The organism is Flavobacterium sp. (assembly GCF_031381455.1).
Taxonomy (GTDB): Bacteria; Bacteroidota; Bacteroidia; order Flavobacteriales; family Flavobacteriaceae; genus Flavobacterium.
In genome coordinates, this window is sequence record NZ_JANMXZ010000008.1 from 173,015 (window position 1) to 230,685 (window position 57,671).

Consider the following 57,671-nt stretch of genomic DNA (forward strand, 5'->3'; position numbering starts at 1 on the left):
GAAAAATGGTTGTTGGTAACGGGAGAAAGTAACAATGGTTTTTCAAAAACTCGGCGCATCATTTTTCCTTCGTACATACCATCAACAAAAACCGTTAAATAATTTTTATCCGAAAAAAACTGATTTGAAACAGCGCCTTCACGAATAGGCATCATTCCTTCGTAACTAATATATCGGGTTACAAATGCTCCTGAAATGATAAAAATCCATGATAGATGCAGTAATAAAGTTGCCCATTTTTCCTTTTTGTACAATTGGTAACGTTTGATATTTCCAATGAAATTAATCACGAAAAACATCATAATAGCTTCGAACCACCAGGCGTTGTAAACCCAAATTCTTGCTGTATCGGTATTGTATTTACTTTCGATGAATGTTCCGGCTGCCATAGCTATTGCAAATCCAAGAAACAAAATAGCCATTAAACGTGTAGAGAATAAAATCGAGTATATTTTCTTTTCCATAAGTTGGAATAAATTTTTAAAAATCCCGAATTTTCGGGAGTACAAAAATAACGTAAATAAATAAATTACAACTGCATTTATTTTGGGTTTTAATACTTTTTTATGAGTTGTGGATTTCTTTTATTAAAACTAAAAAATGAAATTTATTTTCGATAATTTAGCCCCATGATTCGAGTGTCGATTATTGGTTCCGGAAATGTTGCCCAACATCTTATTCAAGCATTCAGTAAAACTGCTGATATTGAATTGGTTCAGGTATTTTCCAGAAAGGCAACAGCAGTTTCTCATTTGATTCCAATCGACAAAATAACTTCAGATTTAAGTGAATTAAAAACTGTTGACTTAACAATTATTGCCGTGACTGACAATGCAATTGCAGAAGTTTCCAAAGAACTTTCATTTAAAAATCAATTCGTTGCTCATACTTCAGGAAGTGTTTCGATAGATGCAATAGACAGCAAAAACCGTCAGGGTGTTTTTTATCCTTTGCAAACGTTTTCCAAATCAAAAGAAGTCGATTTTAAACTCATTCCGATTTGTCTGGAAGCACAAAACGAGAATGACTTTCAAACGCTGGAAACCATTGCTAAATCTATTTCAAATGTTATTTACAAAGTCGATTCAGAACAACGTAAAGCATTGCATATAGCAGCTGTTTTTGTTTCTAACTTTGTCAATCATTTGTATCAAATTGGTAACGATATTTGCATAGAAAATGATTTGTCGTTTGATATTTTAAAACCATTAATCCAGGAAACGGCTGCTAAAATTTTGAAGCTTTCGCCAAATGAAGCGCAAACCGGACCATCCAAACGTAAAGACACTCAAATAATAAATGCGCATCTGAACTTTTTAAAAGATGACAACCAAAAAGAAATCTATAAATTGCTAACAAAATCTATTATCGATAATGGGAAAAAGTTATAAAGAAATACTAAACAACATCACGACTTTCATTTTTGATGTAGATGGTGTTTTAACCGACAGTTCGGTTCACGTTACACCATCCGGTGAAATGCTCCGAATCATGAACATTCGTGATGGTTTTGCGATGAAAGCTGCAATAGAAAGTGGTTATCACGTGTGCATCATTTCGGGAGGAAATAATGAAGGCGTTCGCATCCGATTACAAAATTTAGGGATTACTGATATTCATTTGGCTTCGCCTGATAAAGTCGCCACTTTTAATGAGTACATCAAACAATACAAGATAAACCCTGATGAAGTTTTATATATGGGCGATGATATTCCTGACTATCACGTGATGCAGTTAGTTGGGTTACCAGTTTGTCCGCAAGATGCAAGTCAGGAAATAAAAGTTATCTGCAAATATATTTCACATAAAAAAGGTGGAAAAGGTGCAGTTCGGGAAATCATAGAACAAGTGATGAAAGTGCAAGGCAAATGGCATATGTACTATAATGGGAAACACGATTAATATTGAGTGACTAGTTTTCAGTCGCAGTTAACAGTAATGAAAACTGAGACTGAAAACTGAAACTGAGACTAAAAACTGAACACTGAACACTTAAATATGAAATACTTAAAATTAATACGTTACCAAAACCTACTACTTCTTGCTTTTATGCAGCTTCTTTTTCGTTATGGATTTTTAAAATTCCAAAACATCTTTTTGTCGCTAAACGATTGGCAATACGGATTGTTGGTGCTTGCAACCATTTTAATTGCGGCTGCCGGGTATGTTATCAATGACATTTTAGATCAGGAAACGGATTATGATAACGATAAAAGGAATGTAATTGTTGGTAAATTGATTTCTGAAAAAGCGGCCTACAACTTGTATTTTGCTCTCAATATAACTGGTGTTGGTATTGGATATTATTTAGCAAACGTAATTCAAAAACCTAGTTTCGCCGGTGCCTTTATAATCGTTTCTGCCACATTATATATGTATGCTACGAGTTTAAAACAAATGCTTTTAATAGGCAATGTCGTTGTGGCGCTGCTCCTATCTTTTAGTATTATTATTATAGGGCTTTTTGATTTGTTACCCGCTACTTATGAAGGGAACCAAACAGAAATGGGTGTTATTTTTTCAATATTAATTGACTATGCGATTTTTGCATTTATCATTAATTTGATTCGAGAAATAGTGAAAGACATGGAAGATGTTGAAGGCGATTACAATAACGGAATGAGTACATTACCAATTGCAATCGGAAATGAAAAGACTTCAAAAATTGCTGCAGCATTAGGTATCATTGCTACGTTAATTTTGCTTTGGTATATGAACAGTAACCTAATGCCGACTAAGCTTTATTATGCTGTGATTTATGGTTTGCTTTTTGTTGTGGCACCAATGATTTTCTTTGTGGTTAAAATTTGGAATGCCAAAACAAAAGAAGATTTTCATTTGCTAAGCACTGTTTTGAAATGGATAATATTTTTTGGAATACTTTCTATTTTAGCAATCAATTTAAACATCATGGAGAATGTTAAGGGATAAACTTAAAAGATATAAGATAATATTAGCTTCCGGTTCACCCCGAAGGCAACAATTTTTCAAAGACTTAGATTTGGATTTTGAAATCCGATTAAAAGATATTGAAGAAATTTATCCGGATGATTTGCAAGGTGTAGAAATAACTAACTATTTAGCCCAACTTAAAGCCAATGCTTTTGAAGGAGAAATAGCTGCAAATGAACTTTTGGTGACTAGTGATACAATAGTTTGGCTGAATAACAAAGCTTTGGGAAAACCTAAAGATTATGACGATGCATTTGCCATTTTGAAATCATTATCCAATGAAACGCATGAGGTAATAACTTCGGTTTGCTTTAAAACGGTACTAAAAACGGAAACCATTTTTGATGTTACCAAAGTAACTTTCAATCAACTTTCGGATGAAGCTATTCATTATTACCTCGACAACTATAAACCCTTTGACAAAGCTGGTGCTTATGGCATTCAGGAATGGATTGGCTTAGTTGGAATTAACAGAATTGATGGTTCTTACACCAATGTTGTTGGACTGCCAACCGAAAAAGTATATCATTATTTGAGTAATCGCGACTGAAAAGAGTAACTTTACTAAAAACTTCCTACGATGTCTGACACTATAAAATTACCACTCTATTTTAAACTTTCAGCCATACTGATATGTTTAACACTACTATTCATTACGTTCTTTTTTGGTCAGGAAATTATTTCCCCAGTATTGCTCTCGCTCCTTTTTGCGATAATGCTTCGCCCTGTAGTTGGCTTTCTGATAAAAAAACTACGCTTTCCTCATTTTGTTGCAGTCATTTTTGCAATTGTTCTTTTTGTGTTACTGTTTTTGGGAGTTTTCTATTTCATATCAATGCAAATAAGCGAGATGGCAAATGACTGGGGAAAAATTAAAAATAATTTCTACTATCATTTTGAACACCTTCAGCGAATGATTAGGGATAATTTTAATCTTAGCAAAAGAGAACAAAATGAAATTATCACCAACGCCACGAATGACACTATGACTTCGGGCAAGGAAATTGTAGGCACCACTTTAAGTTCGTTTGCAGATATCCTTTTGAATCTAATATTGATTCCTATTTACACTTTCCTGTTTTTGTTGTATCAAAATCATTTTATCACTTTTTTGTGCAAATTAGTGAAACCCGAAAGTCACAAAAAACTGCGTGAAGTTTTATTTCAAATAAAGATTGCGGTTCAAAGTTATATTACAGGCTTGTTGTTTGAAATGATTACAGTTTCTGTATTAACTACTTTAGGTTTGTATTTTATTGGATGTGAATATTTCATACTGCTCGGAATAATAACGGGTATTTTAAATTTGATTCCTTATATAGGAATATTATTTGCAGGTGGTTTGACTATTGCCGTTTCGCTTTCAGGCTCTACGGATTTAACGATTGTATTTGGGGTGATTGGAGTAAATTTAATTGTTCAGTTTATTGATAATAATATTCTTGTGCCAATGTTTGTAAATTCAAAAGTGCAAATCAATGCCTTAGTTTCGATTATCGGAATTATCGTCGGAAATGTTTTGGGTGGCATTACTGGAATGTTCTTGGCAATACCAATTATTGCTATCATAAAAGTTATTTTTGACCGAATCGACACACTTGAACCTTGGGGCTATTTATTGGGTGATGATTTACCAAAAACCTATGAATGGCATAAAATCAAATTTCCACATTACAATTTTCATAACAAGTCAACAATAGTAGATTTAGGCATCGATTTATCACCAACTATACCAGCAGAAGATAGTTCTAAAGAAGATGGAAATAGTACTAATGATACAATTGAAAAATAGTTTTTAGTTAGATATTTTATATAAAAAATCATGTCATTCTTTTCAAGTTTAACCAAAGAAGTTATTGCAACAGGAATTCTTTTAGCAATTATTATATTCTTGAGAATAGTTTCCGCCAAACTAATTCGTCGTTACGCCAAATTATCGTCCATCATGGAACACCGAACTAATTTGGTTATAAAATACATTCACCTATTAATAAATATCCTGGCAATAATTTGCCTTATTGTTATTTGGGGTGTTCAAAAAAAAGACATTCTTTTTACTTTATCATCAGTAACAACAGTTGTTGGTGTAGCCATGTTTGCCCAATGGTCTATCTTGAGTAACATTACTTCAGGCATAATTTTATTTTTCTTTTTTCCTTTTAGAATTGGAGATATTATTCAAGTACATGATAAAGACTTCCCTATTCAAGCTGAAATTGAAGATATTAAAGCGTTTCACATATATTTAAAAACTGAAAAGGGAGAACGAATTACCTATCCAAATAACTTACTACTACAAAAGGGTATTTCCATTATCACATCTAAATTTGAAGACAAAGAATTTACGGATTAGTTTATTGATTGAATAGCTAAACTAAGTTGTATCATTCCATTTCAGGTGTGAATTCCATAACTTATAGCGATATATGTGTAACAGTTTCATTTCATTTAGCTTTATTTTTACAATGAGTAATAATGCTCAACTATAAAAGAATCTAGAAAAGAAGTTTGTGAAGTATAATTGCAACAATGCCTTTTTTGGCATGATTATTTCTAAGGTTCAGATAATATTAAAATTAAATAAATAAATTATGAAAACAACTAAATTTTTGATGCTTGCAATTTTGTTAGCAATGGCATTTAATACAGAGGCTCAAGTGGCAGTGAAGGTAGATAAAAAATATGGGCCAGTAGCACCGAAATGGGCACCAAAAGCGCCTGCCACAACACGATATTATTATCTTCCTGATATTCAAACCTATTATGATGTTCCATCTCAACGTTATATCTATCAAAGAGATGGTGCTTGGGTTCGTACTGCAAACCTTCCAACCCGTTACAGAGGTTATGACTTATACAAAGGTCAGACTGTTTACTTAACAGATTATAAAGGAAATGCTCCTTATACATATTACAGTAAACATAAAGTGAAATATGTTGGAAAAAAATGGAAAGCAAACGGTCACGACAATGGTAACCATTATGGTCAACATAAAGGAAAAGGAAAACCAAATGGAAAAAATTGGAATGGAAATGGAAATGGGCACATGAATGGGCACATGAATGAGCACGAGAATGAGCACGAGAATGAGCACGAGAACGAACATGGAAATAAAAATGGGAATGGAAAATCCAAAGGGCACGGAAAGAAATAAAATATAAACATATCTATTAAAAAGCAAAGACTAACATCTTTGCTTTTTTTATACTTTAAAGTGCTATTGCAAATGAGCAAAATAATAAATTAAATAATATATTTCTTAAAAAAATTTAAATAAAGTGCATTTCATCGATTATTTATGTATTTAAACAAATTTTTGTACAATAAGTTCTATATCTTTGTTCTAATAATATTTTATGTTTTGTAAAAATGATTGTATCGTTTTTGTGCCCCAAAACTTAAAAAAAATGTCAAAATCATGAAATCATTAAAAAAACTATTAGTAATGTTGCTTCTTTTCACTTGTTATTTATCTAGTGGGCAGACATCTCAAAATGATGATATTTCATCGTTACCAATTGATTCTAAAACGAACTGCTATGTTCGCTATTATTATTTTCCAAACCTAGAAGCTTATTTTGATAAACTTGAATTGGTATATCATTATAAGGTGAACGGGAAATGGGAAAAAGCAAAAAATTTACCAACTAATTTTGGTGGCTATTCAATATACAACAAAGTAAGAGTTGCCGTTACCGATTTTGATGGAGAGGAACCATACCAACTTCTCAAAACCCACAAAAAAATGTATCCTTACAATTCCAAAGTAAGATTTACTAATCAAACTGTTACAGTTTCAGCTTCAACTGAATAAAAACATGTTCGATTTACTTAAAAAAACCTCTTATATAATATAAGAGGTTTTTTTGTATAAAACAAAAGCTAAAAACTGTTAAACTGAATACTAATCTCTGAACACTGAATACTAAAATTACTATATTTGAGCAATGGCAAACCATTTTTAATGAAACACTTTATACTATTCTCACTACTCATACTAAGCCTAAAAGGATTGGCACAACAACCAGCCAAACCCAACGCGGCAGAACTTTACAATCAAATCCAAAAAATAAACTTCCTCGGTTCTGTCTTATATATTGCAGCTCATCCCGATGATGAAAATACAAGATTAATTGCCTACTTGTCTAATAATGTCAAAGCGCAAACGGGATATTTATCATTGACTCGTGGTGATGGAGGACAAAATCTAATTGGTTCTGAACTGCGTGAGCAACTTGGCGTAATCCGAACACAAGAACTTATTGAAGCTCGCAAAATTGATGGCGGCTTGCAATTCTTTTCGCGTGCCAATGACTTTGGTTTCTCGAAGAATCCGGATGAAACATTGCAAATTTGGGATAAAAATCAAGTGTTAAGTGATATCATTTGGGTTATTCGTAAATTCCAACCCGATGTAATCATAAACCGTTTTGATCATCGTTCCCCTGGAACAACTCATGGTCATCACACCTCCTCTGCTATATTGAGTTATGAAGCTTTTGACAAAGTCAATGATGCCTCAGTTTTTCCAAATCAGTTACAAAACACAACTATCTGGCAACCCAAACGTTTGTTTTTTAACACCTCGTGGTGGTTTTATGGCAGCAAAGAAAAATTTGACGCTGCCGATAAAAGCAATTTAAGCAAACTACAAATCGGAACATATTACCAATCGCTGGGTAAATCAAATCAGGAAATTGCGGCACTTAGCAGAAGTCGTCATCAGTCGCAAGGCTTTGGCTCTACTGGAACTCGTGGCGAAGAAGACGAATATTTAGAATTTCTAAAAGGTGATTCTCCCAAAGATAAAACGAACATATTTGATGGCATCGACACCACTTGGAGCCGAGTAAAAGGCGGTAAAGCAATTGGAGATATTCTTTCTAACGTGGAAAAGAACTTTGATTTTAAAAATCCAGCAGCTAGTATTCCAGAATTGGTGAAAGCCTATAGTTTACTTGAAAATTTGGAAGACCAACATTGGAAATATATCAAATCAGAAGAAATAAAAAAAATTATTGCAGGTTGTGCCGGTTTGTATTTTGAAGCAGTTAGCGATGTACAAGAAATAACACCTAACAGTAAATTAAAAGTAAAAGTTGAAATTATAAATAGAAGTTCAATCAAAATAAACTTAAAAGGAATTGGAGCAGTTCCTGTTTTAGAATCAAATACAGAAACTGTTGAAGATTTAAAATATAACATTCCTTTCATTAAAAATATTGAACTTCAAATATCAAATGAATTTGATTATACCAATCCGTATTGGCTCAACGTAAATGGAAGTGTTGGGATGTATCGTGTGGATAATCAAGAAAATATTGGTTTGCCAGATGTAATCAGACAAATAAAAGTTGGTGTTTGGTTAAATATAAACGGTGTAGAGATTCCGTTTGAACGAAATGTGGTCTACAAATACAACGACGATGTAAAAGGCGAAGTCTATCAACCGCTTGATATTGTTCCTGCAGTGACTTCTGCTTTCGAAGAGAAAGTTTATATTTTCAATAACGATAGAGATAAGACCGTTACCGTAAAAGTAAAAGCCGGTAAAGATGCCATCAATGGCAACATTAAACTAGAATTACCTCAAGGTTGGGAAGTATCACCAACGGAAATTCCTTTTACTATTGATAAAAAAGGTCAAGAAGTAGTAGCCGTTTTTAGTGTTTCTCCATCTGAAGAAGCCAGTGAAATATGCATCAAAAGTAGTGTGACCATAGACGGCAAAACATTTGATCAAAACAAAATCGACATCAATTATCCGCATATCTACAAACAAATGGTCTTGAAACCTGCTGAAGCTAAAGCGATTCGGTTAAAAATTAAAACCAAGAATGAAAAGATTGGTTATATCATGGGAGCCGGAGATGAAGTTCCAAAAAGCTTAACCCAAATGGGCTATGAAGTTGACATCATTAAACCAGATGAAATTTCTACTGAAAAGCTAGAAAAATATGATGTGGTTATGACTGGAATTCGTGCTTATAATACTGTAAACGCATTAGCATTCAAACAAAACATTTTATTAGATTTTGTAAAAAATGGTAAAACAATGATTGTGCAATACAACACAACAGACGATTTGGTTACCAAAGATATGTCGCCTTTTCCGTTAAAAATTTCACGAGACAGAGTCACCGAAGAAAATGCTGAAGTTCGATTTTTAGCTACAAATCATCCGATTTTAAACTATCCAAACAAAATCACTGCTGACGATTTCAAAGGCTGGAAACAAGAACAAGGATTGTATTATCCGAATGAATGGGATGTTGCCTTTACTCCTATTCTTTCTTCTAATGACAAAGGAGAAAAACCAAAAAACGGAGCGCTGTTAATTGCAAAATATGGCAAAGGAAATTATGTTTACACTGGTTTGAGTTTCTTTAGAGAATTACCCGAAGGAGTTTCGGGCGCCTATAGATTATTAGCCAATATCATCGCAATAGAAAAGTAAATTATGGAAAATAAAAAAACAACCGCATGGAAGAACAGTTACACTTGGGTTTTGGTGATTAATATCATTTACATTATTATCTTTTTTGTACTAATGCAATTATTCTTTTAAGCCATGCAACAACTCGACTGGATTGTCTTATCGGTAACACTTTTATTTATTGTTTTCTATGGCGTATACAAAACCAAAGGAAGCAAAAATGTAGAAGATTACATTCTTGGTAACAAAGAAACACCTTGGTGGACAGTCGGCCTTTCTGTAATGGCAACACAAGCCAGTGCGATAACGTTCCTCTCAACTCCCGGGCAAGCCTATCATGACGGAATGGGATTTGTGCAATTCTATTTTGGTTTGCCTGTAGCAATGGTAGTCATCTCTATGACATTTATTCCGATTTATCACAAACTAAAAGTATTTACCGCTTATGAATATCTCGAGCAGCGATTTGATTTAAAAACGCGCTCGTTTACGGCTATATTATTTCTTATTCAGCGTGGTCTAGGAACAGGTTTAACCATTTATGCACCGTCCATTATTTTGTCATCTATCTTGGGTTGGAATTTAACGATGCTCAATATTATCATCGGGATTTTGGTTATTATATACACTTTTGCCGGCGGAACGAAAGCCGTAAATGTCACCCAAAAGCAACAGATGTTTGTCATAATGTTAGGCATGTTTGTTACTTTCTTTTTGATATTGCATTTGTTGCCCAATGACATGACGTTTTCCAATGCCATGCATATTGCTGGTGCCAATGACAAAATGAACATACTAGACTTTTCATTCGACCCCGAAAATAGATATACTTTTTGGAGCGGAATAACCGGTGGATTTTTCCTGATGCTTTCCTATTTCGGAACAGATCAATCACAAGTTGGACGCTATTTATCTGGGAAATCAGACAGAGAAAGTCAAATGGGTTTAATCATGAATGGTTTTCTGAAAGTGCCAATGCAGTTTTTTATTTTATTGACTGGAGTAATGGTTTTTGTGTTTTTTCAATTCAATCCGGTACCACTTAACTTCAATCCGGTTAATAAAGCTGCGATTGAAAAATCAACATATGCAATAGAATACCATTCACTTGAAAAACAATTAGCACAATTATCCGAAGAAAAGAAAGAGTTTAACCTTATTTATATTGACCATCTCAACCAAGGTTACGACAATAAAATCCTGAGACAAAAATTAATATCATTATCCGGAAAAGAAAAAGATTTGCATGACGAAGCCAAAGTAATCATTAGTAAAGTGGATGAAAAAGCAGAAACCAACGATAAAGATTATGTGTTTATCTATTTTATTCTGCATTACTTACCTTCAGGTCTAATCGGACTTTTGTTAGCCGTAATTCTTTCTGCTGCGATGTCATCTTCCGCTTCCGGATTAACCGCTTTGGCTTCCACCACTGCTATTGACATCTACAAAAGAAACATCAAAGGCGAAAAATCTGAAAAACATTTTGTGAATGCTACTAAGTCTTTTACCTTACTTTGGGGCGTAATTGCGATTGGTTTTGCTTGCGTTGGTACCTTGTTTGAAAACCTAATACAGTTGGTAAATATTGTAGGTTCTATTTTCTACGGAACGGTTTTAGGTGTATTCTTGGTTGGTTTTTATATCAAATTTGTAAAAGCTAATGCTATTTTCTATAGTGCTGTTGTTAGTCAGATAACCATATTTTTTATCTACTATTACACCATTCATATCTATCCGACTGGACAAGAAAAATTGGGTTATTTGTGGCTGAATTTTATTGGTGCTTCGTTAACAGTAATTCTATCTATACTTTCTCAATTTGTGATAAAAGGAAAACAAAAAATAATCACATAAAAAAACCACGAAATCATAAACAGAAATCGTGGTTAGTTTTATTGAAAAGGAAAACTATTTTTTACTCCATTCTTTTATACTATCGTTATTCATCTTAACGTAGTCGTTATTTTTTGCTTTTTCAGCACCAGCCAAAGATAATTTTGCAGTAGCAATTGCTCCAGCTTTATCACCCAATTTACCTTGGATTAATGATTTTTGACGTAAGTACCAAAACGGAGTCTCTGCTCCGGCTTTAGTCATTGAAGTCGCTTTGTTTACATATTCTAATGCCTTATTCAAATCTCCATTAGATTGAAAAAGGTATTGAGCTGAAGAAAAATAATCACCAGCTGTTGGTCCAGCCAATACTTTTTCAATACTTGCCAAAGCAGCTTTTTGCGTTGGAACATCAAATTTGACAGAAACCATTGTTTTTTCCCAAGCAATGTCTAATGTTGCACTGTCATTGGTTAGATTTCCAATTGAAACAGTTAACGATTCCACAGGATTGTTGAGTACTGTAGGATCAACATTAACTAGAACAGCAACTTTATTGGCATCCCATTCTTCTGGTGTTCCCCAATTATCAGTATCAGTATAAAAAACAACTTCCCACATATCCGCTTTTGGTGTGGTGAATAAAGCATACTTTCCTTTTTTAAGTGTAGTACCGTTAATTACTACATCTTCGCTAAAAGAAACCGTAGTATTTGCATTGGCACCAGTTCTCCATAGCTTGCCAAAAGGAACCAACTCACCAAAAACAACTCTACCTTTAGCACTTGGACGAGAATAATCTACGGTTACATCTGTCAAACCAACAACTTGTGCTAGCGTAGAATGTGGACTTGATTGGGGAGTTTTTACTTGAGCATTAAGGACATAACTAGCAATTATAGTTGCTAAAACGAAAATAATTCTTTTCATAAGGTGATTGTTTAGAAGTTTTTCAAATTTATAAATACTATGAATTGATGTGTGTTAAGAATAACTTAAATATTTTGTTTAATATTTTTCGTAAATTAATAAACAATAATTATTACTTTTACACAAAAAATATAATGAAGATTTATACATTACATACCAAACAGAATTTACCAATTTCATTAGATCAAGCTTGGGAATTCCTGTCTAATCCAAAAAACTTGAAAATTATAACTCCGGATTATATGGGATTTAAAACCCTTTCGGGAGATGAAAGAGCTATGTTTGCTGGACAAATAATTCAATATATTGTAACTCCGGTTTCGGGAATTCCAATGAAATGGGTTACTGAAATTACGCATGTCGTAGATAAAAAATATTTTGTTGATGAGCAACGTTTTGGACCATATGCACTTTGGCACCACAAACATTTCCTAAAAGAAATTCCGGGTGGTGTCGAAATGGAAGACATCGTTGACTATAAAGTTCCGATGGGAATTTTGGGACAAATCGTGCATCCTTTTTTGGTAAAGCCAAAACTCGAGGAAATCTTTAATTATCGCAGCAAAAAATTAATTGAACTTTTTGGAGAATATAAAGAACAATAAGATGAAAAACATACTATTAATTGGTGGCTCTTATGGCATCGGAAATGAATTGGCAAAAGAATTACAAAACGAAAACAATGTTTTTGTAGCTTCTCGAACGAACGAAAATTTGTCAAATCTAAACGTTACTCATGTTCCTTTTGATGCAACAACGGATACGCTTGACACTTCTAAATTACCATCAGTTATTGATGGATTGGTATATTGTCCGGGAAGTATTAATTTGCGTCCGTTTCGTGGGTTAAAGTTAGAAACATTTGAAAGTGATATGCAACTTAATTTCTTTTCGATGGTAAAAGTTATTCAAAGTGTTTTACCACAACTAACTGCTTCTGAACAATCAAGTATTGTTTTATTTAGCACAGTGGCAGTCAAAATGGGAATGCCTTTTCACACAAGTGTTGCCGCTTCAAAAGGAGCCATTGAAGGTTTTGCCAAAGCATTGGCAGCCGAATACGCTCCAAAAATAAGAGTAAACGTAATCGCGCCATCCTTGACTGATACACCATTGGCAGACAAATTTTTAAGCAATGAGGAGAAAAGAGAAAAATCAGCGCAACGTCATCCTTTAAAACGATTTGGGACAACAGAAGACATTGCACAAATGGCGAATTTTCTTTTAAACGAAAAGAGTTCCTGGATTTCAGGACAAATCTTTCATGTAGACGGTGGCATGTCATCACTTTTAGTAAATTCATAAAGAGTATTGTCCACGGTTAACAATTAACCGATAACTGAAAACTGACAACAAAAATGAACCTATTTTGGTTTCGACGCGATTTGCGATTAGAAGATAATGTTGGGCTTTTTCACGCTTTAAACAGCGGAGAAGAAGTGTTGCCAATTTTCATATTCGATGACACCATACTTTCTCAATTAGCCAAAGATGATGCGCGTGTAACTTTTATTTTCCAACAGTTAGAAAAAATACAAAATCAGCTACAAGCGATTGGAAAATCATTGGCAGTTTTTCACGGAAATCCTTTTGAAGTCTTTATCAAATTGATTAATGAAAATCAGATTAAAACCGTTTTTACCAACCACGATTACGAACCGTATGCGCGCAAACGCGATTTAGAATTGTACCATTTGTTCAAGGATAATAACATCGAATTCAAAACCAGCAAAGACCAAGTCATCTTTGAAAAAAGCGAAGTGGTAAAGGATGACGGAACTCCTTATGTAGTCTATACGCCCTTTTCAAATAAATGGAAAGATAACTTTAGAAAAACCAAATTAATTCATTACAAATCAGAAGAGTTACTAAATAAATTAACAGCTCACTCCTATTCGTTTTTGAGCTTGGGAGCTATTGGTTTTGAAGTTTCAAAAATCAAGGTTACGCCTTATGATATTTCAGATTCTTTAATCGATAATTACGAAGCGACACGCAATTTCCCTGCGATGAATAAAACATCGTATCTTGGAATTTATCTGCGTTTTGGTGTTGTTTCTATTCGGAAGATGGTTTCAAAAGCAATCGAAAGCAAAAATGAAACCTTCTTAAAAGAATTGATTTGGCGAGAGTTCTTTATGCAAATCCTCTGGCATTTTCCACACACAACCAATTCAAGTTTCCGACCAAAATATGATAGCATTGTTTGGGATAATAACGAAGAGCTGTTCCAAAAATGGTGCGAAGGCAAAACCGGTTATCCTTTTGTAGATGCAGGAATGAGAGAACTTAATGAAACAGGGCACATGCACAATAGGGTGCGAATGATAGTGGCCAGTTTCTTGTGTAAACATTTATTAATCGATTGGCGTTGGGGTGAAACGTATTTTGCTAACAAACTTTTAGATTATGAACAAGCCAGCAACGTGGGCAACTGGCAATGGGCAGCCGGAAGCGGCGTTGATGCGGCGCCTTACTTCAGAATATTCAATCCAACCGAACAAATCAAGAAGTTTGATAAAGACTTCGTTTACATCAAAAAATGGATACCCGAATTGAATACTTTGAAATATCCAAATCCAATAGTTGATCATAAAGAAGCTCGGGAACGTTGTCTCAAAGTTTACAAAGTAGCCGTTGGCTAAATTAATACTATGACAATTAGTAGTTTATCCATTACTTTTAAACTACCTTTAGCATTCACTTAAAATAAATCACTATGAAAAAAATTGTCTTATGCATTGGATTGTTCTCATTTTTAATGATAACTTCTTGCGACAAAAAAGTTGAAAAAACAGTCGAATCTACCGAAACTACAACAGTAGTACAAGATACGATTGTAAAAGAAGTTCCGGCTCCACAGGAAGAGAAAGGAACATCCGTTAAAATAAACGATGACGGAGTTAACGTAGACAGTAAAGATGTAGATGTAGAAATAAAGAAATAAAACTTGACATCAAATCATAAAAAAAGCCAGTGAAAGCTGGCTTTTTTTATTCCCCTCAAGAGAGGAATTTTATACTAAGCTTTTAATCTTCTCAAAACTCAACTCCTTAAAATCACTAATCACCATATTTGCCAAAGAGTAATCTTGCATTTTAGAATGAAAACTATCGTAACCAATGCAATAAATACCAGCAGCTTTGGCCGCCATTATTCCGTTGGTACTATCTTCAATCACGATACAATTTTCTACTGGCGTTTGCGATAATTCGGCAGCTTTTAGAAAAATAGCAGGATGTGGTTTCGACTTTGGAAAATCTTCTCCGGAAACGATATGCGTAAAATACTTATTCAATCCAAAACGATTGAAAATTCTGTTAATAGTAACCGTTGCTGAAGATGAAGCCAAAACCAACTGCATTCCGTTGCTGTGTAAATCTTTTATCAAATCCTCTACACCATCCAATAAATACAAATCTTCTTTGCTGTCAAAAGCATCGTTAAACAAGTTGCGCTTGGTTTCAACCAAAGCGTTGACTTCTTCAGAAAGTTTAAATTGAAGCTTCAATCGCTCAAAAATATTCTTAGTCGAATTGCCTGTAAACGATGCATACATTTCGGGAGAAACATCAATGTTGAGTTGCGTGAAATGTTGGTTATAAGCATAATGATGTACAGGTTCCGTGTCAACAATAACACCATCCATGTCGAAGATTACGGTATTTATCATATTTTTAAGTTGCTAAGTGACTGAGGCGCTGAGTTGCTGAGTCCTTCTTCAATAAATACCGAATCACCGTCTCTGCAGCATACAAACCAAAAAGACACGGCATATAACTGTTGGTTCCGTAAAAAGATCTTTTGTAATTGGTTCCATCAGTCATTTTCAAGCTGCTGGAATCCTGTATTTCAGAAGAGTAGACCACTTTCAGTTTGTCTATATGAACTTTTTTTAAACGCTTTCTGATGGTCTTCGCCAAATGACAATGTGCTGTATTTTTTATATTGGCAACTTTCACCTTTGAAGCATCCATCTTTCCTCCTGCTCCCATGCTCGAAATTACTTTGACGCGCTTTCTTTTGCAAGCCGCAATCAGATTGAGTTTTGGCGTAACACTATCAATACAGTCTAAAACATAGTCAAAATCGGGAGTAACGATTTCCAAAGAGCGTTCCGGAGAAAGGAATTCCTCTACTCGAGTTAAGTTCAATTCTGGATTAATATCCATCAATCTATCACCAACAACATGAACTTTCGGCATACCAACAGTTGAATGTAATGCAGGCAATTGTCGGTTAATATTAGTAATATCTACAACATCGCCATCTACAATGGTTAAGTTACCCACACCGGCACGAGCTAAAAACTCTGCTGCAAACGAACCAACGCCACCAAGTCCAACGACCAATACGTTAGCATTTTTTAAATTATTTAACCCTTCTGTTTTAAATAAAAGTTCTGCTCTTTCCTGCCACTTTGCCATCTTTAAGATTGTTAGTCCCGAAGCTTCGGGATAGATTTTTAGACATTTTAGAAGTGGCAAAAATAAGCAAAAAATCATCAATCATGACATATAACCTATAGCCTTTCCAGAACTTATTGAAGTGACAAAAAGTTCCTCTTAAAATCTTATAATCAGCAATTTGTTAACAACTTTCAACTCTTTTTATTTTTTTTAGTAAGATAATTTGTAGTTTTAATTCTACATCAAAAAAAACAGATAACAATCAAAAAAACAACTAACATGGAAATTAATTCTATTACTGATGCCCCAGTTTCGGAAAACGATCGAATCAAACTTATTGATGCCTTGCGAGGCGTTGCGCTTTTGGGTATTTTATTAATGAATATTCCGGGTTTTTCCATGCCCAATTATTCTTCAGAAGTTTATAAAAATGATCCTTCCAATATTAACTTTTGGGTCAGCACTATTATTGGAGTTCTATTTGAAGGCAAAATGCGCGCCATGTTCAGTATGATTTTTGGAGCTGGTGTATTACTTTTTATTGGTAAGAAAATACAAAATGGACTATCCACTCATGGTTTGTTTTATCGTCGTATGTTTTGGCTGTTGTTATTTGGATTAATTCATGCGCATTTAGTTTTGTGGATTGGCGATATTCTATATCTCTATGCCGTTTGTGGAATGATAGTGTATTTGTTCCGCAACGTAAATCCAAAATACCTAGTTCTTGCTATTCCTTTAGTAGCCATAATTGATTTCGGACTGGGAACCTATTTTTATCAAGGAATTCGTGAAAAACGTCTCGATTATGTTGAAGCCAAAAAAGCGGAAAGCGAAAATAAAACGTTGACTGCCGAGCAAAGCAAAGCCTTGATTACTTGGAGAGAAGTCGAGAAAACCATGATTCCAAACCGCCAGGATGCCAAAGAAAATACCCAAAAAATGAAGTCCGATTATAGCACAGTAGCCAGCTATCTTCGCCCAATGGCTTTTGATGGTCAAACTAAATACTTATTTTTCGGAATCTGGGATTCCATTGCACTTATGCTGCTTGGGTTTGCATTATATAAATGGGGATTCCTTACGGGAAATTGGTCAAATGACAACTATCGAAAAGTAATGTTAATCGGCTATGGTGTTGGTCTTCCATTAGTAATATACAGTTCATATCATTATTTTGTTACGTATTCTACATTAGAAGCGAACCTCAAAAAAATGGAGGAAGTTTCCATAGATTGGGTTAATTTAATTTATCCATTTCAACGTATTTTGTTGGTAATGGCACATACCGCTACACTAATTTTATTGTACAAATCAAAAGCAATACAAGGCCTTTTCCGTCGCCTCGAGGCAGTTGGACAAATGGCTTTTACCAATTACATCATGCATTCGGTTATCTGCACGTTGTTCTTTTTTGGTTACGGATTGAATTATTATGGCGTATTCGAATTTTATCAAATCTACTATCTCGCCTTTGCCATTTGGATTTTGCAATTGATTCTAAGTCCGATATGGTTACGTCATTTTTATTTTGGACCACTAGAATGGGTTTGGCGTAGTTTAACGTATTGGAAGTTACAACCTTTTAAAAGAGTATAAATAGACACTAGTTGAAGCAGGGCATATCATTATAGTAATACCTTAATTCATTCATAAATGAAAAATATATTTTTATTAGCATCAATCATTTGCAGTATAAACTGTTTTTCGCAAGACCCAAATCCGGATTTATTTCAGACTTGGTATTTATACGATTATTATTCTACTGACGATAATATCCATCACCCTATTTCAGCTATAACTCCTTCCATTTCACCTTATGTAACTTTTACAGAAGCATTTAGTTTTAGTGGCGAAGGAGCATGTAATTCATTTAACGGAACTTTCAGTTCTCCATTTGCTGATGTTATACTGTTCAACAATTTTTCAAGCACACTGCTTCTTTGCGGTTACTCTAATCATACATCATTTGAAGGAGCTTATTTTTCCTTTATGCAATCCGGCGGACAGTATTACCTCTCAGGAGTAGGAGATAATATGACCTTAGTTATTTCAAACCCAATTTTTATAAATTATGTATTTGGAAATTCTCAGCTTCATTCGCCAAATTTTGATTTAGAACAAATATCCCTAAACCCAAACCCGGCTAAGTCAGTAATTTATATAAATGCCAACCGATTATCAATTTCCAAAATTCAAATCATCAATTCATTGGGACAAAACGTGAAGACTGTAAACAATGATTTTGACGCTATAGCAATTTCTGATTTGGCTAAAGGACTATACATTGTGAAAATGGAAACATCACTTGGAACGATAAACAAGAAAATTATCAAGGAGTGATAATCATTCTATTGGATTAAAAAACAGTCTTCCAATTCTGTTCGACTTGTGCCTTCATTTCAGCTAACGTCATGCCTTTATATTCTGCCGCTAAATTATAAACCTCTTCCAAAGTTTCTTCAATAGTATCGGTTTCAAGAAAGAATCTATCGTTTGGAATTGTTTGAAAGACTTCTTTTAATTCAGTCCCGAAGCTTCGGGATTGCAATAAGTATTTTCCAAAAGACAAATAAAATCCGTTAGCAATTAATTGCTTGGCGACTTGTTCATTTTTAGAAAACCCATGGATAATTATCGGCACAGAAATCTTCAAACGCTTTTTGATTTCGAGAAGTTCATCAAAAGCTGCCACCAAATGCAATACCAATGGTTTCTGATACTGTTCTGCCAAAGCAATTTGCTTTTCAAAAACGTCGATTTGCAATTTTATCGGAACTTCAATACGTTTATCCAATCCACATTCACCAAGTGCTAAACATTCTTTTAATGGTAGCTTCTCCTCTATCGTTTTCAAATCAATTGCCAATCGTTCTTCCTTAATATACCAAGGATGAATGCCAATAGAATACTGTGGGATTGCATTATCAAACTCCCAAGGATATTGATTGACCAGCTCCAAAACAGTAGCGTCGTTAGTAAACTTGTGTGTATGTAAATTGTAGAACGGCATTAATCATGAAACTTTTTGACACCTGCTAAAATGGCTATTTGCAAATCATTTTCGAGTGGCACAATCGGACAGGAATATTTGTGGTTGTATGCGCAGTAAGGATTATAAGCTTTATTAAAATCAATACTTACCGTATCTCTTTTCGGAATCCGCATGTCGATATAGCGTCCACCTATATAACTTTCCTTTCCACAAGTTAAGTCTGAAAAAGGAAGAAAAAGATAATCTGCAAAACCTTCTTTTTTAATCAAATCAATATTCTGATACAGATTTAATTTAAATTCCTGACCGTCGAGACTAAAAATCAATTGACCGTATTTAACATACTCCGGTGTTCGCGTACCGGTGGTTTTCATCTTAAATATTTTCTCTTCGGGTGTGCGGATAAAGGTGGCTTTTACTATATACTTTTCATCTATTGGATAAAAATCCAAGCCTTTGAAGGTCTTGAAATCTTCTTCCGTAAGCGGACTTTCTTCCTTATCGCCATATTCTTTATTAAGTGTTTGTTGGAATTCTTTAGAAGATGTTTCTTGGGCTGAAATCGTAACAACGCTAAGCAATAACAAAAGGAAAAGCATTTTTTTCATCGGATTGTTTTCAACAAAAATACTATAAAAATTCTTTGATAATTCAGAAACTTAGTAAGTCAGAAACTTTGTAACTTTGCGAAATCACCCGAGGCATTGCCGAATTGTTTGGAGCGCAGCGGAGAAAATCAATCATCAATGCTCAAAACTGCCTTTCAACGCTACATCAACAACTTCAAAGGATTTACAAGAGAAATTTGGATACTTGCGTTCATCACTTTTATCAATCGTGCCGGAACCATGGTGTTGCCATTTCTATCCAAATATTTAAAGGAAGATTTACATTTTAGCTATAGTGAAGTCGGTTGGATTATGGTTTGCTTTGGAACCGGTTCTATTATTGGCGCATGGCTTGGTGGCAAACTCTCAGACAAAATAGGGTTTTATAAAATCATGATTTTTAGTCTACTTACCAGCGGAATGATGTTTTTTGTGATACAATTTATTACCAGTTTCGTTGGTTTATGCATTAGTATGTTTATGATTATGGTCGTTGCCGATATGTATCGTCCTGCCATGTTTGTATCGATTGGTGCTTATGCCAAACCCGAGAATAGAACTCGGGCGTTGACTTTAGTTCGACTGGCAATAAATCTTGGTTTTGCTGCAGGTCCGGCTTTAGGCGGATTAATTATCATGAGTATTGGCTATCGTGGCTTGTTTTGGATAGATGGAACGACTTGTATTATCGCCATTCTAATTTTTTGGATCAAAGTAAAAGAAAAGAAGAAGTCACCTTTTATTGATAAGAAACATCCCGATGATGTATTGACGCATTCCGTATTTAAAGACAAACCGTTTTGGATTTTCCTCTTTACGTGTTTGGTTTCCGGTATTTTATTTTTTCAGGTATTCACCACCATTCCTTTGTATCACAGAGAGCAATTTAATTTAACGGAGTTTCAAACCGGTTTACTTTTAACCATGAACGGTCTGATTATTTTCTTCCTCGAAATGCCGATTGTGAGTTATGTAGAACGTCATAAAATAAGTAAAGTCAAAGTAGTAACGATGGGTTGTTTCTTAATGGCAATAAGCATATTCCTAATGCTTATCAATACTTGGTCTGGAGTTTTAATTATAATGATGCTATTTATGACTGTTGGTGAAATGTTTGCTTTTCCTTTTTCGAATTCAGTTGCCTTAAGTCGTGCACCAAAAGGTCATGAAGGAAGATATATGGCAATTTATACCATGAGTTTTAGTTTGGCTCACATAATAAGCTCCAAAGTTGGTATGGAAATCATCGAATATCATGGCTATCAAGTAAACTGGTTTGTTATGGGAATCTTAGGTTTACTAGGAGTTATTTTTGGTATTTGGGTTTTGCGTTTGATTCAAAAAGAACACAAAATACTATAAATCTAAATCTTACTCATTTATTCCGATTTGAAAACCTTAAAAAATAGTTAAATAACTATAAATGTAGTTGTGTAACTAAAAATATAGTTGTAGTTTTGATTTCAAATATAACAACTATGCAAAAGTTAACTAACAAGGAAGAAGAAATCATGCAAATTTTATGGAAGCTGAAAAAAGCTTTTGTAAAAGAGGTCATGGCTGAAATTCCTGAAGAGCAACCACATTACAATACACTTTCAACCATTATAAGAAATTTAGAAGACAAAGGTTTTGTTTCTCACAATGCTTATGGAAACACGCATCAATACTTTCCAAAAGTTAAAATGGAAGACTATAGAAAACGCTTTATGAATACGGCTATTGATACCTATTTCAATAGTTCGTATAAAAATATGGTTTCCTTTTTTGCGGAAGAAGAAAAGATTTCTGCCGAAGAATTAAGAGAAATTTTAGCGATTATAGAGAATAAAAAATAGAATAGATAACAGATAATAGACGGATAGATAATAGACAAAACCCTTTAAGAAGTCTATCATCTATTAGTCTATTATCTATCATCTTAAATTAAAAAAAATATGGAATCAGTATTTATTTATCTTTTAAAATCTAGCGGATTGATTGCCGTTTTCTATTTGGCCTATTATTTTTTGGTTCGAAAAGAAACCTTTTTCAACAGCAATCGTTGGTTTCTATTAAGTGGTTTATTCACTTCGCTCCTATTACCGTTTTTCTTTATCAAAAAAATTATACTGGTAGAAAAGCCAAAAATATCTATGGAAGATTTAGTTGCCTATTCTCAACAATCTACCAAAGCCATACAAGATGTTCCTGTTGTTGAAGCATTTGATTGGATGCAACTTATTTGGGTTAGTTATGTTATCATTGCCTGTGCTTTAGTGATTAAAATTGTTTTTAATTTTACATCGCTTTATCGAATGCTTTACCAACAACATTTCATTAGAAAAGAGAAGTTTAAACTAGTTAATTTAAATGAAAATATAGCACCATTTTCATTCTTTAATTATATCGTTTACAACTCTGATTTATATTCAAATGATGAGTTACAAAGCATCTTATTGCACGAAAAAATCCATAGCCAAGAACGACATTCTCTAGATGTTTTGGTTGCCAAATTGTTCTGCATTGTGTTTTGGTTTAATCCGTTTGTTTGGCTTTACAAAAAAGCAATCACACAAAATCTGGAATACATCGCCGACCAAAAAGCCATTGAACAATTGGAAGACAAAAAATCGTATCAACACGCTTTACTGAAAGTAGTTTCTCATCAAAGCTGTCTATCAATAACCAATAATTTTTATCAATCATTAATCAAAAAACGAATCGTTATGTTAAACAAAAATCAGTCCCACAAAAGAAATTCATGGAAGTATGCCCTTATCATTCCGGCATTAATTGGCTTTGTACTTTTATTTCAAATCAAAGTCATTGCGCAAGAAAAAGAAGAATCAACCTTTACCAAAAGAGTCCAACACGGCGATGAAATCCGTGTTGTTTTAGACAAAAACTCCTCCGAAGAAGAATTGAAAAAAGAAGCTGCCCTTTTAAAAGAAAAGCACGGTATCACCCTAAAATATTCAAAAGTAAAAAGAAACAGTGCTGGTGAAATCACCGGGATAAAAGTTGAATATAAAGACAAAGATGGTAATAAAGGTGTTTCACAAGTTGACGGAAAAGAACCAATAAAACCAATTCATTTTTATAAAAATGATGAAAGCATTGGTTTTGGAAGTCCAAAACAAGTACGAATCTTTACCAACAACCGAAATGAAGACCGGGTTATTGAATTAGCTACCCAAGACAGTACCAGAGTAGCTGACAATTTTGATTTTAATTTTGACTTTGATATTGAGGCACCTGAAGTACCAGAGTCACTTGAAATTCCTGAAGCACCAGAAGCTCCGGAAGCAGCAGAAGTTCCGTCATTTCCAAAACATTTCTGGAATGACGCTGATACAGAAACTAAAATAATTGTCAAAAAAGATGGAGCGAAACCATTGGTAATTCTGAATGGAAAAGTAATCGAAGGTGACGAAAGTGTTATCAGTAAAAAGGAATTAGACGAATTAATAGATTCTTCTCGCAAAGGTGCTGATGGTGATAAAAAACATGTTTATATCAACTGGAACGATGCGGTTAAAATCAGAACAGATGCCATGGCAAATGCAAAAATTGAAATGAAAAGAATGCGTCCCATTATAAAAAAAGAGATGCAAAGAGCCAAAGCAGATATGGAACGTGCCAAACCTGAAATAGAGGCTTCCCAACCAGAAATGGAAAAAGCCAAAACTGAAATGCTGCAGGCCAAAGAAGAAATGCAAAAAGCAAAAGCCGAGATGGATGCAGCCAGAGCTGAACTCGAAAAAGCAAGAGCTGAACTTAAAAATCAGAAAAAATAAATCATAAAAAAGCAAGTCAATTACGAGTTGCTTTTTTAATTTTGTACAAAACATTTACTATGTATAAAGTACTAGCCAAACTAAACAAACTGTTATTACCTAGTTACACCAAACAGCAACTGGATTTAAGTAAAGCCAAAAAATGGCAAATGGCTATCATTGGTTGGCGTTATTATGTCACCACTCGTGCTTTAGAAGTTACAAAATAAATTACGGAATTCATTTGCAAATTTAATTGTATTGCCTATATTTGCACCCACAAAAAAGGCCTTGTGGCGCAACTGAATAGCGCATCTGATTACGGCTCAGAAGGTTACTGGTTTGAATCCAGTCAAGGTCACGAATGAATACTAAAATAAGAAAAAAAACACCAAGCTCGCTTGAGTGTTTTTTTTCGTTTTTAGTATTATCAAAGCGGAGCTTTGTCTGGATGTTGCAAAGCAAAATCCAGTTAAACAAATTTACAATTTATTAATATAACTACTATATAAATCCTTAAACTGATAGCCTACTTCTACTCTATCCTTGCTAAGTTTATCATATTCAACTAATCCCCAAAGCACAAACTCTTTTAGGAAATATTTATCTTCCAAAGGCATATCGGGTTGGTATTTTTGGATTAAATCTTCTAATGGCACTACAGCATCCAATTGTTTTTTATACTCATCATCTGAGGTGTCATCTAACAATTCAAAACCAGTTTCTGTAAAAAACCATTCTAGAACTTTAGCGTATGGACTTGCATCAATGTCTTTTTCTAACTTTTCAATCTTTGGAAAATAAGCCGGAAAGAAAGTATGAATAGCATCTCCTATCAAATGTTGGGCAACTACGGCCGCACCTTCTTGTTCACCTTCATAGACTAATTCTACTTTTCCGGTAATGGCTGGTATAATACCCATAAAATCAGATAATCGCACAGTTGTTGTATCGTGTCCTGCTTTCAAAGCACGTCTTTCGGCTGTACTCAATAAATTTTCGTATGCTGTTATGGTCATTCTAGCGCTCACACCGCTTTTATTATCAACAAACTCACTATCACGGGCTTCAAAAGCAATTTGCTCTAATAAATCTTTGGCTAATGATGGCACATGCACCGATTCTGATTGCTGTTTGTCCAGTTTAGCTTCTTGATGTGTAATGGTTCTTGCTACAGCTATATTTTCGGGATAATGTGTTAAAATTTGGGATCCAATTCTATCTTTCAAAGGAGTTACAATGCTTCCGCGATTAGTATAATCTTCTGGATTTGCAGTAAATACAAATTGCATATCCAAAGGCATTCGCAACTTAAAACCTCGAATTTGAATATCGCCTTCCTGCAAAATATTAAACAAAGCTACTTGAATTCGAGCCTGTAAATCAGGTAATTCATTAATAACAAAAATACAACGATTCGCTCTTGGAATCATTCCAAAATGAATTACTCTATCATCTGCATAGGATAATTTTAAATTAGCCGCTTTTATAGGGTCAACATCACCAATTAAATCAGCAACAGTAACATCGGGTGTTGCCAACTTTTCTGAAAAGCGTTCGCTCCTATGCAACCAAGAAATTGGAGTAGCATCTCCTTTTTCTGTAATCAAATCTTTAGCAAATCGAGAAATTGGATTTAGAGGATCATCATTAATTTCTGAACCAGTAACTATCGGTATGTATTCATCTAAAAGTTCAATCATCTTTCTAGCTAACCTTGTCTTAGCTTGACCACGAAGTCCGAGTAAATTGATATTGTGGCGTGATAAAATAGCACGTTCTAATTCGGGAATTACTGTGTTTTCAAATCCGTGTACTCCTTCAAACGTTGGTAGTCCTGATTTTATTTTTGCCCGAAGATTATCTCTCAATTCGTCTTTAATACTTCTTGAAATGTATCCCGACTTTTTTAATTCTGCTAATGTTGTTATGTTTTCTATTTTCATTTTTTTTTATTTAACCGTAAACCTGCCTGCCGGCTGCGCTATGTTTAACGCAAAGTTCGCTAAGTGTTTTATTTTTTCTTGCTTCTTTTCTCTATCCTCTATTTTCTATTCTCTCATTTAATCTTCTTTTTTCTATTGGTTTCATAATCCTCAAAAATCATTTCGCCCAATCCTTTTAGGCCAGTGTAAAAAGCTTTTCCTTGATTGGCTTCCGTAAATCGGTTTACAAATTTTTGCAAATACGGATCATTGGCAATCATAAAAGTCGTGATAGGAATGTGTAATTTTCGGGCTTGTGCCGCTTGATTGTAGCATTGTTCTACGATGTATTCGTCTAAACCATTGGAATTCATATAATATTCACCATTTTTTTCACGAACACAACTTGGCTTACCATCAGTTATCATAAAGATTTGCTTGTTAGTATTTCGTTTTCTGCGTAGCATATCCATCGCCAATTGTAAACCGGCAACCGTATTGGTATGATAAGGTCCTACTTTCAAATAGGGTAAATCTTTGATTGCAATTGGCCAAGCATCATTACCAAAAACTAAAATATCAATCGTGTCCTTTGGATAACGGGTTGTGATTAATTCAGCCAAAGCCATGGCTACTTTTTTGGCGGGTGTAATTCTATCTTCGCCGTATAAAATCATGCTGTGGCTGATATCAATCATCAAAACGGTACTCATTTGCGCCTTGAATTTCGATTCTTCTACTACCAAATCATTTTCAGTTAATCTAAATTCTTCAGAACCATTATTGATTTGTGCATTTTTTAAACTTTCTGTAAGCGAGATACTTTCCAAACTATCTCCAAAATGATATTCTCTGAATTCACCAGTTTGCTCATCGCCACTTCCTGAATATTTTGTTTTATGGTTACCCGTTCCGGAACGTTTAAGGTTTCCAAAAATTTGATCTAAAGCTTGTTGCCTAATGGCACGTTCTGTTTTAGCTGTTATACCCGTTCCTGAAGTTCCATCTTCTTTCAATTCGTCTCGGATGTATCCTTTTTTCTTTAAATCTTCAATAAAGTCGTCAATGGTATAACTAGAATCCGTGAGTTTGTATTCTACGTCTAATTGACGCAACCAATCAATAGCTTCGTCAAAATCGCCCGAAGTATGGGTGATTAACTCTTTGAAAATTTCAAAAAGTTTATCGAAAGGAGATTGAAACGGCGCTTCGTATTGCTTGAATAAAAATCCTTTTTTTGTATACTTTTCCATAGCCAATAAAATTAATATTAAAACTTTAAAACGTATACAGAACGAATACTAATTTTAAGTTAAAGTAATTGTTGAAAATGTTTAGTTTTGCTCCTTAAAAAAATATTATGTCCTCAGATTACATCCTTGACGAAAAAATTGACCATATTTTCTTTCTCGAAGCAGATATCAAATTCAAAGAATATGAAAACTGTACCTTTCACAACTGTGACTTCACAGATTGCACTTTTCAAAGTGTGGCTTTCATTGATTGCAATTTCTTTGACTGCAACTTTAAAGACACTAAAATAAATTATGTTTCCTTACGTGGCGTACAGTTTACCAAATGTGATTTTACTGCAGTTAATTTTGCAATGACAGACCAAGTGATTTATGAGTTTAACTTTAAAGATTGCTTATTGGATTATGCCAAATTCTATGCGTTGAAACTTAAGAAAATGCAGTTCATCAATTGCAGTATGATTTCAGTGGATTTTATGAAAAGCGATTTAACTGAAGCTGTGTTTGACAATTGCAACCTGAGAAGAGCTGTCTTTATTGACACGATTGCTAACAAAGCCGACTTTTATACCAGCTATGATTATACCATTGACCCAGAAAAAAACAAACTAAAGAAAGCTGTTTTCTCTACGGATGGATTGAAAGGGCTTATGGAAAAGTATGGTTTGGTTGTTAAAGTTTAAAAACAACCGCAAATTCGCAAATTATTTACATTGGTTTTAATTTGGGAATTTGCGGTCAAAACTTTTATAATCTGAAGTTCGATTAAGTAATTACTTCGTAAACACTCTGTTTTCCTGCTCAATAACTCGGATAAACGTGGTTCGTTTAGTCAGTTCTTTAAGTTTTGCAGCGCCAACATAAGTACACGTACTTCGGATTCCACCAAGAATATCATGTAACGTTTCAATCACATCACCTTTGAATGGCACTTGAACTGTTTTTCCTTCACTTGCGCGATATTCAGCAACACCACCAACATGCTTTTTCATTGCAGTTTCGGAACTCATTCCATAGAATTGCTTGAACTTTTCACCATTAATTTCTAACATTTTCCCACCACTTTCGGTGTGACCGGCTAACATTCCGCCAAGCATCACAAAATCGGAACCTGCACCAAAAGCTTTGGCCACATCGCCTGGAGTGGAACAACCACCATCGCTGATTATGTGTCCGCCAAGTCCGTGAGCAGCATCGGCACACTCAATAATAGCAGAAAGTTGCGGATAACCAACACCCGTTTTTACTCGGGTTGTACAAACAGAACCCGGACCAATTCCCACTTTTACGATATCGGCACCTTCTAAAAGTAGTTCTTCCACCATTTCACCGGTAACAACATTTCCAGCAATAATAACTTTGTTAGGATATTGTTTTCGCGCCTGACGCAAAAATTCAACAAAGTGCTCCGAATAACCATTGGCAACATCGATGCAAATAAATTTTAGTTGTGGATTGTGTTCGAATATTTCAGCAATCTTTTTGAAATCATTCTTTCCTGTTCCGGTGCTTACCGCAATATAATCGGAAATATCACTTGGAGCCGATTTGATAAAATCATTCCATTGCTGAACCGTATAATGTTTGTGAATTGCCGTGAAGAGTTTTTCTTTGGCTAAAGCCAATGCCATTTCGAAAGTCCCAACAGTATCCATATTAGCAGCCATAATGGGAACTCCTGTCCAAGTGAGTGTACTGTGCAGAAATTTAAATTCCCGTTCCAAACTCACCTGTGCTCTACTGTTTAGAGTTGAACGTTTTGGGCGAATCATTACATCTTTAAATCCCAGTTTTATATCGGTTTCAATTCTCATTTTTACTAAAATTCTAATGAATCAAATATAGAATTTAGTGGTGAAAATTGAATCGATTTTCCAAAAAGTAATTAGTAATTTATCAACAGATTTTAACCGTGAATGGTTTCTTTATTTCCGTAATTTGCGATGATTTGAGCTTCAAAAGCAATCCACTCGCGCCAACGTTTTTCAACATCGATTCCTTTGCCATATTTACGGGCATACGTTATAAAAGTAGTATAATGTCCAGCTTCGCTCTCCATCAATTCTCTGTAGAATTTTGATAATTCTTCGTCCTGAATGTTTTCTGATAGCACTTTAAAACGCTCACAACTTCTTGCTTCAATCATAGCCGAAAAAAGTAATCTTTCTACCAAAGCTGAAACTCGGCTTCCTGTGTTACTCCTTTTCATGTATTGTGCCAACTCGTTTACATAATCGTCTTTGCGTTCACGTCCGAGTTTTAAACCTCGTTTCTTTATGATAGTATGGACTTGTTCAAAATGGTCTAATTCTTCTTTGGCTAAAGCCAATAAATCGGTTACCAAATCTTCGTGTTCCGAATTATTAGTAATGATTGTTATCGCATTCGTAGCTGCTTTTTGTTCGCACCACGCATGATCTGTTAGAATTTCTTCGATGTTTTTCTCAACGATGTTTACCCATCTTGGGTCGGTTGGCAATTCTAAACGTAAAACTCCCATAATAAAGTGGCTTAATAATTAAAGGTCAAAAATACGGATTTTACGATTTATTATGACAACGATTTTTTTTAGCTAAGAATGCTATGAAATAATTTTTCCGTCTTCCATAGTTATAGTCCTATTAGTTTTTGAAGCAAAATCGTTATCGTGTGTTACAATTAGCATAGTTTGTTTTTGTTCCAAAGTCAGTTTTTTGAAAATATCAAATACTAAATCACTATTCTTTTTATCCAAATTCCCGGTAGGCTCATCTCCCATTATAATTAAAGGATTGTTGATTAAAGCTCTGGCAATGGCAACACGCTGCTTTTGTCCTCCGCTCAATTGATTGGGCATCTTTAAGGCTTGATCGGCCATATCTAAAGTTCGTAAATGTTCCATTGCATCGTGTTCAATTTCTTTTTCAGAACGTTTACCCAGTTTCATTCCGGGCAACATGACATTTTTCAAAACGCTGTATTCTGAAAGCAAATAATGGAACTGAAATACAAAGCCTATTTTTTCATTTCTGAGTTGAGCCAATTCTTTATCAGGTTTTCCAGTAATAAGCTCTTCTTGAATGTATAATTCGCCTTCATAATCAGTATCCATAGTAGAAAGCAAATACAATAAGGTTGATTTTCCGCAACCCGATTTCCCAACAATTGATACAAATTCGCCATGATTAATACTCATGTCAATATCTTTCAACACCTGAAACCTAATTGGGTCGTAAAAGTATTTGGTTAATTTTTTGGTTTCTAAGACTATGTCACTCATTTTATTTTCCTCGAATAATATCTACTGGATCAACTTTACTAGCTTTTATAGCTGGAAACAATCCTGCAATAAGTGTTGTTATTAATGCAAATGAAATCCCAATGATATAAAATAGCGGATTATAATTTATGGGATAGGTTGTCACGGTTGGCAATGAAGCTGTATTGAAAGGGATATTATCAATAATATTTGTAAATATAAAACCAAATAACAAACCAAATAATCCTCCAGTAATTCCAATAATTAACGAAAGTGAAATAAAAATCCATTTTACATCATTTCCTGAAAATCCTGTAGCCTTTAGAATTGCGATGCTATCCATCTTTTCAAAAATCATCATGTTTAAGATGTTGTAGATTCCAAATCCAGCGACGATTAACAACACTATTCCAACCGCATAAGAGATAATACTTCTTACTGAGCTTCCTGTTTCAAACTGAGAATTGGCTGTTTGATAATCAATAGCATCTAAGTCAAATTTTTCATGAAATTCCTTTGCTACATCAGGTGCCGAAGTGATATCGTATAATTTAATTTGTATATCTGTAATATAATTAGTTGCTTCGCCTAATAGTTTTTGGGCTGTTGCCAAAGAAGTGTAACTGCTTACATCATCTATTTCTGCGATGCCAATTTGAGATATTCCAACAATTTTCAAGGAAGCTAAATTTCCTTTGGCTGAAGTTATTTTTATGTTATGTGACATTTGTAGAAAAATTTTGCTTAAAGAGAAAATATGGATTCCGAATTAAGAAAAAACATTCGCTTGAGATGGTTTCAAAGTCTTTTTGAATTATCGAATTACGAACTTCAGAAAAAAGTTTGGCTTGAAGGCGCGATAGTTGATTATTTTAGCGATTATACAGAAGCTATTTGTTCCTATTTTGACGATTTGGATTTAGGTAGTGGTTTGGAGAAGTTTGCAGAAGACGGTTTTATTACAAAAGACGAAGCAAAACTTTTTCTTGATTTTCATAAACAGTTTAGAGAATACACAAGTAGGCCAGATAAAAGAACTTTAAGTGATTCGAAAATTCTGCGTGATATTGAATGGAAAAACTTAACAATATTAGCCAAACAGAATTGGGATAAACTCAAAGAAATGTTGACGGACAAAGCTGAGCTTGATTATATAAATAATTTAGAAGATAGATTTGCAAACGTCACATAACAGCCGTTTCTCGCAATTGCGAATTTTGTGGTAAGTTCACGTTCTCGTTTCGCAATAATTTTTATCTTTAACAGAAAATATAAAGTTCCGAACTTCGCAACTGACGAGAAGCGGCGGAACGATATCACCTATAACTAAAAGCATTTTATCAGCCAATCCTTTACCAATGATGATACTGTTGTTTTGATCTAAATCGGCTATTTTACCTACTACAATATAATCACTTAAGGTGAATAATTTTTCTTCTGCAGCTACATCAATTCCGCTAATTACTCCTGAAATTTCAATAGTCCCTGAATTAAAAAAAACTGGTGTAGTAATTTTTGGTGCCACATCAATGATGCGACTATCTTGTTTTAAATAGTGAATGATTGCTTTGCTGTTGTATATGGACTTACCTCTGTCTTTTGGTTTTATTGAAGAGACAAAATTGATATTGTTTTTATATTTATCAGATAATTTTACAGGCTGATTTTCAGAAGGTTTGATTTCGTTATATAAACGAACATGTGGTGTTCTGTTTAGCATTAATCCATCGAGCAAATCATTCAATCCATTCATAAAACTTACTAAGGAAATAAACATGGCGATACCAAAAGTGACGCCAACAGCAGCCACAATTGTTTGTTTCAATCGAGCGCGAAGTAAATGGAAAGCAATATTTAAAATAAGTTTGAAGTTCATTATTTAGGTTTGTAAATAGTTTCCTCGGCACTTAATCCACTCAAAATTTCAACATTCTGATAATCATTTAAGCCAATTTTTACTTTGCGCTTTTCATCTTCGTTAACCAAAACATATTCATCATCTACCAAATAACCTTTAGGAATGGTTAAAACATCCTTTTTAGTTTGTATGATAATATTCGCTTCCGCTGTAAGATTTGGGTATAACTTTGTTGGCGGAGAATCAAAATGAGCTTCTATTTTGAAAGTTCTGGAGCGCTCATCCATAATGGGATAAATTTTATCTACCGTTGCGTCAAAAGCTTTTCCTTTATAACTATCTAAAGTAACAACTACTTTTTGTCCGACCATTACTTTAACCATATCATATTCATCAACATCTAATTCTAATAAATAAGCATTTTTCTTTCCAATAACTGCTAATGGCATTTGAGAAGTTATTAATGTCCCCTCTTTTACCAAAACATCAAATAACTCTCCCGAAAAGGCACTTTTTACTTCAAAGTCGCTTTGTGATTTTTCGCTTATTTTTAGGTTATTACTGTTTTTGTACTGATCATTTTTAAGTTGGATTCTTAATTGGGATAATTGTTTTAAAGCAGCTTCATAATTGGATTTCGAGTTCTTATAAGCTAGTTCTACTCGTTCATACTCTACTTCAGAAATGATATTGTATTGTTTGATATTTTTATTTCGGTTATACACCGATTGGTCTAACGCTAGTTTGTCTTTAGCCACTTGAACCTTAGTTTCCATTTCGGCAATTTTATCTTGTATGTAACGACTATTTTCATTACTCAATTGATAGGTTAAGCGAGCATTCTCTGTACTTAGAGATGCTTTATCACTTTCTATTTGAAATAATGATTGACCTTCCGTAATAGTCTGCCCTGCGGTTACATTGATTTTCTGTAAAATACCATTGACGGTCGAATAAACGGTATATTGATTTTCTGATTTTACAACACCAGAAGCATAGACGCTTTCAGTTATAGTTCCTTTAGTAGGTTTAATTTCGCCATTATCTTTTTTGCTGCAGGAAAGGAGAATAACAAGAGAAGAAAAGAGTAGTAGTTTATAGCATTTCATGAACTGGGCGTTTATAGAATTTTGTCTCTCAAATTTACGACAATTTCAACCTTTAAAGTCTAACAATTGTCATAAAAAAAACCTCCCAAACGGAAGGTTTATAATTGCATTAATAAGTATTATTAGCTTAATAAACAAAAATCGCTCTTTCGCTCATCATGTCGTTTACTTCGTCTGCGATTTCTTCTAGCATTTCGTTGTTAGTAGCATTTGAAAGTACTCTATCGATTAAATCAACAATAGTTTCCATATCACTTTCTATCATTCCACGTGTAGTAATAGCAGGAGTTCCCACACGAATTCCCGAAGTTACAAACGGAGATTTATCATCAAATGGAACCATGTTTTTATTTATCGTAATTTCTGCTTTGCCTAATGCTATTTCAGCATCTTTACCAGAAATACCTTTATTACGTAAATCAATCAACATCATGTGATTATCTGTTCCACCAGAGATTAAATGATACCCTCTTTTTACGAAAGCTGCTGCCATTGCTTTAGCATTTTTTTGTACTTGCATCGCATACGCAAAAAACTCATCGGATAAAGCTTCACCAAAAGCAACAGCTTTTGCCGCAATGATATGCTCTAATGGTCCACCTTGATTTCCTGGGAAAACAGCCATGTCTAAAACATGCGACATCATTCTGATTTCGCCTTTTGGAGTAGTTAATCCCCATGGGTTTTCAAAATCTTTTCCCATCATGATGATTCCGCCTCTTGGTCCACGCAACGTTTTATGTGTAGTAGTTGTTACAATATGGCAATGTGGAATTGGATCATTCATCAAACCTTTGGCAATTAAACCTGCAGGATGAGAAATATCAGCTAATAAAAGTGCTCCAACACTATCGGCGATTTCACGGAAACGTTTAAAATCCATATCACGAGAATAAGCCGAAGCACCAGCAATAATCATTTTAGGTTGCTCTTTCGTTGCAATTTCTTGAATTTTGTCGTAGTTCAATACGCCTGTTTCTTTCTCAACACCATAAAATGATGGAGAATATAATTTGCCAGAAAAATTTACTGGAGAACCATGTGTTAAATGTCCACCATGGGATAAATCAAAACCCAATATTTTATCTCCGGGTTTTAAACAAGCTGCAAAGACAGCTGTATTAGCTTGTGAACCAGAATGTGGTTGTACGTTTACATAGTCAGCACCAAAAAGCTCTTTAGCTCTGTCAATTGCGATTTGCTCGATAATATCTACCACTTCGCAACCACCATAATATCTTCTGCCGGGATAACCTTCGGCGTATTTATTAGTCAGCACCGAACCTGCAGCTTCCATCACTTGGTCGCTCACAAAGTTCTCTGATGCAATTAGTTCAATTCCGTGAATTTGTCTGTCTTGTTCCTCAAGGATTAAGTCAAAAATTTGTTTGTCGCGTTGCATTTGAAATTATTTCTATTAATTGTGCTCAAAATTACAAAAATGGTTTGGTAAATTAATAGGAAATGATATATTTGATTACTTAAATTTTCAACAATTAATTCAACACATCATGCCTTTAGCTACAAACAATCCCAAACGAAAATCTTGGCTTACTGTCCCCAAAGACAGCGACTTCCCCATTCAGAATATCCCGTTTGGCGTTTTCTTAACCAAAGAAGATGTCATCACTATTGGAACAAGAATTGGTGATTACGCGATTGATTTAGGAGCATTACAGCAACTGAATTATTTCGAAGGAATTGAACTAACCGATGATATGTTCATGCAAGACACTTTGAATGATTTTATATCGGATGGAAAAAAAACTTGGCGATTAGTCCGCAACCGAATTAGTGATATTTTTGAACATAGCAATCCGCTACTTCGGGACAATCAGGAACACCGCGATATTGTCATCTTTAAAATGGAAGATGTTGAAATGCAGCTTCCGGTTTTGATTGGCGATTATACCGATTTCTATTCGAGTAAAGAACACGCTACTAATGTTGGTAAAATGTTTCGTGACCCAGCAAATGCTTTATTACCAAACTGGCTTCACATTCCTGTTGGCTATCACGGAAGAAGTTCTACTATAGTGCCATCCGGAATTCCGGTACATCGTCCAATGGGACAAACATTACCAAATGGAGAAAGCACTCCTGTATTTGGTCCGTCACGTTCTATCGATTTTGAATTGGAAACCGCTTTTATTACTACCGATGCTAATATTATGGGCGAAAATATTCCGATTAACGAAGCCGAAGATTATATTTTTGGAATGGTATTATTAAACGATTGGAGCGCACGCGATATTCAAAAATGGGAATATGTGCCACTTGGACCCTTTTTGGCAAAAAACTTTGCTTCCTCAATTTCTCCATGGATAGTAACCATGGACGCTTTGGACCCTTTCCGTTGCAAAGGTCCAGTACAAGAACCAACACCTTTACCCTATTTACAACAAAAAGGAAAACACACTTTCGATATTAATTTAGAAGTCTACATTGAACCTGAAAATACTGAAGTATCGTTGGTCTCTAAATCAAATTTTAAATATATGTATTGGTCGATGTCTCAGCAATTAGCACATCATACTTCTAACGGTTGCCGAATCAATTCGGGAGATATGATGGGTTCCGGAACTATTTCGGGACCAACTCCTGATAGTTATGGCTCGATGCTCGAATTAACTTGGGGCGGAAAAAATCCAATCAAAATGAATGATGGTTCAGAACGTAAATTCATAAATGATAATGACTCAGTAACTATAAAAGGGTATTGTCAAAACAGTTCAGTGCGAATTGGTTTTGGTGAAGTTTGCAATAAATTATTACCACCTTTCGTTAGAAAATAAATCAACATATTTACAATAAAAGCAAACCGCAAATTCGCAAATTAAAAAGGAGAATTAATTTAAATAATTTGTGAATTTGCGGTAAAATTCTTTACAATATAAAATAAAAATGAAAAATACAGCGTTAACACACATACACGAAAGTTTAGGAGCGAAAATGGTTCCGTTTGCCGGATACAATATGCCGGTGCAATATGAAGGTGTAAATGCCGAACACGAAATTGTTAGAAATGGTGTCGGTGTTTTTGATGTGTCACACATGGGTGAGTTTTTACTTAGTGGTGAAAATGCTTTGGCTTTAATCCAGAAATTAACTAGCAATGATGCTTCTGTTTTAGAAATTGGTCGCGCACAATATTCTTGTTTGCCAAATAACGACGGCGGAATTGTAGATGATTTAATTGTGTACCGAATGAAAGAAAACCAGTATTTATTGGTCGTGAACGCTTCTAATATTGACAAAGACTGGAATTGGATTTCGTCGCACAATGATTTAGGTGTGGAAATGAAAAACATTTCAGAGGATTATTCTTTGCTTGCGATTCAAGGCCCAAAAGCTGTTGAAGCGATGCAATCATTAACTTCAATAGATTTATCAGCGATTAAATATTATCATTTTGAAGTGGCTGATTTCGCCGGAATTGAACATGTGATTATATCGGCTACAGGTTACACTGGTTCGGGCGGATTTGAAATTTATTGCAAAAACTCTGATGTAGAGCAAGTTTGGAACAAAGTATTTGAAGCCGGTCAAGCTTTCGGAATCAAACCTGTAGGATTGGCGGCACGCGATACGTTGCGTTTGGAAATGGGTTTTTGTTTGTACGGAAACGACATCAATGATTCGACTTCGCCTTTAGAAGCTGGTTTGGGTTGGATTACCAAATTCACCAAAGACTTTACCAATTCTGAAAATCTAAAAAAACAAAAAGAAGCTGGCGTTAACAAAAAACTTGTTGGTTTTGAACTAACCGAAAGAGGAATTCCGCGTCACGATTATGAAATTGTAGATGCTGATGGCAATAATATTGGTATTGTAACTTCGGGAACAATGGCGCCATCTTTGGGTAAGGGAATCGGAATGGGTTATGTAAAAACCGAATTCTCGGCGGTTGATAGCGATATTTTTATACAAATTCGTAACAACAAAGTCGCTGCCAAAGTGGTAAAAATGCCATTCTATAAAAAGTAGACAATGGCAATGACAATCAAAATGACAATATCAATAAAAACGTAGTTACTAGATTTGCATAATGACATTGAAATTGACATTGACATTGATATTGAAATTGACATTGAAATAGAAATTCACTAAATCTTTTGATAAACAAAACACTAATATCACTTTTGTTGCTTCCTCTTTTAGCTTTAAGCCAAAAAGAGAAGAATCCTTGTGAAACTTTAGCTAGCATCAATGCATTAATTCAAGAGAATCATTATCGCCCAAAACCAATTGACGACAGTTTATCCGTTTATGTTTTTAAAACTTTTTTAAGTCGGTTAGACGAAGAAAACAGACTGTTTATTGCTCCTGAAATCAATGAATTGAAGAAACACGAATACCAAATTGATGATTATATTAATGGGCATGATTGCTCTTTTCTTCATGATTTTTACGCCGCCTATTCTAAATCTATCACGCGTTATGCTGCTATTATTGCTTCTTTGAAAAATGAAGATTTTCCACTTTCCAGTGATGAAAAAGTTATTTTCTCCAGAAAAGCTTTTCCGTATGCAACCGATGAAACTGAATTAAAACACTTGTACAAAAAAAGAATTCTGTTCAATGTCTTGCGCGAAGTTGCTGAATTGAGCACCAATAAAGATTCTTTAGTAGCCAATTTTGATTCACTTGGTACTTCCAACAAACCCAAAGTCATTGATAAATACGAATGCAAAACGGAAAGCTACCAAATGTCGGAAGATGAATTTAATGCTATTTTTTACTCCGTCTTTTGTTCCTATTTTGATCCACATACTGAATATTTTTCGGAAAACGATAAATCGGAATTTTTCTCAACTGTAAGTTCAGATAATCTGACTTTTGGACTCTATGTTTCCTTATCTGAAAAAGACGAATTGACCGTTGACGATATTATTCCGGGAAGTTCAGCTTATTTTAGTGATAAAATAAATGTTGGTGACCAATTGTTAAAAATCAAGTATAAAAACGAAGAGTACGAAATTGCTTGTGCTTCGATGAAAAAAATTGATGAAATCATCACTTCCAAAGAGTATAAAACGGCAATTTTTACTTTTAGAAAAAAAAGTGGTGAAATATACAACGTTCGATTAGTAAAAAAAATTTTGAAAGATTATCAAAACAATGTCTTTAGTTTTAAACTAAAAACTGATAAATCTACATTTGGTTATATTAAAATTCCGAGCTTTTATTCCACTTTTGAAAATGGAAAATCGAGCATCACGCATGATGTTGTCAAAGAAATATACAAACTAGGTGAAGATCAAATCGATGGACTAATCATAGATGTTGAGAATAATGGTGGCGGTTCAATGGAAGAAGCGGTTAGACTTTCAGGTTTGTTTATAAACGATGGACCATTGGCAATCATGAATAATAATAAAAATAATAAAGAAGTCATTCCAGATGATATTCTGGGGACAATTTATAATGGTCCGATGGTGATAATGATAAATGGCTTTTCAGCTTCGGCAAGCGAATTTTTCACCAATGCCATGCAAGACTACAATCGAGCGATTGTTATTGGAAACAAATCATTAGGGAAAGCCACCATGCAACGCATCTTTCCACTAAATGCAAATAACGATGAGTTTCTGAAATTAACCTTGGAAAAATTCTACCGATTAACCGGAAAAAGTAATCAGTACAATGGCATAACTCCTGATGTTGAAATTCCGTTATTGTTTGACAAGCAAATGCCAAGAGAAAACAGCTATGATACTGCGCTTAAAAATGATGAAATACGTGGTGTTTTAAAATACAATTATATTGAGAATGTTATTTATGCCGATGCGATTGCAGCCAGTAAAAAAAGAGTGACCGAAAACACAGATGCGATTGAAATAGAAGACCTTAACACTAAAATAAATCCTTTGTACGATGCTGATTTGCCACCGGTAGTTTTACAATTCAGTTCTATTTTTGATAATGTAAACCAAATTAATTCACTTTGGAAAGAGATAAAAAAGGAAACCGAAAAGGTATATCCAATAACCGTTGAATTAAATGCTGCCGATATCAAGATTCAGAAAAAGGATGATTTTATGAAAACCAACACTACCGAAAGAATAAAAAATATTAGACAAAACTTTCACATACTAGAAGCCACTAATATATTGTATGACGTAAATAATTTAAAACCTTAAGGACAATTTGGTTACAAAAATGAAGAATTCAATCATTTGCAATAACCGAATAATACCTTATTTTTGCACTCAATTTTAGCATTAAAAATAGTCTTAGCAATGGGAAGAGCATTCGAATTTAGAAAAGGTCGAAAAATGAAACGTTGGTCAGCCATGGCTAAAGCGTTTACACGTATAGGAAAAGATATTGTAATGGCGGTGAAAGAAGGTGGACCAAATCCGGAAGCCAATTCCCGTTTACGTGCTGTTATCCAAAATGCAAAATCGGCTAACATGCCGAAAGAAAACGTGGAACGTGCGATTAAGAAAGCAACCGATAAAGATACAGCCAACTACAAAGAGCAACTTTTTGAAGGTTATGCACCGCACGGAATTGCACTTTTAATTGAAACTGCTACCGATAACAACAACAGAACCGTTGCCAACATCAGAAGCTATTTCAACAAATGCAATGGTACGATGGGAACACAAGGTTCGGTGGAATTTATGTTTGACCATACGTGTAATTTCCGTATTCCGAATAACAACATTGATATTGAAGAATTAGAATTAGAGTTTATCGATTTTGGTGCCGAAGAAATCTTTGCTGACGAAGACGGAATCTTAATCTACGCTCCTTTCGGAAGTTTTGGTGCCATCCAAAAAGAATTGGAAAGCCGTGACATTGAAATATTATCTTCTGGTTTTGAAAGAATTCCTCAGATAACCAAAAAACTAACAGAAGCTGAAATAGCAGATGTAGAAAAACTAATCGAAAAAATCGAAGAAGATGATGACGTAATGAACGTGTATCATACAATGGAGGAATAGAATTTTAAATATTAGATTTAAGATATTAGATATAAAGCTCTGGGCAATGCCTGGAGTTTTTTTGTAGGGGAAATTTTGTTACTTTTACTTTGGAGCAAATTTGCTTGCAAAAATAAGTTGCGATTATTTATAAGTTATCGGTCATTGGACGTCACTTACTCATCGAACATACATTAGAAATGAAACAAATTAAACTGACGACTTTAACATTTGGACTTCTGCTTTTCGGCTGCAATGAAGACTATTAAAGTAATTTTGCTACATAAACTTTAAAAGAAGATAAAACCATATTATTAATTAAACATAAAAATATGAAAAAAATCATTTATGCGCTGATCTTACCGCTGGTTGTGGTAAGCGGACTGGTATTTGCAAATCGTGAAATTAAAAATGAAACTTCTAAAAAGTCAATCCCAAAGCCTCTCTCTGCTGCTGAAAGGAAAGCCGCATTGAAAAAATGGGAGGCTAGCCCTGATGGTATAATGTACAAAAAATGGGAAGCGTCTCCTGCAGGTAAAAAAGTACATGCCGGTGCTGCTAAAATAAGGAAGTCCATTAGGGATTATACCAATATGGAGGGAGTTGTAACCTCTCTTTCTCTTCCGCCAGGCTCAAGATTAGGTTTCGGAGTGATGGTAAGGATTAATGGTGACGATTATATTCTTGCTTTTGGGCCAGAAAAGTCTGGGAAGAATATTTTGAATTTTAACAATGAATTTGAGCAATTACATAGCCTGAAAGTTAACGACAAAATAATTATAAGAAGCCATAGCGTATCGTACGCGCCCAAGTATTCAATTCCAATAGTAGCGGGCGACTATGTAGAACGAGATAGTAAAATAATTTATAAACGTGTACCTCGCAAAGGCGGTTGCTAAGTAAATAAATTATGAAATACATTCACGTATATGCCCCGTCATAAAATAGAAATAACTCAGTTCCTCAGCCGCGACTGTCGTTTGGCATCGGAACGTTAAGCATCAATTTCACGGAACCCAAAGACAAAATGAATATATTCAACCGAAATACAACAAAAAGGCATTTAAAGCAATTTGAGATAGAAATTGCAGAATTGTTATCAAGTGAGTTTCCAGAATTTAAGAAGGTAATCGAAATGTCGGAACTCAATGGAATTAATTTCATGGAAAAACCGCAAGGAATCAACTTAACAAGAAGTTACAATCCAAAAGTTTATGGAGAAATCAAAAGAAATCATAATACTTGTTTCAATTTAGTTGGTGTTTCTGTTTTTGAGAAAAAGACAAAAAAATATGTGCCAATAAAGCTAGGCTATTTACATGACGCATTGAACATAATTGAGATTCCAAATCCAAAACAATTCCATAGAATTTATGATTTAAACAATACAAAAGTTGAGAAAATTGAAATCAAAAATATAAAATTAGAAAATCCAGAAAAAGCTATTGTTTTAAAAATTCTGAATGAAATAGACCTTGAAAAATTAAGCTCTTTAGATTTGGAAAACACATTTGAAATTGAAATAGACGGACAATTATTCTTTACTATTATTGACATGGAAGATGGAAATTATATTGCAATTGATAAAGAAAGGATAATCTATCGATTAAATCACGACCAAAATGTAAGAGTTAAAAAAATAGCAGAAAATCCAATTGAATTTTTCAAAATTTATAGTGATAAAAAATCAGAATTGGAAAATATAATGAACCAATAAACCCGAACGACTAACAGCGGTTTTACAACTGCCTAGTTTAGTACAAGTTGTGTTATGAAATTTTGTACCTTAGTCTTCATAAAATCATAAGCTATGAAACATCTAATTTATTTAACGTTACTGCTTTTAACAGCAACCACACTAACCGCACAGGAAATTAAATTAAAGGATGACGTTGTTTATTCAGGCGAAAAACCAACTTTCAGTTTTGCCAAAAAATCATTTAATAACGAATTGTATGTTTATAAACTAAACACCAAAGAAGAATTGGTACACCTGCAGGTAGACAACAACGGAACAGAAATCAAACAGGATGATGGTAAGAAAATAGTTTTTGAACAACAAAAAGTTACTATTCAATCAAAAAACTTCCGAACTAGAAAATGGGATTTTCTAATAGCATTGCTGCTTGAAGAAAAAGTAATCGACCTAAAAGGCGATATTAATCTAGACAACCTAAATCGGTTTAAAGCAAAATATGATGACAACGATGTTAACAAAACTATGAGATAGTTTCAAACCTTTATGTCATAAATCAAAAAACTCCAAATTGCTTTGGAGTTTTTTTTATATCTAAGTAATCTAACTGTCTAGAATTCTAACAATCCAACTATCTAATAATCTATTTGATAAATTCTACTTTCTGAACTTCTTCAGCATTGATACTGTCAAAGAAACCTTGTTCGTTCATCCAGTCATCGCTAAATACTTTGCTCATATAACGAGAACCATGATCAGGGAAAATCGCAATAACATTACTTTCTTCTGTAAATTCTCCTTCTTCAGCATATTGTTTGATGGCCTGCATCACTGCTCCAGAAGTATACCCTACAAATAACCCTTCTCTTTTGACAATTTCTCTGGTTGTGTGAGCACTTTCTTCATCAGTTACTTTCATGAAATGATCAATCAAATCAAAGTCGGTTGCTGTTGGAATAAGGTTTTTACCCAATCCTTCTATTCTGTATGGATAGATTTCATCAGCGTCAAACTCTTTGGTCTCGTGGTATTTTTTCAACACCGAACCAAAAGCATCAACACCTAAAATTCTAATATTTGGATTCTTTTCTTTTAAATATTTGGCTGCGCCGGAAATTGTTCCTCCTGTTCCGCTACACGCAATTAAGTGTGAAATTTTTCCGTTGGTTTGTTCCCAAATTTCCGGACCGGTTGATTTGTAATGCGCATCAATATTCAATTGATTGAAATACTGATTAATATAGATTGAACCTTTAGTTTCTTCATGCAAACGCTTAGCGACATTATAGTAAGATCGCTCGTCATCCGCAGAAACATGTGCCGGACAAACATATACTTTTGCGCCTAAACTACGCAACATATCAATTTTATCTTTGGAAGATTTTGAACTAACTGCTAAAATGCAGTTGTATCCTTTGATGATACTTACCATTGCCAAACTAAAACCAGTATTCCCTGAAGTAGTTTCAATGATAGTATCGCCTGGAGAAAGGATTCCTTGTCTTTCTGCCTCTTCTATAATATATAATGCAATTCTATCTTTGGTGGAATGTCCTGGGTTGAAAGCTTCAACCTTAGCATAAAAATTTCCTGGTAAAGATTCGGTGATTTTGTTTAGTCTAATTAAAGGAGTATTCCCTATTAGGCTTAATACATTATCGTGAGCTTTTATATCTTGTTTCATAAATAAACTAGTCAAGGCATATTATGAAGCCAATTTTACGGACTTCTTAACTTTGCAAATTTAATAAAATATTTTAAACTATCTTTTTATTCCTTCTAAATCTAGCAAAAAACTATACTCTTTGGCGATTTCCTTAATGGCTTCAAACCTTCCCGAGGCACCACCATGTCCTGCATCCATATTTGTATCCAAATATAATTGATTATTATTTGTTTTCAAGACGCGTAGTTTTGCGACCCATTTCGCTGGTTCCCAATACTGTACCTGCGAATCATGCAAGCCTGTTGAAATATACAAGTTTGGATAAGCCTCGGCTAGTACATTATCATAAGGCGAATACGAAAGCATATAATTATAATATTTTTTAACATTTGGATTTCCCCATTCGTCATATTCTCCAGTTGTTAATGGTATCGTTTCGTCCAACATCGTCGTAACAACATCCACAAACGGAACTTGTGCGATGACGCCGTTATACAAATTTGGTGCCATGTTGATAATCGCTCCCATCAAAAGTCCGCCAGCAGAGCCACCTTCGGCATATAAATGTTCGGTGGATGTATACTTTTCATCAATCACAAATTGGGAGCAATCTATAAAATCTGTAAACGTATTTTTCTTTTTTAACAACTTTCCGTTTTCATACCATTCTCTTCCTAAATCTTCACCACCACGAATGTGAGCAATGGCATAAATAAATCCTCTGTCTAATAATGATAATCGAACTGATGAAAAATGGCAATCCATAGTTGCACCATACGAACCGTAAGCATATAACAACAATGGATTTTTTCCGTCTTTCTTAATTCCTTTTCGATACACCATAGAAATTGGCACCTCGGTTCCGTCTTTGGCGGTGGCCCAAATACGTTCTTCTATATAATTGTTTTTATCAAATTTTCCACCCAAAACTTCCTGTTCTTTAAGTACGTTTTTGGCCGCTGTTTTCATATTGAAATCAATCACAGAAGCCGGAGTAGCTAATGATTGATAACCATAACGAAGTATTTCAGTGTCAAAATCGAGATTGGTTGTCGTGTACGCCATATAAGTTTCACTTTCAAAAGGCAGGTAATATTCCCCTTTCCCACTCCATGGCATAATACGAATGTGATTCAAACCATTGAAGCGTTCTGAAACCACCAAATAATTTTTAAAAATATCAATATCTTCCAGCAAAACATCATCGCGATGCGCAATAACATCAACCCAATTCTCTTTTGAAGTCGCTTCTTCAGGCGTTTTCATAAGTTTAAAATTGGTTGCTTTGTCTTTATTGGTTACGATAAAAAAATGGTCTTTAAAATGTGACATCGAATATTCCAAACCACGTGTTCTTTTCTGAAACACTTTGAATTTAGCATCTGGCGTAGCCGATAAAACCGTTTGGTATTCGGTTGTCAATGTGCTGCTAGAATTGATAATCAAATACTTCTTCGACTTCGATTTATAAACCGAAACATCAAAAGTTTCATCTTTTTCAAAATAAACTAAAGTGTCTTTATCGGCAGCCGTTCCGATTTTGTGTTTGTAAATTTTATCGGCACGAAGCGTTACTTCATCCTTTCGGGAATAAAACAAAGTGGTGTTATCACTTGCCCAAGTGGAACCTCCAGTGGTGTTTTCTAATTTCACATCAAGGATTTCACCCGAAACTAAATTCTTAACCTGAATCGTATATTGTCTTCTCGAAACCGTATCAACTCCAAAAGCCACCATCGTATTGTCTTCGCTAACGCTTAAGCCGGATAAATTGAAATACGTGTGACCTTTCGCCATTTCATTGCAGTCAAACAAGATTTCTTCTTTGGCTCCCAGACTTTCTTTTTTGCGTGAATGAATTGGATAATCTTTACCTTTTTCAAAACGCGTAATGTAATAATAACCGTTGTAGAAATAAGGAACTGACTCGTCATCTTCCTTGATTCTGGCTTTCATTTCTTCAAACAATTCCTTTTGAAATTCCTTGGTATGCGTCGTTGATTGATGGTAATAGTCATTCTCCTGATTGAGATAATCAATCACTTCCGGATTTTCCCTTTGGTTTAACCAATAATAATTATCAATACGAACGTGTCCGTGTTTTTCCAAAGTGTGTGGAATTATTTTGGCTACTGGCGGTTTAATGGTAGAATCTGGCATTTATCATGTATTGGTAACATACAAAAATAACCATTCTACTACTATGACTCAAAGTTGCTGAAGGAAGTTATGCACTTAGAAATTAACATTTTTTGCTTGCATTAGGCAGCGTTTCAGAAGCACAAACTTTCAATTATTTAGAACCTATCTTCCCGCTATCCACTCAATCTGTCATTGCGAGGCACGAAGACACCCGAGCGCAGCGAACAGAGCGTAGCTAATCCCATCATCATTGTCTTGCGCAATGTCAGGATTTCCAATGCTATCGGGGCTAGCTAGTACGTTCAATCTTCTTTTACACTTGCATTTTTTTGTCCCTATAAAACTCAAAAATTCCCTTTTCAATATCAGACTAGGAGTAATTTTTATATTTTAGCCATCTACAATTTCTCCAAAACTATGAAAATCAAATTATCACTTATTATTTTACTGATAAACTGCTCGGTTTGTTTATCCCAAAGTGAGCTTGCCAAAAAGGGAGTTATTACTTTGGCAGACAATCAAAAAATAGCTTTTAACAATGTTAGGCTACAAGACGGAAAGTTTGTGTTCTTTGATATCAAAACCGGAACGGAAAGCAGCCTTGATGTAATCGAAATTAAGTATATTGAAGACAGCCGTGATTCGAAAGTATTTACTAACAAGACTGTTGTTGACCGAACTCGTGAAGCCGATTTAAAGTTGGCAGTAAAACAGAAAAAGTTAGCTATTGAAGAGGAAACAAAAAAAACAGCTGCCTATAAACAAAAGCTCGAAGACGAAAAAAAAGCTTTAGCAATGGGTTTGTATCCAAATGGTGTCTATACTACAAAAGAAGATTTTTTAAATAAGATTCCAAAGAACTCAGAAGAACTTGTTCCGAAAGAAGTAGTCGATTTAGATAAGTCCATTTTGTATGGCATTCCTGATGAATGTTTCTTCTACCATTTACAATCGGATAAAAAAATAAAAAACGCTTTTGCAGTTTCCTATAGAGGCCATTTATATTTTCAGATTGCTGCCATTTTAGACAATAGAAATAAAACCGACAGAGCGCAATCCAATGACCATCCCAATTCATTTGTAAGAGTAAAAAGTTTTGGCGAAAATTACTATTATTCGGAAGCTGAGTTAGCCAATTTTTGGGCACAAGGAGTTGCGGCTGGTGTTGGCGGTGTCGTAGTTGGAGTTGCAGTAGCAACTACAATGAATAGAGAAAAAGGGATTGTTTGGGATATCAAAAACAAAGAATTCAACATCTTCAAAAACTGTCAGGATTTTAATGATTTCATCAAAGATAAATATCCCGAAGGAGTTCAAAAATGTGAGAGCCAACAACCTGATATACTTCTAGTCCGAAAAGCTATAGAAAAAATAAAATAGGACCGAAAAAAAACACCCGAGCTTGCGAACGGAGCGTAGCTAATCCTGAGAATTGTTTTTTTTCAGGAGCCAGGCGGTGCGTTGGCCTAGAAACTCAATTTCTCCAATGCTTCCAAAACATATTCATGCATCACTTGGCGGTAATCAAGATGCGTAACGATTCTTAGTTTTCCTTTGGCTAGCAAACTAATCGATATGCCTTTTTGTTTTAGCTTTTCAATAACTTCTTGGTCATGTATATGAGGTTGTGCCGAAAAGACAACAATATTTGTTTCTACAGGTTCGACAACTGCAACCCACGAACATTGCGCTAATTGAGCTCCTAATTCTTTTGCTCTGCGATGGTCTTCTTCTAACCTATTGATATTGTTTTTCAAGGCATAAATTCCAGCTGCTGCCAGATAACCCGATTGACGCATATTTCCACCAAATATTTTTCGGATACGCAAAGCACGATGCATCGTTTCAGCATCTGAAAGTAAAACAGAACCAATTGGAGCGCCTAATCCTTTAGAAAAACATACCGAAATCGTATCGAATAACGCTCCGAATTGTTTTGGTTGCTGCTTTTTAGCAATCATTGCATTCCACAAACGAGCACCATCTAAATGGTATTTCAAATTATGGTCGACACAAACTTGCTTTATTTTTTGGAGTTCTTCAATTTGATAACAAGCACCGCCACCTTTATTGGTTGTGTTTTCAATGCCTACCATTTTTGACATTGGTGTATGATAAAACTCGGGATCATTGATACCTTCTTTAACTTGCGCTGCTGTTATCATGCCACGGTTTCCATCCAATAAATTGAAATTCACACCGCTATTAGCAGAAGCGCCACCCGATTCATACAAATGAATATGCGACCATTTGTCACAAATAATTTGGTCGCCCGGATTGGTATTTAGTTTAATTGCCGTTTGGTTTGCCATCGTTCCGGTTGGAAAAAACAAGGCAGCTTCCATTCCGAATAAATCGGCTACCATTTTTTCAAAAGCATTTACGGTTGGGTCTTGTTTGAATACATCATCACCTACTTTGGCATTGAACATCGCCTGAAGCATTTCGGGGGTTGGTTTGGTAACGGTATCGCTGATTAAATTTATTTCCATTTAAAGAATATTAGTCTATTTTTGTGGTGAATTCCTAGCCCCGATAGTAGTGGAAATCCTTTTTATTGTTTGACAAAACAATAAAAAGATTGAAACGAATAGCGGGAATAGCTTCAAATAATAAAATACAAAACTACATTATTTATGACAAATACCGAACAAATTAAAGGTATTGTGGAGCGCCTTGGTGCGTTAAGGAGGTATCTTTGACATTGATGCCAAACTTATAGAAATTACTAACGAAGAAGAAAAGACCTTTGCACCCAACTTTTGGAACAATCCAAAAGAAGCTGAACTCATTGTTCAAAACTTACGCTCCAAGAAAAAATGGGTCGAAGATTTTGAAAAGGGAAATGCCATGGCAGAAGAACTTCAAATTATTTACGAATTTTTCAGAAAAGGTGATGCTAATGAAGAAGAACTTGATGAGTACTTCGAACTAACAAGTACGCATGTTGAAAACCTGGAATTCAGAAACATGCTTTCTGATGAAGGCGATAGTTTGAGCGCTGTTGTTCAGATTACGGCTGGTGCAGGTGGAACCGAAAGTTGCGATTGGGCATCCATGCTAATGCGAATGTATATGATGTGGGGCGAAAAAGAAGGCTATAAAATCAAAGAACTTAACTTTCAGGAAGGCGATGTTGCGGGAATAAAAACGGTGACTTTAGAATTTGAAGGCGAATACTCTTTTGGCTATTTAAAAGGCGAAAATGGTGTACATCGTTTGGTGCGAATTTCACCTTTTGATAGTAATGCCAAACGACATACTTCTTTTGCTTCGGTTTATGTATATCCATTGGTTGATGACAGCATTGAAATTGATATTAATCCAGCTGACATTGAAATTACAACTTCACGATCAAGCGGTGCCGGTGGACAAAATGTAAATAAGGTGGAAACAAAAGTCCAATTGGTTCATAAACCAACCGGAATTCAGATTCAATGCTCGGAAACGCGTTCGCAACAAGACAATAGACAACGAGCGATGCAAATGTTACGTTCACAGTTGTATGAAATTGAACTCAAAAAACAGCAAGCACAACGCGCCGATATCGAAGCCGGTAAAATGAAAATTGAATGGGGTTCACAAATCAGAAACTATGTAATGCAACCTTATAAATTGGTCAAAGATGTCCGAACTGGTTATGAAACCAGTGATGTTGATGGCGTCATGAATGGCAATATTGATAAATTTTTGAAAGCCTATCTGATGATGATGGGACAGAAAGAAGAGTAATCAGCTAGCAGTCGCAGTCTCAGTTGGCAGTTTTAGGTTAATATTGTTGGATATTCAAATTCATTTATCTTTATTTGAGAAATAATCAGAATTATACACAAATATGAATACTTATTCAATTCAAGAGATTAACGATGTTTTGCATGGTGAAATTGTTGGTACAACTTCTTGCAAAATAACTGCTCCCGAACAATTAGAAGCGGCAACTGAAACCGAAATTTCGTTTATTGGAAACAAAAAATATGAAAAGTTTTGGGAGAATTCCAAAGCTTGTGTGGCGGTAGTGAATCAGGATATTTCTATTGAACCGGGAGAAAATCGCGCTTTTATAAAAGTGAAAAATGCTGATTTAGCAATGTCACAAGTTTTAGAACTCTTTGCTCCCGCTCCACCAGTATTTTCAGTAGATATTCATCCGACTGCTGTAATCGACAAATCGGCAACTATTGGAAACGGAACCCGAATTGGTGCCGGAAGTTACATCGGGCCAAATGTTGTTCTTGCGGAAAATGTTACTATTTACCCAAATGTCACTATTCTTGATGAATGTACCATTGGGAAAAACACCACTATTTGGTCTGGAACTGTAATTCGTGAGCGTTGTCATATTGGTGCGTATTGCATTTTGCATCCCAATTGTACTATTGGTGCTGATGGATTTGGATTTAGACCTTGTCCGGAAAAAGGCTTGGTAAAAATTCCACAAATTGGAAATGTAATCATCGGAAACAATGTTGAAATTGGTGCCAACTCTTGCGTTGACAGAGGAAAATTCAGTTCGACTATAGTGGGTGATGGTTGCAAGATTGATAATTTAGTACAAATTGGTCATAACTCTAAGTTGGGTAAATTCTGCATCATGGCAGGAAATTCTGGCTTGGCTGGTTCGGTAACTTTAGGAAACGGAGTTATTGTTGGTGGAAGTGCTTCTATAAAAGACCACTTAACTATTGGCGATGGCGCTATTGTTGGTGCTGGTTCCGGAGTAGCTGCCGATGTTGAAGCGGGGAAAGTAGTTCTTGGTTATCCAGCAGTTGATGCTCGTGAAGCCTTGAAACAATGGGCAATATTGAAAAGATTAGTAAAAGACTCTAAATAATTATGAATTATAAGTTATGAGTTATGAATTGAAAAGCTCAAGAAACAAAGCTTATTTTTTTGAAAATAACTTATACATAATTCATAATTAAAACCTATATTTGCATCGAGGATTCCGAAAGGAAGTTACACCTCACCGCACTAGTCGATCGCTCCAGATCGACTTTTGTATTTTTATAAAAAAGCAAAAGCCCAAAACTGAATACGGTTTTGGGCTTTTTGATACCATCCCTAAAGGGATTCTTATTTACTCTCAATCGATTGCCTACCTGTATTTAATCCCTAACGGGATTGCTTGATTTTAAAAATTAGCTGTCCTTAATTCCGTTAGGGATGGTATATTAAATTGGGCTATATAACAGATATAATCCCTAGCGGGATTGTATGATTCTGGAAACAGTAACGCTTACAGTACTTCCTTTAAAAAATTCCGCATCGCTTCCCAAGAACGTTTATCAGCTTTTTCATTATACGCGGCTCCTTTTGAATTATCATTTCCGGCATCTTTATGAGTAAACGAATGCACAGCGTTGGCATAATATACCATTTGCCAATCGGTTTTAGCGGTGCGCATTTCATTTTGAAATTTTTCAATTTCTTCTTTTGATTCATAAGGATCATCAGCACCATGAAGAACCAAAACCTTTGGAGCAATTGAATCGATAGTTCTGGCTTCATCCCGACCTAAACCACCGTGGAAAGACACAATTCCTTTTACTTTCATATTGGTTCTGGCAGCTTCTACTGCACCAGATCCTCCAAAGCAATATCCGATTACCACAATTTCATCAGGATTAGCTCCATGTTTGACCAATTGGTCTAATGCCAACTGAATTCTGGTTTGGTATTCCTTTATGTTTTTTTTGTAATAGCCTGCTTTTTGACCGGCTTCACTGTAGTTTGTTGGACGTTGATCAACACCATATATATCCGCAATGAAAGATTGATAACCCAATTCTGCCAATTTGTAGGCAACTTCTTTTTCATGATCCTTAATTCCCATCCACGCGGGAAGGATTAAAACTCCGGGCTTATCGTTCAACTGTTTTGCTGGTACAATAGAAAGACCACTTAATACCTGATTTCCATCTTTGTATTCGACCGCTTTAGGCTGAGCATTACCTTTTGAAATAATGAGTCCAAAAAATAATATATAGGCAATTTTACTTTTCATTTTTAACTGTTTTTAAAATTAACATAAAAGTAAAGAATAAAGTGTTCAACAGTTGTTAAGTATGCGATAAAAGTTAAATTCCTATTTCAACTTGAAAACGCAGGTACCAATTATTTTTTGAAGTTCCGTTAAAAAAATCTAAAGTATCATAATTCAATTCCGCCTGAACTTTAAATGCGTGTTCCCAAATGTATTTGGTAACGCCAATACTATACTCTTTGGTATTTGGCGCCAAAGTATGAATATCTTCACCGACTTTTTGAATAGAATATCTGGCGATAAATTCATAATTAGCTTTAGTAATATAACTCGCTTGGTAATCAAATCCTTTACCTACAAAGGCATAATTGCTTTCGGTAATATCATCCGGATTAAAAGTTACGGCGTTTTCATTAGTAGTTCTCGACATATAACTCATCATCGCTGCCCAACCATTGTACTTAAACATCGCATCTAATAAAACGGACTTCATTGTTCTTCTTTCAAATAAATCATTACCCAATTGCCCTTGTGCCCGCTGCGCATGATTGTTTTGTTGAAAAGCACCCGATACTAATAATTTTGGTTTTTTCTCGCGCATAATATCGCCTTCAAAGTAAGTTCCGTCTTTTGTAAAAGCACCTAGCGGAAACAATTCAACTTTTCCTGTAACGGCAATTCCATCATCAGCTTTACCGGTTTGGTTTCTTCCTTCTCCGCCGGAAAGTGCGGTTTTGAAATTATACGAAAATTTGTCTTTGAACTCATTCAAATTATGAACTTGAAAACCAAAATCTCTGTCGATAGTAAATTTTGCGTTGTTGATTGTTCTGTCTGTTAATTGCAAACCGCCTGAAGAATTAACGCGTTGGCGATTTCCCGGTAATTTGGTTTGACCAAAGCTGATGTTCCAATGTTTATTCGGACGGTAAAACACTACCGCATCTCTAATAATATTAATGTTTTCGCCATCTTTTATTTCGCCTACATCGCCAGGCGCAAATGACAATTGCAATGCATAAAGGAATTTTGGATTCCCAACATAACCATCAAAACGCAAACGCAAACGACGCACTTGTCCATCATACGCTCCGTTTTCACTATCATTTTCAATATAGGAGACTCGATTTTGCATTCTGAAACGAATGTTCAATTGGAATAAACTATCCGGAGAAGTTAACCCTATTCCTTTACCAAAACTGTAATAAGGTAAAGCCGATAATTTTATATCATTATCATGTTTGGTTTGCTTAATGGTTACTTGAGAATAAATAGAAACGGTACATAGCAACAATAATAATTGCAAAGAATTTTTCATTTTTGATTTGTATGTTGTGTTACCCACAAATGTAAGAAATCTGAATTAGTAATAAAATAAAAAACCGACAGCACAACTATCGGTTATATTTCAGAAATATTATTTTTTCTTTTTAGACTTAGATTTCTTCTTAGCCTTTTCTTTCTTTTTAGCTTTGGCCTTTTTTGCTTTCTCTTTTGCTTTAGCTTTTTTCTTTTTTTCCTTATCCTTAGCTTTTTGCTTCTCTTTTTTAGCCTTTTCTTTTTTCTTAGCTTTTTCTTTTTTTTGTTTTTCTTTTGCTTTTGCTTTCTTAGCTTTTTCTTTGTCCGAATCTTTCATAGTTTCTACATTTTCTTCAATGGAAGGCGTAGATTTTTCTACAATTGCCTCCGGTTTAACTTCATTTGTTACTGCTGGTTTTGCAGTTCTGGTTCTGGTACGCATCGGTTTGGGTTTAACTTCAACTGTAGGTACTTCTGGTTTTAAATCGGTGTCCGCTGCAGTTATTGATTGATCACTATTTCCATTAGGAGTTGTGTTTTTGTTTGCAATCGCTCTTCTCTTTATCATAATATTATTTGGTTTATTTAAACTTTACGTTAATTAAATGTAAAATTGATAATAACAAATGTACCATTTAAACTAATTCGCCTATGTTAAGTTTTCATTTTGACAGAAAACTTAACATTGGAAACTGATTAAGCCTTGTTGTCAAAAGGATTAAGAAAATCTTTGAAAAAAATTGCACAAAAAAACTCCTAATAAAGAATCAATAGGAGTTTAGTTTTAAAAAAGTTATTTATCTATATAAAAATCTTCAAAAAATAATATACTAAAGCGGCTAATACTGCTGAAACCGGAATAGTCAAAACCCATGCCCAAAGAAGCTTAACAGTAACTCCCCATCGAACTGCGGAAACTCTTTTGGTCACACCTACTCCAATAATAGAACCTGTGATAGTATGTGTAGTTGAAACTGGAATTTTAAAATGTTCTGTTGAAAATAAGGTTAAAGCACCGGCAGATTCTGCAATCACACCTTCAAAAGCAGTTACTTTAGTGATTTTGGAACCCATTGTTTTAACAATTTTCCATCCACCACTTAAAGTTCCTAACGCAATTACGGTATAACAGGTTAACGGAATCCAACTAGGCATTACACCATCCACATGTACACCATCTTTCTCTGAAGGCAATACAACGTTTAAGTCTAACCAACCAGCAGACAAGTCAATGTTTGGGTTGGATTTGATATATACTGCGACCGCAGCTGCTATAATACCCATTACTTTTTGAGAATCATTTCCACCATGTCCTAAACTAAAAGCTGCTGAAGATAACAACTGCATTTTCTTTAAAACTTTTTCGGCTTTAGCAGTGGAAAAACTACTGAAAAACAAATTAAAAATCGCCAAGCTAAAGAAAATTAGAGCAACCAAGAACCATTTAATATTAGAAGGTTCACTGACGAAATACCATAATTTATTATGGAACAAAGCTTTTTCAGGCTCGATATCAAATTTTAAAACACTGTATAAAAACCAACTAACTAAGAGCATTAATACAACTGTCATCACTTTTGGCCAAACACTTTTTTTGGAAGAATACATTAACCAAAGTGAAATAAAATAGGAAATCAACATTCCTAACAATGGTGCAAATACTATAAATAAGATTACTATAAAAACACCCGATGGCAATAGTTCCCCTTCTTTGGCATCTTTAATCCAGTTTACAATTTTAAATCCGGCATGTTCAGGGTCGGTGACATCACGAAAACCGTGTGCAATAGCTGCTCCGGCAAATCCTCCAATTAATGTATGTGATGATGATGATGGAATTCCTTTCCACCACGTGAGAAGATTCCAAATTATAGCTGCAATGACACCAGCCAAGATAACCGTTAAATCAATGCTACTGGTATGAGCTGTTTTGGCTACCGTATCGGCCACTCCAAAACCAAAAACCCAATACGCCATGAAGTTGAAAAGTGCAGCCCAAAGTACGGCCTGGAATGGCGTCAGTACTTTGGTCGCAACAATGGTAGCAATAGAGTTTGCTGCATCGTGAAAACCATTAATGTAATCGAATATTAAGGCAAGAACAATAATTACAATTAGTAAAGTCATATGAATAGTGTTCAGTGCTCAGTTTTTAGTGTTCAATAGTGTCATTTAGAATGCTAACTGACCACTATAAACTGACCACTGGTTTAAGAGTGTTTTACTGAAATTTGTTCCATTACATTCGAAACGGTTTTACATTTATCAGATGCCATTTCCAATGCAGAAAGCACTTCTTTGTATTTGATAACGTTTTTTGCGTCGGTTTCATTTTCAAAAATATCGGCTACTGCTTTATCAAATACTGAATCCGCTTTACTTTCTAATTTGTTGATTTTTTTGCAGGTATCTTTAATCGCCTTGTGATTCATCTCTTTCAATTCTTTGATACCAACACCAATTAATTGACAAGCTTCTAAGTTAATTTCCGTTAATTTACGGATTGATTTTGTGATTTTTTCTACTTGATACAAACGCATTCTACTAGCCGCACCATGCATGTTATCAGCAACATTATCCATAGCTTTTATCAACGAATGAATATCTTCTCTGTCAAAAGGTGTGATAAAATTTCTGCTTAATTCTAAATGTGTTTTATGAGTAATCTCTTCAATTTCGGCTTCTAGCTCTTCTATTTTTCTAAAATATTCTTCTCTCTCTGCCTTTGGAGCATTAACGGCTTCGTGAAGTGTTTCTGCCAATAAAATCAAACCTGCTGCAGCTTGTTCAAATAAAGGGAAGAATTTTTTATCCTTTGGAACTAAAAATTGGAAAATACTGTTTAAAGTCATTTTTGTTTCGTTTTTATAGTGCAAATGTATCCTTCTAATGTTAAGAGAATATTAACAAATAGAAAAAGCTTTTTTAATGTTATCAAATAAAATCAAATATACTACTTTATCTTATTGAAAACGATTTCGTATTTTAGCACCCATCAAACGCAGCCAAATATACACTATGGATATCAACTTCAATAAAAACGAAGATCACAACAAACTTTTATTAGCCAATTTAAAAAATAATTTTGCCAAAGTAAAATTGGGTGGAGGAACTAAACGCATTGAAAAACTGCACGCCGAGGGTAAAATGACAGCACGTGAACGCATCGATTATTTGCTTGACACGAAAGCCAAAAGCATCGAAATTGGGGCTTTTGTTGGTGATGGAATGTATGTCGAACATGGTGGTTGTCCTTCTGGTGGCGTGGTGGTAAAAATGGGTTACATCAAAGGAAAACAATCTATTGTTGTTGCCAATGATGCTACCGTAAAAGCCGGTGCTTGGTTTCCTATTACCGGAAAAAAGAATCTTCGTGCTCAAGAAATCGCCATGGAAAATCGCTTGCCAATAATTTATTTGGTTGATTCTGCCGGAGTGTATCTACCAATGCAGGATGAAATTTTTCCCGACAAAGAACATTTCGGACGCATATTCCGTAACAATGCCATCATGAGCAGTATGGGAATTACCCAAATTGCCGCTGTTATGGGAAGCTGTGTTGCCGGTGGTGCCTATCTTCCGATTATGAGTGACGAAGCGATGATTGTTGATAAGACTGGAAGTATTTTCCTTGCGGGAAGTTATTTGGTAAAAGCAGCCATTGGTGAAAACATAGACAATGAAACCCTTGGTGGAGCCACAACGCACTGTGAAATTTCAGGTGTTACCGATTATAAAGCTAAAGACGATAAAGACGCTTTAGACAGAATAAAAAGCATCGTTGGAAAAATTGGTGATTATGAAAAAGCAGGTTTCAACAGAGAAGCGTCTCAAAAACCAGCCTTGAAAGAAGAAGACATCTATGGAATAATTCCGAAATCAAGAACCGACCAATATGATATGATGGAAATCATTAAACGGTTGGTCGATAATTCTGAAATGGATATGTATAAACCCGATTACGGAAAATCTATAATTACTTGTTATGCCCGAATTGATGGTTGGGCTGTAGGAATTGTAGCTAACCAACGAACGGTTTCCAAAACCAAAAAAGGAGAAATCCAATTTGGTGGTGTGATTTATTCAGATTCTGCAGATAAAGCCACGCGATTTATTGCCAATTGTAATCAAAAGAAAATTCCATTGGTATTTGTGCAAGACGTTACCGGATTTATGGTTGGAAGCAAGTCTGAACATGGCGGAATCATTAAAGACGGAGCCAAAATGGTAAATGCGGTTTCTAATTCGGTTGTGCCAAAATTCACTGTGATTGTTGGAAATTCATACGGAGCAGGAAATTATGCCATGTGTGGAAAAGCGTATGACCCAAGATTAATATTCGCTTGGCCAAGTGCCGAACTTGCCGTTATGGGTGGAACACAAGCTGCAAAAGTATTGGCACAAATAGAAGCTTCCTCCTTAAAAGCCAAAGGAGAAACTGTAGACGAAAAAGTGGAACAAGAATTATTCGATAAAATTAAAGCGCGTTATGATGCACAAGTTTCTCCTTATTATGCAGCAGCACGACTTTGGACGGACGCTATTATTGATCCATTAGAAACCCGCACCTGGATTTCAATGGGAATCGAAGCAGCCAACCACTCGCCTATTGAAAAGAAATTTAATTTGGGTGTGATTCAGGTTT

56 protein-coding genes and 1 tRNA gene (2 of these 57 running past the window's edge) are annotated in these 57,671 nt (G+C 34.8%); 34 read left to right on the forward strand and 23 right to left on the reverse strand.

What is annotated here, in order from left to right; genetic code table 11:
• Nucleotides 1–464: the 5' end (the start) of a cytochrome c biogenesis protein CcsA gene (gene ccsA / locus RMN97_RS02430; protein WP_309612935.1), read on the reverse strand. 2,734 nt of this gene lie to the left of the window's left edge; only the first 464 of its 3,198 coding nucleotides appear in the window; the start codon lies at nt 462–464; the stop codon falls past the left edge of the window.
• A 165-nt stretch (nt 465–629) separates the two neighbouring features.
• Between ccsA and RMN97_RS02435 the strand changes: the two genes are divergently transcribed.
• The 10 genes from RMN97_RS02435 (at nt 630) to RMN97_RS02480 (ending at nt 11,246) form a co-directional block, all read left to right on the forward strand.
• A complete protein-coding gene (locus RMN97_RS02435; RefSeq protein WP_309612936.1) occupies nt 630–1,391 on the forward strand; it encodes a DUF2520 domain-containing protein in 762 nt (253 codons plus the stop codon).
• A complete protein-coding gene (locus RMN97_RS02440; RefSeq protein WP_309612937.1) occupies nt 1,375–1,902 on the forward strand; it encodes an HAD-IIIA family hydrolase in 528 nt (175 codons plus the stop codon). The genes RMN97_RS02435 and RMN97_RS02440 overlap by 17 nt, the downstream gene beginning before the upstream one ends.
• Before the next feature lie 96 nt (nt 1,903–1,998).
• On the forward strand, nt 1,999–2,931 hold the full coding sequence (locus RMN97_RS02445) for a geranylgeranylglycerol-phosphate geranylgeranyltransferase (protein WP_309612938.1): 933 nt from the start codon (nt 1,999–2,001) through the stop codon (nt 2,929–2,931).
• On the forward strand, nt 2,918–3,502 hold the full coding sequence (locus RMN97_RS02450; protein ID WP_309612939.1) for a Maf-like protein: 585 nt from the start codon (nt 2,918–2,920) through the stop codon (nt 3,500–3,502). Before RMN97_RS02445 ends, RMN97_RS02450 begins: the two co-directional genes overlap by 14 nt.
• Nucleotides 3,503–3,532: 30 nt before the next feature.
• Nucleotides 3,533–4,744 carry an AI-2E family transporter gene (locus RMN97_RS02455; protein ID WP_309612940.1) on the forward strand — a complete coding sequence of 404 codons (1,212 nt, stop codon included), beginning with the start codon at nt 3,533–3,535 and terminating at the stop codon, nt 4,742–4,744.
• 30 nt (nt 4,745–4,774) lie between these two features.
• Nucleotides 4,775–5,305 carry a mechanosensitive ion channel family protein gene (locus tag RMN97_RS02460; protein WP_309612941.1) on the forward strand — a complete coding sequence of 177 codons (531 nt, stop codon included), beginning with the start codon at nt 4,775–4,777 and terminating at the stop codon, nt 5,303–5,305.
• A gap of 238 nt (nt 5,306–5,543) precedes the next feature.
• Nucleotides 5,544–6,107 carry a hypothetical protein gene (locus tag RMN97_RS02465; RefSeq protein WP_309612942.1) on the forward strand — a complete coding sequence of 188 codons (564 nt, stop codon included), beginning with the start codon at nt 5,544–5,546 and terminating at the stop codon, nt 6,105–6,107.
• 264 nt (nt 6,108–6,371) lie between these two features.
• Complete coding sequence (locus RMN97_RS02470) at nt 6,372–6,767, forward strand: hypothetical protein (protein WP_309612943.1); 396 nt, start codon at nt 6,372–6,374, stop codon at nt 6,765–6,767.
• Between the two features lie 150 nt (nt 6,768–6,917).
• Nucleotides 6,918–9,410 carry a PIG-L family deacetylase gene (locus tag RMN97_RS02475; protein ID WP_309612944.1) on the forward strand — a complete coding sequence of 831 codons (2,493 nt, stop codon included), beginning with the start codon at nt 6,918–6,920 and terminating at the stop codon, nt 9,408–9,410.
• A gap of 114 nt (nt 9,411–9,524) precedes the next feature.
• On the forward strand, nt 9,525–11,246 hold the full coding sequence (locus tag RMN97_RS02480) for a sodium:solute symporter (RefSeq protein WP_309612945.1): 1,722 nt from the start codon (nt 9,525–9,527) through the stop codon (nt 11,244–11,246).
• 54 nt (nt 11,247–11,300) lie between these two features.
• Here the strand turns inward: RMN97_RS02480 and RMN97_RS02485 are convergent, their stop codons facing one another.
• Nucleotides 11,301–12,155, reverse strand: coding sequence for a DUF2911 domain-containing protein (locus RMN97_RS02485; protein WP_309612946.1), 855 nt, complete (start codon nt 12,153–12,155; stop codon nt 11,301–11,303).
• 134 nt (nt 12,156–12,289) lie between these two features.
• Here RMN97_RS02485 and RMN97_RS02490 point away from each other — a divergent pair, with 134 nt between their 5' ends.
• The 4 genes from RMN97_RS02490 (at nt 12,290) to RMN97_RS02505 (ending at nt 15,102) form a co-directional block, all read left to right on the forward strand.
• Nucleotides 12,290–12,760 carry an SRPBCC family protein gene (locus RMN97_RS02490; protein ID WP_309612947.1) on the forward strand — a complete coding sequence of 157 codons (471 nt, stop codon included), beginning with the start codon at nt 12,290–12,292 and terminating at the stop codon, nt 12,758–12,760.
• Nucleotide 12,761: 1 nt separating this feature from the next.
• Complete coding sequence (locus RMN97_RS02495; RefSeq protein ID WP_309612948.1) at nt 12,762–13,460, forward strand: SDR family oxidoreductase; 699 nt, start codon at nt 12,762–12,764, stop codon at nt 13,458–13,460.
• Nucleotides 13,461–13,513: 53 nt separating this feature from the next.
• A complete protein-coding gene (locus RMN97_RS02500; RefSeq protein ID WP_309612949.1) occupies nt 13,514–14,800 on the forward strand; it encodes a deoxyribodipyrimidine photo-lyase in 1,287 nt (428 codons plus the stop codon).
• Nucleotides 14,801–14,874: 74 nt separating this feature from the next.
• Nucleotides 14,875–15,102: a hypothetical protein gene (locus tag RMN97_RS02505; RefSeq protein ID WP_309612950.1), complete on the forward strand. Its 228-nt coding sequence runs from the start codon at nt 14,875–14,877 to the stop codon at nt 15,100–15,102.
• A gap of 69 nt (nt 15,103–15,171) precedes the next feature.
• On the opposite strand, the gene RMN97_RS02510 is transcribed toward RMN97_RS02505, so the two are convergent.
• Nucleotides 15,172–15,828 (reverse strand): HAD family hydrolase, encoded by a 657-nt coding sequence (locus RMN97_RS02510; protein WP_309612951.1) that lies wholly within the window; start codon nt 15,826–15,828, stop codon nt 15,172–15,174.
• 4 nt (nt 15,829–15,832) lie between these two features.
• Nucleotides 15,833–16,582, reverse strand: a complete 750-nt coding sequence (locus RMN97_RS02515; protein WP_309612952.1) for a tRNA threonylcarbamoyladenosine dehydratase — start codon at nt 16,580–16,582, stop codon at nt 15,833–15,835.
• Between the two features lie 261 nt (nt 16,583–16,843).
• On the opposite strand from RMN97_RS02515, the gene RMN97_RS02520 reads away from it, so the two are divergent.
• Together RMN97_RS02520 and RMN97_RS02525 are read left to right on the forward strand one after the other, a co-directional pair.
• Nucleotides 16,844–18,163, forward strand: coding sequence for a DUF418 domain-containing protein (locus RMN97_RS02520; RefSeq protein WP_309612953.1), 1,320 nt, complete (start codon nt 16,844–16,846; stop codon nt 18,161–18,163).
• 57 nt (nt 18,164–18,220) lie between these two features.
• Nucleotides 18,221–18,907, forward strand: coding sequence for a T9SS type A sorting domain-containing protein (locus RMN97_RS02525; protein ID WP_309612954.1), 687 nt, complete (start codon nt 18,221–18,223; stop codon nt 18,905–18,907).
• Between the two features lie 16 nt (nt 18,908–18,923).
• On the opposite strand, the gene RMN97_RS02530 is transcribed toward RMN97_RS02525, so the two are convergent.
• A complete protein-coding gene (locus tag RMN97_RS02530; protein WP_309612955.1) occupies nt 18,924–19,577 on the reverse strand; it encodes a TatD family hydrolase in 654 nt (217 codons plus the stop codon).
• Nucleotides 19,577–20,167: a DUF1684 domain-containing protein gene (locus tag RMN97_RS02535; protein ID WP_309612956.1), complete on the reverse strand. Its 591-nt coding sequence runs from the start codon at nt 20,165–20,167 to the stop codon at nt 19,577–19,579. Before RMN97_RS02535 ends, RMN97_RS02530 begins: the two co-directional genes overlap by 1 nt.
• 138 nt (nt 20,168–20,305) lie before the next feature.
• Between RMN97_RS02535 and RMN97_RS02540 the strand changes: the two genes are divergently transcribed.
• The 5 genes from RMN97_RS02540 to RMN97_RS02560 all read left to right on the forward strand — a co-directional run bounded on the left by RMN97_RS02540 (nt 20,306) and on the right by RMN97_RS02560 (nt 24,286).
• On the forward strand, nt 20,306–21,529 hold the full coding sequence (locus tag RMN97_RS02540) for an MFS transporter (RefSeq protein WP_309612957.1): 1,224 nt from the start codon (nt 20,306–20,308) through the stop codon (nt 21,527–21,529).
• A gap of 116 nt (nt 21,530–21,645) precedes the next feature.
• On the forward strand, nt 21,646–22,005 hold the full coding sequence (locus RMN97_RS02545) for a BlaI/MecI/CopY family transcriptional regulator (RefSeq protein ID WP_309612958.1): 360 nt from the start codon (nt 21,646–21,648) through the stop codon (nt 22,003–22,005).
• A 99-nt stretch (nt 22,006–22,104) separates the two neighbouring features.
• Nucleotides 22,105–23,946: a M56 family metallopeptidase gene (locus tag RMN97_RS02550; protein WP_309612959.1), complete on the forward strand. Its 1,842-nt coding sequence runs from the start codon at nt 22,105–22,107 to the stop codon at nt 23,944–23,946.
• Between the two features lie 59 nt (nt 23,947–24,005).
• Entirely contained in the window at nt 24,006–24,155 is a 150-nt protein-coding gene (locus RMN97_RS02555) for an SsrA-binding protein (RefSeq protein ID WP_309612960.1), read from the forward strand.
• 57 nt (nt 24,156–24,212) lie between these two features.
• A tRNA-Arg gene (locus tag RMN97_RS02560) sits at nt 24,213–24,286 on the forward strand.
• Nucleotides 24,287–24,407: 121 nt separating this feature from the next.
• Here RMN97_RS02560 and RMN97_RS02565 read toward each other — a convergent pair.
• Nucleotides 24,408–25,871 (reverse strand): magnesium chelatase, encoded by a 1,464-nt coding sequence (locus tag RMN97_RS02565; protein WP_309612961.1) that lies wholly within the window; start codon nt 25,869–25,871, stop codon nt 24,408–24,410.
• Between the two features lie 113 nt (nt 25,872–25,984).
• The gene (locus tag RMN97_RS02570) at nt 25,985–27,103 is read right to left on the reverse strand and encodes a VWA domain-containing protein (RefSeq protein WP_309612962.1); all 1,119 of its coding nucleotides are present in this window, start codon (nt 27,101–27,103) and stop codon (nt 25,985–25,987) included.
• A gap of 107 nt (nt 27,104–27,210) precedes the next feature.
• On the opposite strand from RMN97_RS02570, the gene RMN97_RS02575 reads away from it, so the two are divergent.
• A complete protein-coding gene (locus RMN97_RS02575; protein ID WP_309612963.1) occupies nt 27,211–27,786 on the forward strand; it encodes a pentapeptide repeat-containing protein in 576 nt (191 codons plus the stop codon).
• Between the two features lie 90 nt (nt 27,787–27,876).
• On the opposite strand, the gene RMN97_RS02580 is transcribed toward RMN97_RS02575, so the two are convergent.
• From RMN97_RS02580 to RMN97_RS02595, 4 genes are all read right to left on the reverse strand, one after another.
• Complete coding sequence (locus RMN97_RS02580) at nt 27,877–28,917, reverse strand: GMP reductase (RefSeq protein WP_309612964.1); 1,041 nt, start codon at nt 28,915–28,917, stop codon at nt 27,877–27,879.
• A gap of 92 nt (nt 28,918–29,009) precedes the next feature.
• Entirely contained in the window at nt 29,010–29,603 is a 594-nt protein-coding gene (locus RMN97_RS02585; RefSeq protein ID WP_309612965.1) for a tRNA-(ms[2]io[6]A)-hydroxylase, read from the reverse strand.
• A gap of 81 nt (nt 29,604–29,684) precedes the next feature.
• Complete coding sequence (locus RMN97_RS02590) at nt 29,685–30,362, reverse strand: ABC transporter ATP-binding protein (protein WP_309612966.1); 678 nt, start codon at nt 30,360–30,362, stop codon at nt 29,685–29,687.
• A 1-nt stretch (nt 30,363) separates the two neighbouring features.
• Nucleotides 30,364–31,068 carry an FtsX-like permease family protein gene (locus RMN97_RS02595; protein WP_309612967.1) on the reverse strand — a complete coding sequence of 235 codons (705 nt, stop codon included), beginning with the start codon at nt 31,066–31,068 and terminating at the stop codon, nt 30,364–30,366.
• Nucleotides 31,069–31,098: 30 nt separating this feature from the next.
• Here RMN97_RS02595 and RMN97_RS02600 point away from each other — a divergent pair, with 30 nt between their 5' ends.
• Nucleotides 31,099–31,533 carry a hypothetical protein gene (locus tag RMN97_RS02600; protein WP_309612968.1) on the forward strand — a complete coding sequence of 145 codons (435 nt, stop codon included), beginning with the start codon at nt 31,099–31,101 and terminating at the stop codon, nt 31,531–31,533.
• Between the two features lie 36 nt (nt 31,534–31,569).
• On the opposite strand, the gene RMN97_RS02605 is transcribed toward RMN97_RS02600, so the two are convergent.
• From RMN97_RS02605 to glyA, 3 genes are all read right to left on the reverse strand, one after another.
• Nucleotides 31,570–32,217: an ABC transporter permease gene (locus RMN97_RS02605; protein WP_309612969.1), complete on the reverse strand. Its 648-nt coding sequence runs from the start codon at nt 32,215–32,217 to the stop codon at nt 31,570–31,572.
• A complete protein-coding gene (locus RMN97_RS02610; RefSeq protein WP_309612970.1) occupies nt 32,217–33,308 on the reverse strand; it encodes an efflux RND transporter periplasmic adaptor subunit in 1,092 nt (363 codons plus the stop codon). Before RMN97_RS02610 ends, RMN97_RS02605 begins: the two co-directional genes overlap by 1 nt.
• A 127-nt stretch (nt 33,309–33,435) precedes the next feature.
• On the reverse strand, nt 33,436–34,710 hold the full coding sequence (gene glyA, locus RMN97_RS02615; protein ID WP_309612971.1) for a serine hydroxymethyltransferase: 1,275 nt from the start codon (nt 34,708–34,710) through the stop codon (nt 33,436–33,438).
• A gap of 109 nt (nt 34,711–34,819) precedes the next feature.
• Between glyA and fahA the strand changes: the two genes are divergently transcribed.
• From fahA to RMN97_RS02650, 7 genes are all read left to right on the forward strand, one after another.
• Nucleotides 34,820–36,103, forward strand: a complete 1,284-nt coding sequence (gene fahA, locus RMN97_RS02620; RefSeq protein ID WP_309612972.1) for a fumarylacetoacetase — start codon at nt 34,820–34,822, stop codon at nt 36,101–36,103.
• Nucleotides 36,104–36,212: 109 nt separating this feature from the next.
• On the forward strand, nt 36,213–37,295 hold the full coding sequence (gcvT, locus tag RMN97_RS02625) for a glycine cleavage system aminomethyltransferase GcvT (protein ID WP_309612973.1): 1,083 nt from the start codon (nt 36,213–36,215) through the stop codon (nt 37,293–37,295).
• Nucleotides 37,296–37,423: 128 nt separating this feature from the next.
• Entirely contained in the window at nt 37,424–39,451 is a 2,028-nt protein-coding gene (locus RMN97_RS02630) for a S41 family peptidase (RefSeq protein ID WP_309612974.1), read from the forward strand.
• A 99-nt stretch (nt 39,452–39,550) separates the two neighbouring features.
• The gene (locus RMN97_RS02635) at nt 39,551–40,261 is read left to right on the forward strand and encodes a YebC/PmpR family DNA-binding transcriptional regulator (protein WP_309612975.1); all 711 of its coding nucleotides are present in this window, start codon (nt 39,551–39,553) and stop codon (nt 40,259–40,261) included.
• A 311-nt stretch (nt 40,262–40,572) separates the two neighbouring features.
• On the forward strand, nt 40,573–41,139 hold the full coding sequence (locus tag RMN97_RS02640; RefSeq protein WP_309612976.1) for a hypothetical protein: 567 nt from the start codon (nt 40,573–40,575) through the stop codon (nt 41,137–41,139).
• 128 nt (nt 41,140–41,267) lie between these two features.
• Nucleotides 41,268–41,957, forward strand: coding sequence for a hypothetical protein (locus RMN97_RS02645; RefSeq protein WP_309612977.1), 690 nt, complete (start codon nt 41,268–41,270; stop codon nt 41,955–41,957).
• A gap of 93 nt (nt 41,958–42,050) precedes the next feature.
• Nucleotides 42,051–42,470, forward strand: coding sequence for a hypothetical protein (locus tag RMN97_RS02650; RefSeq protein ID WP_309612978.1), 420 nt, complete (start codon nt 42,051–42,053; stop codon nt 42,468–42,470).
• Nucleotides 42,471–42,579: 109 nt separating this feature from the next.
• Here RMN97_RS02650 and RMN97_RS02655 read toward each other — a convergent pair whose 3' ends face one another.
• Together RMN97_RS02655 and RMN97_RS02660 are read right to left on the reverse strand one after the other, a co-directional pair.
• On the reverse strand, nt 42,580–43,620 hold the full coding sequence (locus RMN97_RS02655; RefSeq protein ID WP_309612979.1) for a cysteine synthase family protein: 1,041 nt from the start codon (nt 43,618–43,620) through the stop codon (nt 42,580–42,582).
• Between the two features lie 78 nt (nt 43,621–43,698).
• Nucleotides 43,699–45,762 carry a S9 family peptidase gene (locus RMN97_RS02660; protein ID WP_309612980.1) on the reverse strand — a complete coding sequence of 688 codons (2,064 nt, stop codon included), beginning with the start codon at nt 45,760–45,762 and terminating at the stop codon, nt 43,699–43,701.
• Between the two features lie 399 nt (nt 45,763–46,161).
• On the opposite strand from RMN97_RS02660, the gene RMN97_RS02665 reads away from it, so the two are divergent.
• On the forward strand, nt 46,162–47,124 hold the full coding sequence (locus tag RMN97_RS02665; RefSeq protein WP_309612981.1) for a hypothetical protein: 963 nt from the start codon (nt 46,162–46,164) through the stop codon (nt 47,122–47,124).
• 86 nt (nt 47,125–47,210) lie between these two features.
• Here RMN97_RS02665 and RMN97_RS02670 read toward each other — a convergent pair whose 3' ends face one another.
• Complete coding sequence (locus RMN97_RS02670) at nt 47,211–48,236, reverse strand: GntG family PLP-dependent aldolase (RefSeq protein WP_309612982.1); 1,026 nt, start codon at nt 48,234–48,236, stop codon at nt 47,211–47,213.
• A gap of 144 nt (nt 48,237–48,380) precedes the next feature.
• Here RMN97_RS02670 and prfB point away from each other — a divergent pair.
• Both prfB and lpxD read left to right on the forward strand, forming a co-directional pair.
• A protein-coding gene (prfB, locus tag RMN97_RS02675) for a peptide chain release factor 2 (RefSeq protein WP_309612983.1) occupies nt 48,381–49,476 on the forward strand; the annotation gives its coding sequence in 2 pieces (ribosomal slippage) (nt 48,381–48,443 and nt 48,445–49,476; 1,095 coding nt in all).
• 103 nt (nt 49,477–49,579) lie between these two features.
• Nucleotides 49,580–50,575, forward strand: coding sequence for a UDP-3-O-(3-hydroxymyristoyl)glucosamine N-acyltransferase (lpxD, locus tag RMN97_RS02680; RefSeq protein WP_309612984.1), 996 nt, complete (start codon nt 49,580–49,582; stop codon nt 50,573–50,575).
• A gap of 405 nt (nt 50,576–50,980) precedes the next feature.
• On the opposite strand, the gene RMN97_RS02685 is transcribed toward lpxD, so the two are convergent.
• The 5 genes from RMN97_RS02685 to RMN97_RS02705 all read right to left on the reverse strand — a co-directional run bounded on the left by RMN97_RS02685 (nt 50,981) and on the right by RMN97_RS02705 (nt 55,878).
• Nucleotides 50,981–51,748, reverse strand: coding sequence for a dienelactone hydrolase family protein (locus RMN97_RS02685; protein WP_309612985.1), 768 nt, complete (start codon nt 51,746–51,748; stop codon nt 50,981–50,983).
• A 73-nt stretch (nt 51,749–51,821) separates the two neighbouring features.
• Entirely contained in the window at nt 51,822–53,045 is a 1,224-nt protein-coding gene (locus RMN97_RS02690) for a porin (protein WP_309612986.1), read from the reverse strand.
• A 99-nt stretch (nt 53,046–53,144) separates the two neighbouring features.
• Nucleotides 53,145–53,468, reverse strand: a complete 324-nt coding sequence (locus RMN97_RS02695) for a hypothetical protein (protein ID WP_309612987.1) — start codon at nt 53,466–53,468, stop codon at nt 53,145–53,147.
• Nucleotides 53,469–53,827: 359 nt separating this feature from the next.
• Nucleotides 53,828–55,153 carry an inorganic phosphate transporter gene (locus RMN97_RS02700; protein ID WP_309612988.1) on the reverse strand — a complete coding sequence of 442 codons (1,326 nt, stop codon included), beginning with the start codon at nt 55,151–55,153 and terminating at the stop codon, nt 53,828–53,830.
• A gap of 83 nt (nt 55,154–55,236) precedes the next feature.
• Nucleotides 55,237–55,878: a DUF47 family protein gene (locus tag RMN97_RS02705; RefSeq protein WP_309612989.1), complete on the reverse strand. Its 642-nt coding sequence runs from the start codon at nt 55,876–55,878 to the stop codon at nt 55,237–55,239.
• A gap of 166 nt (nt 55,879–56,044) precedes the next feature.
• On the opposite strand from RMN97_RS02705, the gene RMN97_RS02710 reads away from it, so the two are divergent.
• On the forward strand, nt 56,045–57,671 hold the 5' portion of the coding sequence (locus RMN97_RS02710; RefSeq protein ID WP_309612990.1) for a carboxyl transferase domain-containing protein. It continues 2 nt past the right edge of the window; 1,627 of the gene's 1,629 nt are visible here — the first part of the coding sequence; it begins with the start codon at nt 56,045–56,047; only part of the stop codon is in view: it crosses the right edge, with 1 base visible at nt 57,671.

Bases quoted from the DNA above. Each gene is read 5' to 3' on its own strand.
- RMN97_RS02435 (WP_309612936.1), top strand. From the start codon at position 630: ATGATTCGAGTGTCGATTATTGGTTCCGGAAATGTTGCCCAACATCTT.
- RMN97_RS02440 (WP_309612937.1), top strand. From the start codon at position 1,375: ATGGGAAAAAGTTATAAAGAAATACTAAACAACATCACGACTTTCATT.
- RMN97_RS02445 (WP_309612938.1), top strand. From the start codon at position 1,999: ATGAAATACTTAAAATTAATACGTTACCAAAACCTACTACTTCTTGCT.
- RMN97_RS02450 (WP_309612939.1), top strand. From the start codon at position 2,918: ATGTTAAGGGATAAACTTAAAAGATATAAGATAATATTAGCTTCCGGT.
- RMN97_RS02455 (WP_309612940.1), top strand. From the start codon at position 3,533: ATGTCTGACACTATAAAATTACCACTCTATTTTAAACTTTCAGCCATA.
- RMN97_RS02460 (WP_309612941.1), top strand. From the start codon at position 4,775: ATGTCATTCTTTTCAAGTTTAACCAAAGAAGTTATTGCAACAGGAATT.
- RMN97_RS02465 (WP_309612942.1), top strand. From the start codon at position 5,544: ATGAAAACAACTAAATTTTTGATGCTTGCAATTTTGTTAGCAATGGCA.
- RMN97_RS02470 (WP_309612943.1), top strand. From the start codon at position 6,372: ATGAAATCATTAAAAAAACTATTAGTAATGTTGCTTCTTTTCACTTGT.
- RMN97_RS02475 (WP_309612944.1), top strand. From the start codon at position 6,918: ATGAAACACTTTATACTATTCTCACTACTCATACTAAGCCTAAAAGGA.
- RMN97_RS02480 (WP_309612945.1), top strand. From the start codon at position 9,525: ATGCAACAACTCGACTGGATTGTCTTATCGGTAACACTTTTATTTATT.
- RMN97_RS02485 (WP_309612946.1), bottom strand. From the start codon at position 12,155: ATGAAAAGAATTATTTTCGTTTTAGCAACTATAATTGCTAGTTATGTC.
- RMN97_RS02490 (WP_309612947.1), top strand. From the start codon at position 12,290: ATGAAGATTTATACATTACATACCAAACAGAATTTACCAATTTCATTA.
- RMN97_RS02495 (WP_309612948.1), top strand. From the start codon at position 12,762: ATGAAAAACATACTATTAATTGGTGGCTCTTATGGCATCGGAAATGAA.
- RMN97_RS02500 (WP_309612949.1), top strand. From the start codon at position 13,514: ATGAACCTATTTTGGTTTCGACGCGATTTGCGATTAGAAGATAATGTT.
- RMN97_RS02505 (WP_309612950.1), top strand. From the start codon at position 14,875: ATGAAAAAAATTGTCTTATGCATTGGATTGTTCTCATTTTTAATGATA.
- RMN97_RS02510 (WP_309612951.1), bottom strand. From the start codon at position 15,828: ATGATAAATACCGTAATCTTCGACATGGATGGTGTTATTGTTGACACG.
- RMN97_RS02515 (WP_309612952.1), bottom strand. From the start codon at position 16,582: ATGGCAAAGTGGCAGGAAAGAGCAGAACTTTTATTTAAAACAGAAGGG.
- RMN97_RS02520 (WP_309612953.1), top strand. From the start codon at position 16,844: ATGGAAATTAATTCTATTACTGATGCCCCAGTTTCGGAAAACGATCGA.
- RMN97_RS02525 (WP_309612954.1), top strand. From the start codon at position 18,221: ATGAAAAATATATTTTTATTAGCATCAATCATTTGCAGTATAAACTGT.
- RMN97_RS02530 (WP_309612955.1), bottom strand. From the start codon at position 19,577: ATGCCGTTCTACAATTTACATACACACAAGTTTACTAACGACGCTACT.
- RMN97_RS02535 (WP_309612956.1), bottom strand. From the start codon at position 20,167: ATGAAAAAAATGCTTTTCCTTTTGTTATTGCTTAGCGTTGTTACGATT.
- RMN97_RS02540 (WP_309612957.1), top strand. From the start codon at position 20,306: ATGCTCAAAACTGCCTTTCAACGCTACATCAACAACTTCAAAGGATTT.
- RMN97_RS02545 (WP_309612958.1), top strand. From the start codon at position 21,646: ATGCAAAAGTTAACTAACAAGGAAGAAGAAATCATGCAAATTTTATGG.
- RMN97_RS02550 (WP_309612959.1), top strand. From the start codon at position 22,105: ATGGAATCAGTATTTATTTATCTTTTAAAATCTAGCGGATTGATTGCC.
- RMN97_RS02555 (WP_309612960.1), top strand. From the start codon at position 24,006: ATGTATAAAGTACTAGCCAAACTAAACAAACTGTTATTACCTAGTTAC.
- RMN97_RS02565 (WP_309612961.1), bottom strand. From the start codon at position 25,871: ATGAAAATAGAAAACATAACAACATTAGCAGAATTAAAAAAGTCGGGA.
- RMN97_RS02570 (WP_309612962.1), bottom strand. From the start codon at position 27,103: ATGGAAAAGTATACAAAAAAAGGATTTTTATTCAAGCAATACGAAGCG.
- RMN97_RS02575 (WP_309612963.1), top strand. From the start codon at position 27,211: ATGTCCTCAGATTACATCCTTGACGAAAAAATTGACCATATTTTCTTT.
- RMN97_RS02580 (WP_309612964.1), bottom strand. From the start codon at position 28,917: ATGAGAATTGAAACCGATATAAAACTGGGATTTAAAGATGTAATGATT.
- RMN97_RS02585 (WP_309612965.1), bottom strand. From the start codon at position 29,603: ATGGGAGTTTTACGTTTAGAATTGCCAACCGACCCAAGATGGGTAAAC.
- RMN97_RS02590 (WP_309612966.1), bottom strand. From the start codon at position 30,362: ATGAGTGACATAGTCTTAGAAACCAAAAAATTAACCAAATACTTTTAC.
- RMN97_RS02595 (WP_309612967.1), bottom strand. From the start codon at position 31,068: ATGTCACATAACATAAAAATAACTTCAGCCAAAGGAAATTTAGCTTCC.
- RMN97_RS02600 (WP_309612968.1), top strand. From the start codon at position 31,099: ATGGATTCCGAATTAAGAAAAAACATTCGCTTGAGATGGTTTCAAAGT.
- RMN97_RS02605 (WP_309612969.1), bottom strand. From the start codon at position 32,217: ATGAACTTCAAACTTATTTTAAATATTGCTTTCCATTTACTTCGCGCT.
- RMN97_RS02610 (WP_309612970.1), bottom strand. From the start codon at position 33,308: ATGAAATGCTATAAACTACTACTCTTTTCTTCTCTTGTTATTCTCCTT.
- glyA (WP_309612971.1), bottom strand. From the start codon at position 34,710: ATGCAACGCGACAAACAAATTTTTGACTTAATCCTTGAGGAACAAGAC.
- fahA (WP_309612972.1), top strand. From the start codon at position 34,820: ATGCCTTTAGCTACAAACAATCCCAAACGAAAATCTTGGCTTACTGTC.
- gcvT (WP_309612973.1), top strand. From the start codon at position 36,213: ATGAAAAATACAGCGTTAACACACATACACGAAAGTTTAGGAGCGAAA.
- RMN97_RS02635 (WP_309612975.1), top strand. From the start codon at position 39,551: ATGGGAAGAGCATTCGAATTTAGAAAAGGTCGAAAAATGAAACGTTGG.
- RMN97_RS02640 (WP_309612976.1), top strand. From the start codon at position 40,573: ATGAAAAAAATCATTTATGCGCTGATCTTACCGCTGGTTGTGGTAAGC.
- RMN97_RS02645 (WP_309612977.1), top strand. From the start codon at position 41,268: ATGAATATATTCAACCGAAATACAACAAAAAGGCATTTAAAGCAATTT.
- RMN97_RS02650 (WP_309612978.1), top strand. From the start codon at position 42,051: ATGAAACATCTAATTTATTTAACGTTACTGCTTTTAACAGCAACCACA.
- RMN97_RS02655 (WP_309612979.1), bottom strand. From the start codon at position 43,620: ATGAAACAAGATATAAAAGCTCACGATAATGTATTAAGCCTAATAGGG.
- RMN97_RS02660 (WP_309612980.1), bottom strand. From the start codon at position 45,762: ATGCCAGATTCTACCATTAAACCGCCAGTAGCCAAAATAATTCCACAC.
- RMN97_RS02665 (WP_309612981.1), top strand. From the start codon at position 46,162: ATGAAAATCAAATTATCACTTATTATTTTACTGATAAACTGCTCGGTT.
- RMN97_RS02670 (WP_309612982.1), bottom strand. From the start codon at position 48,236: ATGGAAATAAATTTAATCAGCGATACCGTTACCAAACCAACCCCCGAA.
- lpxD (WP_309612984.1), top strand. From the start codon at position 49,580: ATGAATACTTATTCAATTCAAGAGATTAACGATGTTTTGCATGGTGAA.
- RMN97_RS02685 (WP_309612985.1), bottom strand. From the start codon at position 51,748: ATGAAAAGTAAAATTGCCTATATATTATTTTTTGGACTCATTATTTCA.
- RMN97_RS02690 (WP_309612986.1), bottom strand. From the start codon at position 53,045: ATGAAAAATTCTTTGCAATTATTATTGTTGCTATGTACCGTTTCTATT.
- RMN97_RS02695 (WP_309612987.1), bottom strand. From the start codon at position 53,468: ATGCGTACCAGAACCAGAACTGCAAAACCAGCAGTAACAAATGAAGTT.
- RMN97_RS02700 (WP_309612988.1), bottom strand. From the start codon at position 55,153: ATGACTTTACTAATTGTAATTATTGTTCTTGCCTTAATATTCGATTAC.
- RMN97_RS02705 (WP_309612989.1), bottom strand. From the start codon at position 55,878: ATGACTTTAAACAGTATTTTCCAATTTTTAGTTCCAAAGGATAAAAAA.